The organism is bacterium, assembly GCA_021372615.1.
GTDB lineage: Bacteria > Armatimonadota > Zipacnadia > Zipacnadales > UBA11051 > JAJFUB01.
Genome location: JAJFUB010000054.1, coordinates 1 through 43,181, shown reverse-complemented (window position 1 = coordinate 43,181; position 43,181 = coordinate 1). Strand labels below are relative to the sequence as shown.

Genomic DNA, 43,181 nt, shown 5'->3' with positions numbered 1-43,181 from the left:
GGAGCGGTCACCGACCGCGACCGGCTGGTAGCACGCGAAGGGTCGCGGTCGGTGACCGCTCCCACACAGAGCGTTGTGGCTCCCACACAAAGTGTTCTCTGAGGAGGAAGACTCGACATGCTACGAGCCGTCGCCATCACCGCAGCCGTCGCCGCTGTCGTTCTGGCCAGCGCCGAGGACTGGCCCTGGGCCAAGTACGGCCTGCCGCCGAGCACCAACCCCACCTGCATCCCCCTCAAGCGCACCGACTGGGCCGAGGCGTACCACACCGCCATGCTCGTGCGTGAGAAGAAGCCTGACCTGCAGCTCGTCTTCCTCGGCGACTCCATCACGATGATGTGGCGCAGCCAGTCGGGCTATGAGGGCGGCACGCCAGTGTGGGAGAAGTACTACGCGCCCCGCCAGGCCGGCAACTTCGGCATCTCCGGTGACCGCACCGAGCACATCCTGTGGCGCATCACCGAGGGCGGCGACCTCGACGGCCTGAACCCGAAGGTGCTGGTGTTGCTCATCGGCATCAACAACCTGCTGCAGAAACAGAACACGCCGCCCGACGTGGCCGCGGGCATCACGACCATCATCAGTGTTCTGAAGACCAAGCTGCCGCACACGAGGATCCTGCTGCTGGGTGTCTTCCCGTGCTGGGAGAATCCGGACCATCCGCACCGCCAGTGGGTCAAGGACGTCAACGCCCTCATCAAACCGCTGGCCGACGGGCAGCGGGTGTGGGTTCTCGACCTGGGAGACAAGCTCCTGGAGCCGGATGGCCGCATCTCGCGGGTCACGCTGCGCGATGGGCTACACCCGTCTGAGCATGGCTACTGGCTATGGGCACGCGCGATGAAGCCTTACCTGACCGACCTGCTCAACAACGAGGGCAAGGGTGAACTATGGAAATGACCTGGGAGCTGCGCGAGCGGGACCGGGAGGTCTTCGCGCGCGAGCTGGATGGCTTCGTCCCCCCGCGCCTCTTCGACGCTCACTGCCACCTGTACCGGGCGAGCTTCTGGCCCGGGCCGGCCCCGGCGTACGTGCAGGCCGGACCGCCGGACGTGACCCTCGATGTCTACCGCGAGCAGATGGCCTGGATCGTGCCCGGGCGGGAGGTCCACGGCTTGCACATGGCCTACCCCGCCCGGGGGCTGAGCCCCGAGGCCGTGGCGGCCGGCAATGAGTGGGTGGCGCAGCAGGTGGCGGCCGACCCGCTGGAGCGGGCGCACCTGATGGTCACCCCGGACATGGATCCGGAGTTCGTGCGCCAGGAGGGGCGGCGGCTGGGCATGTGCGGCCTGAAGGTCTACGCCGCCTTCGCCCCACGCGAGGACTACTACCGGGCGGAACTGCCCGAGTACCTGCCGGAGCCCTTCGTGCAGGTCTGCCACGAGGAGGGCTGGTCGGTCACGCTACACCTGGTGCGCTCGCGCGGCATCGCCGACGTCTCCAACCAGCGCTGGATTCGCCAGTACTGCCAGGCGTACCCGGACATGCAGCTCATCCTGGATCATTGCGCGCGGGGCTTCAACCCCTACCACGTGCTGGAGGGCCTGCCGCAGCTAGCGGACCTGCCGAACCTGTGGCTGGACACCTCGGCAGTCTGCAACGCGGCCGCTCTGCAGGCGGCGTTCGACATCATCGGCCCGCAGTGGCTGATGTACGGCTCGGACTTCTGCGTCTCGCACCTGCGCGGCACGAACTACCCGGTGGGCGACACGTTCATGTGGGCCTACGAGACGGACGGCCCGCCCGCCCCGGTCTATGCCGACGGGTTCGAGTGGCCGCTGGTGGGGATAGAGCACCTGCGCGCGGCCAAGACGGCGTGCCGACTGGCGAAGCTGAGCGACGCGCAGATCGAGGACTTCTTCTGGGGCAACGCGGCAAGGCTGCTACACCTCTGAAGGACACACTGCACCATGCCCATCCACGTCCTGATCGCCGCTGCTGACCGTGAACTGGCCGAGGCTGTCGGCTGGTATCTCGAAGCCGAGGGGAGGCGCGTGACCATCGCCGACAGCGGTCCCGCAGCCCTGAAGGTCTGCTCTCGCGTGCGCCCGGATGCCGCCGTGCTCGACCTGGCGCTCCTCGGCCCTGAAGCCCTGGCGGAGCTGCGCGGCGCCTCCGCGCTGCCAGTGCTCGTGCTGACGGACCGGGAGGCGCCTGCCATCGAGGGCGTGGACGCCGACGCTGTCGTCGCGGGGCCCTGTGGCGCGATGGAGCTGGTGGCGCACCTGAAGACGCTGCTGCAACGGGCCGGCCTGGGCGACAAGGCGCCGCTGGCCAGCCCGCACCTGCGGGTGTTCCCCGATCAGCGCGAGGTGGCGATCCGTCACCAGCCCGTGGCGCTCACGACGCTGGAGTTCGACCTGCTGGTCTGCTTGATGCGCCACTCCCGGGTGGTCATGTCGCGCTCGCAACTGGCCGATGCCATCTGGGGCGAGGACTTCTACGGCGACCTGCGGCTGGTGGACAATCACATCAGCCGCCTGCGCAGCAAGCTGCGGCAGGCGGGCCTCAAGCCGCTGCCCATCGTGACCGTGCGAGGGGTAGGGTACGTGTTCCGGCCGGAGGGGTAAGGCCCCCGCCATGCCGCAACCCGCGGGGCCAGTGTGGCCCTGCCAGACGCCTCAAGGAGGACGCAATGCGGACGCTGCTCGTAGCGATAGCACTCTCGACGGCGACGCTGGGCCTGGCTCAGATCCAGTGGGACCGGGCACCCGAGGCCTACCAGGTGGGGCCGGATGGCGCCATTGAGATCAGCGACGGCGGCGGCAGCACGCCGGACAAGTACCTACTGACCGCGCAGGACTTCCGCGACTTCGCCCTGGAGTTCGACATGGTCGCCCGGCCGGCCGGCGGGCCGAAGCTCCGCGCGATCATCGTCTGGGCCGTGCAGGCGGATAAACACGAGAACCGCAAGGCGTTCTTCCTGCCGCTCGACACGCTCAAGGTGGGGGAGAAGGTCCACTTCCGCCTGCTCGTGCTCGGGGGACGGAGTCTGCTGTATCGCGACGGGCAACTCATCAGCAGTGGCCCCACCGTGTACGGTGAGCCGCCCGCTCAGGGCCGCGTCGGCTTCCTGCACTACTACAACCACAACGTACGCTATGAGCACGTGAAGCTGCAGCCGCTGGACCCGACGACGCTGGCGCCGCCCACGAAGCTGCAGGCCATCGTCACGAAGGGCGGAGCGGTGCGCCTGACCTGGGGGATGACGGCCGACTACGCCGACCTGCTGCGCTACCGCGTCCGCCGGGGCGACGAGATCAGCGAGACTGCGGTGCGGGAGTTCGTGGATCGGACGGTGCGCAGCAACCAGGCGTACACTTACACCGTCGAGGCGCTGGCCGGCGAGGGTGTGGCCAGCCGCCCCGCGACCGTCACCGTGAGGACGGGGAAGCTGCCGCCGCCGAAGGCGCCGCAGCGCGTCACCGCCACGGTGCGGCTGGACGGGTCGGTGCGGCTGCGCTGGCAGCTCGACCCGGACAGCCGCTGCGCGGGCCTGGGCCTAACGAAGATGATGACCCCGCAGAGCAAGCCCCTGGGCGTCGGCTCTGTGCCTGTATCCGCCACGGAGTTCCTCGTCCCCGGTCCGGCCTCCGCCTGGTATGCCGTCAACGTCAAGTCCCCTGACGGCGGACCCGAGACGACTGGCATGTGCCAGACCCGGCCGATGGCCCCGGCCCTCGCCCCCGGCGGCGGCGTGCCGGCGAAGCACCCGTACCTGCTCTATGGCGCGGCGCAACTGGAGCGCGCGCGCCGGGCGCTGCAGACCCGGGAGAACGAGAAGCTGCTGGCCTCCCTGCGCAGCTCGGCGGACGGGTATGTCAGCAAGCCCGCGACCATCCCCACCGGCGTGACCGACGAGATGTCCGCCGTCACCTCGCGGCTGCAGCAGGTCGGCCTGTACTACCAGTTGCTCGGCGATGAGCGCTACGCGCAGTGGGTCCATGACGCGCTGCTCGGTTACGCGAAGCTGTACCCCACGCTGCCCGCGCGCGGTGGCCGCGTGAAGATCACCAAGACCGTGTCCGGCCTCTATGAGGCCGTGTGGTTCGTGCCGCTCGTGTGCGCGTATGACCTCGCCTATGAGAGCCCATGCTTCACCGCCGCGGAGCGCGCGCAGATCGAGCGCGACCTGCTCCGACCCGGCGCCGAGCTGTTCTGGGTACGCGACTACCACGACCCGCAGGACAACCGCCCTGGCGACTTGCACTACAAGTGCTACAACTTCCAGGCGTGGTTCGACTCGGCGGTGGGACTGACGGGGCTGTTGCTGCAAGACGCTGACATGGTCGAGCACGCGATCGACGGCCCGTATGGCCTCAAGCACCTGCTGGCTCACGACGTGCAGGATGACGGCCTGTTCTGGGAGCGCTCGGCGGGCTACCACAGCTTCGTCATCAGCGCCCTGTTCCCGCTGCTGCAGGCGGCCGCCCGCTGCAACCTCGACCTGTACAAGCTGTCGGTGCCGGATGACTACAACACCGACCGCGAGCCCATCATCAACTACTGCGTCGGCGACGGCGACAACGGACCCAAGAGCATGAAGCTCATGTTCGACGGCCCGTTCTACTACACGTTCCCGGACCTCACGTGGCCGGTGGTGGCCGACAGCGGACGCGGGCCGCTCTCGGTCAACGCCGCCTACCGCGCGGCCTGGGAGCACACTCGCGACCCCAAGTATGCCTGGCTCATCAACCGGGGTCGGCAGACGACCATCCCCAAGCTCGGGGCCAAGGATGCCGCAGCGAAGGTCTGGCTGGCCTGGGACGACCAACGCCTGTATGTCGCCGCCGACATCACCGACCAGGTCGTGCGCAACAGTTGGACCAAGCCCGGCGACGTGTGGCAGGGGGATGCGCTGTGGGTGGGCCTCAAGTGGCGCGACGGTCAGGGCGGGCCGTATGACTTCATCTATGGCCTCAGCCCCGGCGACTTCGACAAGGTCCCCCCGGTGGCCGCGCTCTTCAACCGCTTCGGTCTCGCCAACGCGGGCGTGAGCGCGGGCAAGTACGTCGTCACGAAGACGCCGGAGGGCTATGCGCTCGAGTTGGCCATCCCGCTGAGTGAACTCGCCCCGCAGGGCGACGAGCAGGGGACGGCCTTCGTGCCCCGCGAGGGCGGCAAGCTGACTGCGGACTTCGTGCTGTATGACTGCGACAGCACCGGTGGCAACACGACCAAGGAGAAGATGGTCTGCTGGTCCTGTCAGAACGACCGCTACGACTCGGCCGAGGGTGGCACGCTGCTGCTGTCCAGTGCCGGCGTCCCGCCGGCCAGGGCGATCGTGGCCCCTCGCGCTTCGGGCCTCACTGTGGACGGCAAGCTCACCGACTGGGTCGCCCGCCCCCCCACCGCCGTCATCGGCCCGAAGTCGGTCGTGATGACCGACGCCTCCTCTGCCGGGCCGAATCTGGATGACCTGCTCTACGAGCGCCCGCCCAACCCGGGCAAGTTCGACTACAGCGGGGCCAGATTCTGTAACAATGGCGTGCTCGAGTACGGCAGCAGCCTGTTCCCCTCCAGCGGCTTGGCGCTGCTGCGCCAGGGCGACTACGCGGGCAAGCTCCCGAGCACCGAGGGGTTGGCCGTCAACATGACCTTCGGCCCCTACGGCGGTGGGCACAACCACCCCGACAAGCTCAGCCTCGCGGTCTGGAACAACGGCAAGCAGCTCCTCCCGGACTTCGGCTCCTGCGGCTATGACAGCGCCGAGAAGGGCCAGTGGACTGCCCACACGATCAGCCACAACACGCTCACCGTAGATGGCAGGAGCCAGTACCCCGGCCTCGATACGGACAAGACGTGGCCGTGCGACAGCTTCCAGAAGCGAGCCATGGGCAAGCTCGGGTTCTTCCATGCCGACCCGTTTCTGCGGGTCGCGCAGGCGAGCTGCGACGCCGTCTTCGAGGGCGTCCAGCTGACGCGGACGGTGGCACTGGTGGACGGGCGGATCGTGGACTTCTACCGTGTGCGGAGCCGCGACAAGCACGTCTACGACTACGCCCTACACATTGACGCGCCCTTCAAGTCGGCCTCGGCACCGCTGACGCCGCTGGCGGATCCTCTCGGCAAGAACTGCGGCTATCAGCACATCCACCAGGCGCAGGGGGCGGCGGCCACGGCCCAGCAGAGCAGCACGACGTGGGGCGACGAGAGAAGCGGCCTGACGATCACGAGCCTGGGTGGTGAGCCGACGGAACTCATCGTCGGCCGGAGCATCACCACGGCCCTGGATAGGCTCATGCCGATGCAGATTCTGCGGCGCGAGGCCACCGACACGATCTTCGGCACGATCCTGGCGCCGGCGCAGCCCTACGGCGGATCGGCCCAGTGGGTGACGGACGCAACCGGAGTCTCGGTGGAGACGAGTCTGGGCTCTCTCAAACTCTCGCCCGACCCGACGAAGCCCTGCCGCTTCCCCGGCGGCACTTTCACCGGCGCGATGGCCTACAAGGGCGAGCATGACGAGGGCGGGTTCGTGTCGCTCGTGAAGTGCACACAGCATACCGACAAGTTGCTCAAGCTGTGGGCCGACCGGCCGCTGAGTCTGTGCGTGTACGGGTACTGGGATCGTGGCTGGCTCATTGTGGGCCACGACGGTGGGGGCAAGGTGACGCTGCAGTTCACGGGACGCCAGCCCCTCACGTTGCAGGTGAAGGCCGGACAGGTCGTCGAACTGCCGCGCCAGAAGTAGGAGGAACACGATGGACAACCTCGTCTGCCGCGAATACCGCCCCGAGGACGTGCACGATCTCCTGGGCATCCGCAACGCCATCTTCCCGCCGCTGACGGCCGAGCAGTGGCGCTCACGAGAGCCGGCGATGACGGCCTCGCTGGCGTATCTGGACGGCGAGCCGGTCGGGGCCATCCCGCTGGATCAGCGGCCCTTCCAGGCCGCTCCCGGCGCGGTCATCCGCACCGTCTTCGAGAACGCCGTGGGCACCCGCGAGGACATGCGCTCCAAGGGCATCGGCAGCGCCATGATCGCGGCGGCCAGGGAGTTCCTGGCGGACCGGGTGGACATGCTCATGGTCTACCGCGGCGCCGAGCGGAGCAATGGCTACAACTTCTACCTCAAGAGCGGCCACCGTGACCTGATCTACATCCGCCAGGCTGTCTGGCAGCCCGACGCGGGCTCCGGTGAGGCGGCCGTACTGGGTCTCGACGACCTGTACGCTGAGGAAGAGGCTGTCTACGCGGCCCACCTGGCTACCTACGGCGGCTACGGCGGCTTCCCGCCGCGCCGCCCGGGCTACTGGCGCGAGGCCATGACGGCGATGATCTACGAGGTCATCCCCCAGGAGACGGTCTATGTGCGCTATCCGGCCGTAGGGGAGCTGCAGGGCTACCTGCTGGCCGGGTTCACCTCGGGGCGCTACGCCAGCGACACGTGGACGGTACAGGATGCCGCCGGCGAAGCGGCCGCGGTGCGGCAGTGCTTCGATACCCTCGGTCACATGGCCGCCGGCCAGGACCGCAAGGTGGCGATCCACCTGTCTCACGAGCACCCGTGGCGGGAGCTGTGCCAGTCCCTGGGGTTCGTCGAGGGTCTGCGCGGGCTGATGATCATGGGCCAGCCCGTTCGGCCGCAGGAGTTGGTGCAGCAGACCTGCACGGACCTGGACCTGCTGTCCGGTCTGCGCGTCAAGGCGTGGACGCCGACATGGGATGGCGTGCTGTGGGAGGACGAGCCGGTGCGGCGGGAAGTGACGATCGAGGCGAAGGACGACTTCCTGACGCGGCTGCTGTGTCGGCGGCTAGACCTGCTTCGGGCGGTGGAGATGGACGTAGTGTCGGTGCACCAGGGCGATGAGGCCACGGTGCGGCGGCTCAGCGCGGCCTTCCCCTACACACCGTGGGTCTACCTGCACATGGACTACGTGTAGTGTGGTATCGCGGCGGCATGGCGTAGTGCAGGCGGCCTCGCCTGCCCACGGACGGCAGTGGTTCGTGTGCGGGCGAGGCCGCCCACACTACTGGTGTGGGTGGGCACACTCGCCACGACGTGCCCCGGCGGGGCCCCCGTCGGCCCAGACTGCTGCGCAGTCTGACGCCGACACCCCGCCCTACCCGGTAGGTCCGGGCGATCAGAAATGCACCCGGCCTACCTTGAGCCGGCCGGTACGGGCCATGTTCGAGGTGAGCATGGCGGTAGCGATGGAGTAGAGCTTCGCGGCCGCCGAGTCCGCCCGTGAGGTCAGCACCACCGGCGCCGCCGCCCCCACCAGCACCCCCGCGCTCTGCCCCCCGCACATGAAGGCGTACGCCTTGGCCAGGATGTTGCCGGCCTCGATGTTGGGGCACAGCAGGATGTCGCAGTCACCGGCCACCTCGCCCCCGATGCCCTTCACCCGCGCCGCCTCGGCGTTGATGGCGTTGTCGAGCGCGAAGGGGCCGTCCACGGTGCAGTTGGGGAACTGGCCGCGGTGCTCCATGCCTGCCAGCGCTGCCGCCTCGACCGTGGCCGGCATGTCGGGGTTCACCAGCTCCGCCGCCGCGAGGACGCCGACCTTGGGGCATTCCAGGCCGAAGCAGTTGGTCAGGAAGACCGCGTTCATGATGATGGCGGCCTTGGTGGGCAGGTCGGGCGCGATGTTCATGGCGGCATCGGTCACGAAGGTCAGCTTGCCCCGGTAGGTCGTGTCGAGGATGAAGACATGGCTCATGATGTTGCCGGAGCGCAGGCCCTTCTCTTTATGCAGCACAGCGCGCAGGAAGTCGTCGGTGTGGATCTGCCCCTTCATCAGGATGTCGGCCTCACCCGAGCGGACGGCCAGCACGGCCTGCTCGGCGGCGGTCAAGTCGTCGGGCATGTCCATGATCTGCTCGGACGCCAGCGTCAGGCCCACCTTGTCGGCCTTCTCCCGTATGGCCTCGGCGGCGCCGAAGAGCAGCGGCCGCACCAGTCCGGCCTGCATCGCGTCGCGCACCGACTCCAGGGCGCTCTCCTGCTCGGCCACGACCACGGCAACGGTACGGGTCGGGAACTCGCGGGCCTTTTCGACCACCTGCTGCAGTGACGTGATCACAGTCTCCTCCTTGCTGGGCGCTAGCCGGCCAACTGTCTCAGGCGCGCCGCGACTTCCTCGATGACCCAGTCCGGTGTGGACGCCCCCGCCGTTACGCCGACCCTGGCCGCACCACGGCCCCACTCCGCCTGTAGCTCCGCCGCCGTCTCGATGTGGTAGGTCGGCGTGCCCGTCTCCGCGCAGATCTGCGCCAGCCGGGTCGTGTTGGCGCTGTGGTGTCCGCCGACCACGATCATCGCGTCCACTTCGCGCGCGACCTGCAGCGACGCCTCCTGACGCTTGGTCGTGGCGTCGCAGATGGTGTTGGCCACCCGCAACTCGTTGACCAACGGCAGTAGATCGTGCGCGAGGGCCTGCAGATTGTCCAGCCGCTGAGTGGTCTGGCAGACAACGGCGACCTGCTTGCGCAGCTTGAGGCGGGCCAGGTCGGCCGGTGACTCCACGATCGTCGCGGCTCCGCCGGTGTGCTCGGAGATGCCGAGGGCCTCGGGGTGGTCAGGGTCGCCCAGCACGAGCACCTGGTAGCCGGCGGCCTGGAACTGCGCCGCCTCGCGCTGGGCACGGGCGACGAACGGGCAGGTAGCGTCCACGAGGGTGACGCCGCGCTCCTGCAGCCGGGCGATCGTGTCCGGGCCGGTGCCGTGGGTGCGGAGCATCACGACTGCCCCCGGCCGCACGTCATCCACGCTCTCAGCGACGCGCAGCCCCTGCTCCTCCAGTCGCGCCACGGCCTCGAGGTTGTGGATGAGCGGCCCCAGCGTCACGCCGCTGCCGTGGCACGCCAGCATCTCCTCGGCCATCTTCATGGCCCGGCGCACCCCGAAACAGAACCCGCCCTCCGTCACGACGATGGTCTCCATGCTTACCTCACCGCAGCCGTCAGCGCCCGCGGAACACGAGCGCCAAATCGTGGTCGGTCACGCCCAGGTCCAGCGTCTGGGCGCCCGCCGTCCTCACCGTCCGGACGACCCGGCGGTCGTCCAGGTCCCACACCTGCCAGGCGCCGGTGCTCTGGGCCAGCGTCACCCGTAGCGGGCAGGCGGTGCGGGTGCGGACGTTCTGAGGCAGCAGGCCGCCGACGTTGCGCACGTACGCGATCAGCAGCTTGCCGTCGGCCGACGCCAGGGTGCGGCTCTGGTACCCGGCCGAGCACCTCACGCGGACGCCGGGGGGCTGTGGCGGCGCGAAGCTGTCGGAAGGCAGCGTCCCCGCCCCGGGCTTGCCGAAGACCAGCGGCACGCCGTGCTCCAGCGCCCACCAGCTATAGCGCGCCAGGTTGCCCAGATCGCGGGCAGTGTCGGCGACCCCGACGGTGAGCGGAGGCGTAGCGGGGCGGAACTGGCGCCAGTCCACTCCCGCGGCGATCCGCGAGACGACATCGAACTCGCGCGGGTCGGCGATGGCGTCCCACGAGATGCCGCCCGGCGAGCCGCACAGGAACGCCAGCCACAGGCAGTCGCGCGTGATGAGCGTCTTGAACTCCGGGTAGTCCACCTCGCGACCGCGGTCGTTGCCGGTCTCGCCGAGGATCACGACCCGGCCGTGGCCGGCGTCGGCGAGGGCCATCATGGCGGCGTAGTTGCCCATCTCGCGAATGGCGTCGTTCCCCGCCTGCTTGCGGTAGGTGCCGTAGTCCATGTACGTCGGGTAGGCGTGCCAGTTGAAGAAGTCCACCTGCGCGCCCTCGATCCACTCGATCTCCTCGCGGGGGGTGGCCTCGCAGGCGCTGGTGGTGGTGAGGTGGTTGCGGTCCACCTCGTGGATCGCCTGGACGATCGCATTGGTCCAGCGGATCGCCGCGCCGCGGTCGCCGCCGGCGGTGTACGTCTCGTTCATCACTTCCCAGGCGAAGATGCGCGGGTCGGTGGCATAGGGGGCGACGACCTCGCGCACGTACTGCTGCTGCAGCGCCAGGGCCTCGGGGCTGGTGAACCAGTCGGCCTGGGCCTTGATGAGCGCGTCATAGGCCGCAATCCCCTTGAAGTCGAAGTTGCGGTAGTGGCCCCACCACATGACCGGCAGGGCGCGGACGCCGAGGGGGCCGATGAGATCGAGGAAGTGCTTCACCCGCGCCGCCATGTCCGGCTGCAGATGGCCGCCCTGATCGGCGCGCATCCCGCCGACGTTCACGCCGAAGCGGACGACGTTGACCCCATAGGCATGCAGCAGGGCGATCCAGTCGCGCACGGCCTGGTCGGAAGCGTAGGCCCAGTCGCCGGCCCCCCGCGTGACCTCGGTCGTGGGCGCGAACATGCCGATGGTGGCGAAGCCCCAGGGCGTGAAGTCCCGCCCGTCCTGCGTCAGAAACCAGCCGTTGGGGGCGAGCTTGATGATCCCGCCCCTGGTGATGGCCGTGGGCTCGGGCGGGTAGACGAGCAGGCGCAACCGGTGGGTCTCGCTGCCCGTCGCCAGCGTCACCTCATAGCTGCCCGCGGCGAGCTTCCCGGCGGCGAGGACGGTGCGGCCCTCGGCTTCGGCCCGCAGGGGCACGCTCTTCGGCTCCTGGCCCACGGGCCCCAGCTTGGCCTGCAGGCCCCTGGCTTCGACGGGCACGCCCGCGGCATTCATATAGCGGAAGGCGAACGCGACGGCCTCACCCTCGGGGAAGGCGAGGCGCTCGGGCATGACCAGCGGGCGGGCAGTCTGAATCGTCGTGCGGGAGGTGAAGATGAGCTTACCCTCGCGCCGCGCCTCGACCGCCACCGGGTACCGGCCGGTGGGAAAGGCCTCGCGCAGGGGGGCGGTGCGCAAGGCGCCATCGGGCTGCGGGCGAGTCGGCACGGACTGGCCGGCGATCGTGATGGTCGCCGTGACGCCCGGCAGGGGCTGTGCATCGCTGCCGAAGACGGCCACGGTGATGGCGGAGTCGGCGCGGTCTACGCTGACGCGCCCGCGCCCGACGTTGCCGAAGCGGTAGGCCTCGACCTGTACCCAGTCCGCGCCGTCGTTATCCACCTTGATGGTGTGCTGCCCCGCCGGGACGGGGATGGCATAGTAGCCCTGGTACTGCGTCAGCTCCGTCTCCGTCTCTCCGGGGAAGGCCTGGCGGAGCGCTTCCTGGCCGTCGAGGGTCACGATCAGGCTCGAGCCGCCATAGCCGGACGTCTTGGCGACGCGCACGGCAAAGGTGCCCGGCTCCACGTACTCCACGGCGAAGGTGACCGGGTTGTGCAGGTCGCGGTGGTTGCGGACGCCGTGGAGCATCCGGGGGATTGGCACGGTAGCCGGCACGCCCAGGAGCGGGTCCACCGCCACCGGCTCCTTCGGGGCGGGGAGGTCCCAGCCGGGGGTAGTGAACACATCGAGATCGCAGAAGCGCCCGGGCCGCCCACCGCGCTCGGCCGGCAAGGCCACGATGTCATCCACCAGCACGTCCAGGGGCTTCTGGGTGTTGCTGACGTTGAGCTGGATCAGGACGATGTCCGCGAGACTGGCGGGGAGACCGGCCGGCTTGAAGTCAGCGAAGGGCACAATGAGGTGCTTCCAGTCGGTGAAGTCGAGCTTGATGGCGGTGACATAGCACAGCGCCGGCTTGCGCTCGTAGTTGCCGAGCATGAGGTTGAGCGTCTCGCCGGAGCCGTCGCCCTTGACCCACAGGGCGAGGCGGTCGCAATCCGCCCCGATCCACTCGACCGGGCGGACGGCCGTCTGCATGTGGCCCCACTTGCCGGGGCAAGCGGCGATGCGCAGCCGGGCGGCAGCCACGCCCTGCTTCGCCTCGCCCACGGCGTCCATGCGGCAGTAGGGCGGTTGGGCTCGGTCGGGGCGGCCGTCCACGGGGTACCAGCCGGACACACCGCGCTCGAAGTCGTCCACCACCTGCAGCTCGCCGGCGTTAAGCACGCCGGCCGTCATGACGAGCAGGGCGAGAGCGGCTGCGAGTCGCATGAGCGTCCCTCCTGGGGAGGTGATGACGGGGTCAGCCCCCTCTGCGACCGCACAGCGGTCGCGCGGGGACAGACCCCTCAGTGCCGGCGCGCCACCACGAACTCGGCCAGGGAGAGCCACGGGTCCGTGTCGGGCAGGCCGCGGGCAGCGGCCAGGGCTCGGGCTGCCACCTGCTCGGCGCGCTGCCGCGCCGCCTCCACCCCCAGCAACCCCGGGTAGGTGGCCTTGCCGGCGGCGGCATCGGCGCCGACGGGCTTGCCCAGCTCCGCCTCCGTGCCGGTCGCGTCCAGCAGGTCATCGGTGATCTGGAACAGCAGTCCCAGCGCCTCGGCGTAGTCGGTGAAGCGGGCCAGCGTCGCGGCCTCGGCTCCGGCCAGGATCGCTCCGGCGCGGGTGGCGCACACGATCAGCTTGGCGGTCTTGTTGATGTGGATGAACTCGAGATCGGCTTCCGTGTACGGACGGTGCTCGGCCTCGATGTCGAGGGCCTCGCCGACGATCAGGCCGCGGGGTCCCGTATACTCAGCCAGCTCGCGCACGCACTGCAGGACGCGGTCGGGCGGCGTCTCGGGCCGCTCCGCCTGGCGGGCGAGGCACTCGAAGCTCTGGATGATGAGCGCGTCGGCGGCCAAGAGCGCCGTGGCCTCGTCGAAGGCCAGGTGCAACGCCGTGCGGCCGTGGCGCAGGTCCGCGTTGTCAATGCAGGGCAGGTCGTCATGTACGAGAGTGGCGCAGTGCATCATCTCAAAGCCACAGGCGGTGGGCAGCACCACATGGGGCTCCAGACCGCACGACGCAGCGGCCTGGATCACCAGGAAAGGGCGCAGCCGCTTGCCGCCGTCCACGGCGTGGCGCATGGCCGCCGGGAGGGCGGTGGGGGTCTGCCCCGGCACGGGCAGCAGATCCGCCAGAGCGGCCGCCACCCACTGCTGTGTATGGGCCAGGGCCCGGGGAATGTCCAAGTCAACCACCTGCCAGGTCACTTCGTCCCGATGAGGACAAGCTGGGGCTGCGGTTCGGCGATGACCTCCTCGCCCAGCGGACGGCGCGAGACCTCGCGGGCGTCATTCATCGTCACCTCCCAGCGCACGCGCTTGCTGCCGGCCCGGCCGGGCTGAGCGACCCGCTTCTGTCCGCGCGGGAGTTCGGAGGTCGTCTGGCGGCGCACCCCCGCCGGGATGGCCACCGTGGTCACGGTCTCCTTGATGGTCACGACCGTCAGCCCGCTGTGCCGGCTGAGCACGCGGACCTGCTGGCCGGGGTGCAGGGACTGGCCCCGCAGCCCCGGGTTGAGGTCCCATAGCTCGGATACCGTCATGCCGTAGGCGCTGGCGATGCGCTCAGGGAAGTCGCCGGCCAGCACGGTGTAGGTCTCCTGCCGGCGGGCGTTGGTGAGCAGGTCGGCGGCCTGCGCCTCGTCGGTGACGATCTCGGCGGGGAGCACCGTGCAGGGGCGGATCGCCGGCTCCGGCCGGAGCCGGGTCTTGCGCACCACCGCGTCACTGGGTGAAGCGTACTTCGCTTTGAGCCGATCGAGCACCGTCAGGGCCATCTCGCGACTGGGCAGGATCACCAGTTGATGGCCGGACTCCTCGATGGCGAAGGCCTCGCGGAGCACCGTCACCTTGCCCTTCAGCAGGCGCACCGCTTCACTGACACTCAGGATGCGCTCGCCGTCGGTCCGCCGCGTCTCGTCCCCCCAGGTCTCGCGGAACGTGGCGCGTCCCCCGGGGCCGCTATCGGCGACGAGCAGGCGCTGGCGCACCGCCGCTGCGGCCCGCTCACTGCGGACGAGGGCCACCGGCTTCCCGTCAATCAGGATCGCGCGTCCCAGCGGTGGCGCCTTGGCGTAGAACAGCAGCACCATGAGCACCGCGATCAGCAGGAGAGAGGCCACCAGGCACCAGCGGTAGACGCGCAAGAGGCCCAGCAAGCGCAAGTTGCGCCGCTCCAGCAGGCGGATGTCCTCGCTTCGGACGTCAGAGGCGTGCTCTTGGGCCATGATGCTCGTTGACGGTGGGAGCGCTCCCACAGTGCTGCTCCCTGCACACCAGGCCCCCTGTGGTTCCCCGCCCGAGGCGCCAATGCCTGCAAGACAAAACGGCCCGGGCAAGTTGCAGGCCCGGGCCGTCTCAGATCCGCGTCACTATCTACGCCGGCGTTCGTCCGGCGCCGCGGGCTACTGCCCCATCAGCTTGAGCAGTTCGGCCTTCGCCAGGCCGACTTGCTTCTCATGCCAGGCCTTGGCATTGAAGTCCGGAGTGTTCGGGTCGGGCTCGGCGAAGAGCACGTCCGGCTTGACGCCGCGCTTGCCATCGGCGTCCCGCTCGCCGATGTCCCGCATCTTGGGCGTCAGGTAGACAGCCGTGGACAGGAAAAGAGCCGACTGGTCCTGCAACTCGCAGATGGTCTGCACCTTGGACTTGCCGAAGCTGTGCTGGCCGACGATCAGCGAGCGCTTCGTGTCCTGCAGCGCGCCGGAGACGATCTCGGAGGCGCTGGCGCTGCCACCGTCAACGATGGTGACCATCTTGACGTTCTTGGGGATGGCCTTGCCCGGGATGGCGTTGAGCGACTGGGCCTCCTGGCCCCGCTCGCGGGTCCAGACGATGGGGCCGTCGGAGATGAAGAAGCTGGCCACCTCGACGGCGACATCGAGGATGCCGCCGGGATCGGACGACAGGTCCAGGATGAGGCCCTTCATGCCCTGCCTGGTGAGGTCATCGAGGGCAATCTGCATCTCGCGCGTGGCGTTCTGGTTGAAGGAGGTCAGCCAGACGTAGCCGATCTTCTTCCCGGGGTCCATCATCCACTGGATCTTCTCGCCAGGCTTCGGCTCCTGGGCCGGCTTGACGACCTTGACCTCGATATTGGCGCGGATGACCGTGACCTCGATGGGCTTGTCGGCGCCCTCGCGGATGACCGTGATCGTCACCGGGGTACCGCGCGGACCGCGGATGAGCTTGACCACCGCGGTCAGCGTCATGCCGTTCACGATGGTCTTGTCGACCTTGACGATGATGTCCTTGGGCCGCAGGTTTGTCTTGGCGGCCGGCCCCTCCTCGAGAATGCTCGAGATGACGACCTGTTCGTGGCCCTTATCGTCGGCCTTGGACTCCAGGACCGCGCCGATGCCGTCGAAATGCCCGGAAGTGTCGGTGCGGAACTCCTTGAACTCCTCGGGGTCCAGGAAGCGGGTATAGGGGTCGTCGAGCGAGGAGAGCATGCCGCGGATGGCGCCGTAAGTCAGCTTGTTGTCATCCTTGACCGGGTAGACAAACTGCTGCTTGACCTTCTCGCGCACTTCCCAGATGACTTCGAGGGCGTTGAGGTTGGTCACGCCCGGGACATCGAGGTCCTGGCGGTGCTCAAAGGCGCCGGAAGTAACCTGGGCCACCCGGGCGATCGTCTCCAGGAGGCGGCCACGCCCCGCCGCCAGGCCGGCGAACGTGCCGGCGCTGAAGGCCGCCAGGGTCAGGACCACCGCCAGGGCAATGAGCACATATTGCTGCTTGAGCTTCACGTCGTGCCTCCAGCCTGCCAGGACGCACCGCGCGCCGGACTCCCGACGCGCGCTGACAGGGGGTGATGTGCGGATGAGTTCAAGTGTTCTAACCCTGCGGGCCCGGCCAGGGTTCCCTGCTCCTGGGCCGCTAGAACGGCGCCACCGGCGAGCCGTAGCGGCGGACGCTGAAATGCAGGTGGTCGCCCGTGGACCAGCCGGTGCTGTCCACGCTGGCGACGACCTGGCCGCGCGAGACGACGTCTCCGGACGACACGCGCAGACTGCCTCTCATGCAGTGGCCATACAGGGTGGACATGCCGCTGCCGTGGTCAATGACGACGGCGATGCCGTAAGCGCCCCACCAGCCGGCGTGGATGACGCGGCCCTTGTCCGCGGCCCGGATCGGCGTGCCCCCGCCACAGGCCAGGTCCACCCCGTCATGGAAGCGACGGGTGTGGGTGATCGGGTGGATGCGCCAGCCGAAGGCGCTGGAAATGTAGCCGGGCACCGGGCGCAGGAAGCTGCCGCCCCAGGAGCCGGAATAGGCGCCGCCGCTGGCGCCGGAGTGCTGGACCCGGCTGAGCATCGCGGCGATCTCCGAGGACGCCTGCTCGAAGGCTGCCAGCTCCCTCTCAGCCCGTGCGCGCGCGGCATTCGTGTCCTTGAGCTTGTCCAGCGCGATCTCGGTCTTGATGGCGACCTCATTGCGCTGCCGGGCGACTTCGTCGCGTTGCGCGGCTTCCTGACGCCGCTTCTCCTGCAACGCCGCCTTCTGGCGTGCCAGGGCGCGGCGGGTGGCCAGCAGTTGCTGCAACAGGCCCTGGTCGCGCTCGACGATGACCTGCGTCATCTGGGCGCGGTCGGTGAAGTCGGCAAAGTCGGTGGCGTTGAGCACGACCTCGAGGTAGGACGGGTTGCCCGCCTCAGACTGCGCGAGGACCCGCGCCTCCATGCGCTTCTTCTGGGTCAGGTGGCGCTCCGACGCCTCCTGGTGCTCCCGGCGCACGACGGCCAGCGCCGCCTGGGTGTGACGCAACTGGGCCGTCGCCTGGCGCAGGTCGCCCTGGGCCTCCTGCAGCGCCTGCTGCGCGGCCGAGAGCTGGCCCCGCTGGGCCACGGCGCGCTTCTTGAGGGTGTGGATCTTCGCCCGCGCCGCGGCGGCGCCGCGGTCGGCGGCGGCCTTGCGGCTGCGCAGCGAGCGGCGTGGAGCCGCATAGGGCGCGTCCAACGCGGCTGTTGTCAGCAGGCTGAGGACGACGAGTAAACCGGCAAACCGGACGGTGTTGTTCAAGTGCCGCTGACCTCCTCTGGTGGGGCGTTTGCAGGCGCCAGGACCAGTCTAGATGAGTCTCAGGTAATGCCGGGTGCCCAGCAGGCTGCCGATGACGCCGAACAGCATGCCGCACAGCACGAGCCCGAGGGCCGAAAGCGTCAGGAATCGCGCGCCATAGATCATGTCAATGAAGGTCAGGCTGGCCGTGATCTGCTGGACCAGGTACGAGTAGCCGAGCAGCAGCAGGACGGCCGCCAGAACCCCGCCCAACAGGCCCTCGACAGCTCCCTCGATGATGAAGGGGGCGCGGATGAAGTTGTTCGTCGCGCCCACGAGCTGCATGATGCGGATCTCGCGGCGGCGCGAGTGCACGCCCAACTGGATGGTCGTGCTCACCAGCATGAGCGCCGCGAGCGCCATCACCGCGCCGAGCACCAGCCCAAGCATCTTGACCCCGTTCGCCAGTCGGAACAGCTTCTCGGCCACGTCGCGCTGATAGCGGACCTTGGCGACGCCCTTGATGCCCTTGGCGCTCTGCACGACCGCCCGGAGATCATCCGGCTCGTTCACCGTCACCCGGACCATGTCCGGCAGCGGGTTGGCGATGGCGCTCTTGAGGTCCCTGTACGGGATGTTGACCCGCTTGGCATACTCCTCAAGAGACTGTTCCTTGGATACGAAGGTCGCCTGCTTGACCCGTGGGTCCGCAGTGAACTGGTCCGTGATGGCCTCACCATCGGCTTTGTCCATCAACTCCACCGAGATGGTGGCCTGACGGGCCAGGTTGCCGGCCATGTGCTCGATGTTGGCCGCCATGAGCAGGAACGCGCCCAGGATGGCGAGCGACACGGCGATGTTGGCGACGGCGCCCAGCGCCACCAGGCTGTGCCGGCGCAACGCCGTCCAGGCCTGGGTGAGCACCAACTCGGTGTGGTTAGCTTCCATCGTACGTGCCCCCTTCGCGGGCGTCCCGCACGATGGTCCCCTGCACCAGGCTGATGACGCGCCGGTTCAGCCGGTCCACGATGTACTTATCATGGGTGGCGATCACGACAGTCGTACCGCTGTCGGCGATCTGCGCCAGCAGTTGCACGATCTCCCACGATGTATCGGGGTCGAGATTCCCGGTCGGCTCGTCGGCCACCAGGACGGGTGGCGTGTTCACCAGCGCCCGCGCGATGCAGATGCGCTGCTGCTCGCCGCCACTGAGCTGGTGGGGGAACGAGGACGCCTTGTCGCCCAGGCCGACCAACTCCAGCGCAATGGGCACCCGGCGGTGCTTATCCGCGCGCGAGACGCCCATCACGTCCAGGGCAAAGCCGATATTCTCCCAGGCCGTCCGATCCGGCAGCAGCCGGTAGTCCTGGAAGATGACGCCCACCTTGCGGCGCAGGGCCGGCACCCGCGAGGGCGGCAACTGTGCCACATCCTGGCCGCCCACGATGACTCGGCCCTCGGAAGCCACGTGCTCCCGGTAGATCAGGCCCGCCAGGCTGGACTTCCCGCTGCCCGAAGCGCCGACGATGAAAGCAAACTCCCCGCGCCCGATGTGCAGGTCAATGCCCCGCAGGGCGCGGGTCCCATCGGGGTAGACCAGGCCTACCCCCTGCATATGGATCATCTGAGACGTCTCCGATGGAAGCTGTGTAGTGTGCCGCGACGCTGTCTGCGATGGCCGGATTATAGCACTGCAAGCAACGCCGTGGCAATTCGCCGCTCCGCAGTAACGGCAAGATGGTATGTCTTTGTCGGTCCATGCTGGCTGGAGTGTCGGACGGCTGCCTGCCGCACGCCTACGCGATCGGAGCGGGCGGCAGGACGCTCTGCACCCAGTCGAGCAGGCGACGAACTTGCTTCATGACACGGCCGGCCTGCGCCGGGGTGATGGGGGCGCCGTAGTACTGCACCTCGTTCTTCATCTGCAGAATGGCCGCCAGCTTCTCAGCGTGTCCCGCGGCTGCCCGACTGTGCTCAGTCTTGCTTGTGATCTGGCGCAGCAGGGCGACTGCGGAGGCGTGGTCATCCGCTCTGGCTCGGCGCCCGCCGAGGTACAGGCACAGGGCATCGTTGGCCGCGATGGCGGCGAGAATCGCATTGCTGGCGGCCTGGTTGGCATGAGGCGCGTCATGGACGCTCTCGGCCACCTCCCAAAACAGCGTCGCCTGGCGCCAGTAGTCCTTCCATGTGGCCATGGATCAGTGCCCCCGGGTCTGTCCCCCAAAGTAGCAGTCCGTCCTGCACAACGTTCACCCAGAAGGGATCGCTCGCCTCATGCCAGCGGTAGAGCCGGGCCATATCCACCACATGCCACGACAGATGCAGGTGCTCGGCCTCCGCCAGGCTCAGGCACTGCCGGCGGGCCTCCGCCTCCGTGCTCCGCGTCAGGCGCTGCACGACCAAGAGCAGGTCTGTGTCGCTGTGGGCAGCAGCCTCGCCGCGCGCCTCGCTCCCGAAAAGGATGATGGCCTGAAGGCCGAATGTGCTCTTGGCCAGCGCGCGGACGACACCACGAAGACGACGCCCCTCCTGCACGAAGAGTTCCTTGAGCTGGCGCGCGAGGGCCGTGTCGTCCTGGTAGGTGTAGAGCTTGGCGCGCCCGCCACCGGCCTCGCCGATGATCTCCGCCGCGCTCAGCTCCCGCAGGACCCGCGAGATGTGGCCGGTCGCGGTGCCGGCGCGGCGCGCAATCTCACGCCCCGTGAGGGCCACGGGCGATTGGGCCAGCACCCGCAGGACCCGGACCTTGGCCTGCGAGGAGAGGACATCATCAAGAGGACGGGCAAGCAGCATGGGAGCCTCATCTCACCAAGTGATGCACATAAGCATCATATGGTGCTTATGTGCATCATAGGCTACTCCTGTGACCGGCCCATGTCAAGCTCCGTCGGTCGGCCCTACCGCCCCTGCAGCAGATATGTCGTCGTCGCCGACACCTTCAGCTTGCCTGACGCCGGTAGCTTCCGGCCGGTGCCGACCTCGGTAGCCACCGCCACCCCCGGCAGGCTCAGTTCCCCCTCCCGGAAGGCGAACAGGACCTTGGGCCGGCCTGCGAAATGCCACAGCACCCCCTGGTCGTCCGGCAGCAGCACCCGCCGCTCCATGTAGCGCACGACCGCATTGTAGTCGCGGTTGGCCCGGGCCACGCGTTCCAGCGCGCCGGGGACCTCCTTGACGCCCTCGTAGTAGATGAACGGGCAGCACTTGTTCGCCAGGTAGCGATAGTAGTGGTCCTCGCCGCCCAGATAGCGGGCGTAGACCGCCTCATCCTGGGCCGAGGCCGGGCCGTAGTACGGGGAGCTGTCATAGAACGTGTCCGGCGCCGGGAAGGCCGGGCCGTCGTCGTCCTGGCGGCACGGGAGACCGTTGGACTTGATGCCGAAGCACGCGCAGCCCTCGACGTACGTGACCAGGCCCATCCGGTGCAGTTCGCGGTGCAGACGGAAGAGCGCGTCGCCCTGCCGCAGCCGGAACTGGGGGTCCTCGGTGGCGATGAAGTGGGTGAAGGAGCAGTACGAGTCGAGCCACAGGCCATCGAGGCCGGTGCGCTCGTGGAGGCCCCGGACGCTGTCCACGAAGTACTGCCAGTGGTCACCCGTGAGGTCCACCCCGCGCAGCGTCGGCCAGCAGTACGAGGTCGGCGGCTGCCCGTTGGCGCCCTTCAGCTCGCGCTCGGGGTGCTGCTTGAAGATGTCGGCCTGGCACCACAGGTGCGCCGGGCAGAGCCACTCGATGACCTGCAGGCCGTAGGCATGGGCGGCGTCGCACAGCGTCTTCAGCGCCGGCTCCCCGCCGAAGCGCTCGGCGATCTCCAGGCGGCTCGGCCCGCACACCACGCCCTCCCACAGCGGCCCCAGGTAGACGCGCTTGAAGCCCAGCTTCCCAAACTCCGGCACCCACTCGCGGGCGATGCGGGGCAGCTCGGTCTTGGACTCCGGGCACGGGGCGTACTGCAGCCGCGAGACGTTCACCATCGGCAACGGCGTATCGCGCTTGAGGTCATAGGCCTGGCGGCAGGTGGCGTAGGTCGCGTCCCGCGCGGCCGCGAAGGCGTCGGCCCCGCGCCCCCGGGTGAACAGGACGTGCTTGGGGCCGGTCGCGATCTGCGTCCCCCACGGCAGCCGGAAGAAGTCGTTGACGTGGACGCCGAAGCGGCTGGCGTAGGCGCTCTTGTCCACGAAGCCGGGCTGCTCGAAGCCTGTGATGAGGGAGCCCTCCGGCCCGGTCTGGAAGTCGAAGGGGTCGGCGTGCACGAACCGCAGTCCGCCGCCCCCGGCGTTCGTCTGCTCACCGCCGAGGGGGAAGACGTTGTCGAGGCTGTAGGTCTGCTGCGTCTGGGCGGTGAGGCCCGTGCTGGTGCCGGCCAGGCCCCAGACGGTGCGATCCGTCAGGCCGCGGAAGGTCCGCGCCGCCGACCGGGCGGCATAGCTGTACCCGAAGCCCGTGGCGTCCATGTCCATGAGCTGCGTCCTCTCGGGCCACAAGTACCACAGCACCTCGTCCGGCTGGCCTTCAGCCGGCACGAGTTGGAGCTTGAGCGTCACTCCGTCGGCATGGCCGGGGCAGCCGACCGTCGCGCCCGCGAGAGCGCACCGCACGTAGTCGGCCGGCGGGTCGGCCTGCGGCAGGGGCGCCCAGGGCGGGGCGTCGGCGGCATGGAGCACCAGGCTCCCCAGCCGCACCTCGCCGATCCCCAGGAAGCTGCCGCCGTCGAACAGGCCGCGCAGCGTCACGCCACTGCCCAGCTCCAGGGACAGCTCGGTCGGTGTGGCCGTGACGATCCGTGTCTTCGCCCCCGCCGGAACCGTGACCGCCACAGCCTCGCGCGTGGGTATGGGCGGCAGCGGCACAGGGCGGGCGTCCTTGAGGGCCGACTCCTTGAGGGGGGCGCCCAGGCCCTCCGTGGGCGCTACGAGCGCGGCCACCGGGCGGACGTCGAGGTCGGCGAGCCCGAGCGGACCACTGCCTTCGGCGTACCAGATCTCCAGTCGGGCCTGCCGCACCTCCGGCACCGGCAGGACCGTGGCGACGTTCTCGCGCCAGGCATGTGAGCCGCTGCGCGGGCCGCCAACGGCATGATAGGCCCAGGTGTTCTGCAGCCACTTGACCTCGGCGCCGGCGTCGTCGTAGTAGCGCAGCTTGAAGTGGACGCTGGCGCCGCTTTGGGCGCGATGCCGGAAGCGGATCTCATACGGGAAGCCGCCGCGCAACGGGAAGAGCGGGCTGTCGAACTCGCGCCACACCGCCCCTGAGGCGCCGCCGCCGGCGCTCTGCTTCCACCAGTTGGCGGCGTCGTAGGGCTTCCCCTCCGCCGCCACGGCCGCCGGCCTGCCCAGCAAACCCGGCGTGTCGTACGGGCCGTCAGCGACCTCCACGGTCGCTCCCGGCGGGGCTGTCCAGCGCCCAGCCTTCACGTCGGCCGCGAGGTCGGGGTGGTAGGCGTAGCGGGCAAGGTCGGACAGGGGTGTGAAGCTCAGCGTCAGGTCGTCGAACGTCGCCTCGGCCCCCTCGCCCTCGCAGGCGAGTACCACGGCGACGTGGCCCACCTCGGGCTTGTCGGGCAGATAGGTGATCGTGACCTGCCGGTACTGGTCCGTGAGCGCGACGCTCCGGCCCGCCCAGCCGCCGTTGAAGATGCACTTGGCGTCATAGGTGTAGAGCTGCAGCCCGCCGGACCCGTGGCCCTTGACCCACACCGACACGGTCAGGAAGGTCTGGGCGTTGACCGGGAACCAGCGCTGGTAGGCGTGGCAAGTGCGCTTGGCCCCGGCGCGAAGCGTCACCGCGGCAGCGCCGGAGCGAGGGCTGGCGGAGCGCACCCAGGCGCCGGCAAGGTCGGGGTGGTCGTTGAGCGTCCAGCCGACCGGGGCGTTGTTGGCCCAGTCCTCGAAGCCGGGGTTGACCGGGGCTTGCAGAACGCGCTCGGCCTGCGCCCCCGCCAGCACCGGCGTGAGCAGCGCCAGGCACACACACAGCCGCCTGACAGTCATCGCTACCAACTCCCTTGAGGTCAGTCCAGCCGGAACCACCGCGTCTGCCCGCGCTCCATGTCCACCTCGACCGTCTGTGCGCGGGCCGCGACAACGCGGCCTGTCGTCAGGTCCGTCACCTTCGCCGGCTGCTTGAGTCGGAGCACCTTGTGGCCCGGGAAGAGCGCATGGATGGTCAGGAAGTGCTGGCTGGCATAGACGGCATCGCCGGGCGCGGCGGCGACCCAGCAACCCGCCCACTGCGCCAGGTTGCGGGCGAAGCCCGCGCTGATCCACGGGCTGCCGATGAAGACGCTCTTCCACTTGCCGAAGTCCCGTGCCGCGCAGCCGACGGCCGTGCTGCTCTCGTAGGTGGTCAGCGGGACGGCCTGTGGGTCCACGACTTGCAGGGCATTGGCCTGGGGGGCGGGGGACATGATGACCTCATCCTCCATGCCGGCGAGCAGGGGATGTAGTGCGGGCTTCGAGCCCGCCCCGGGCGCCGGTTGCGGGCTGGAAGCCCGCACTACGCCTGAGTCGGGGCCCGAGCCCTGTGCCCCGCCCTGGCCCTTCGTCCCGCTCGCCGGCGGGGTCCCTGTCGCCTGCGGCGACACCCCGCCCTGGTTCGGCGCCCCGCCCTGGTTCGGCGTCCCGCCCTGGTTCGTCGCCCCGCCCTGGCCCTGTCCCCCCTCCGCGCCCAGTGCCGGCGTCTCGCCGGCCAAGGCTGTCAGCCTCAGCCCCGTGATCTCCGCCGCCGTCTTCGCGGGGTCGTCGCTACCGATGATCCCCGGGGCGTGGACGAACGCGAGGAGCTTGCCGTCGCGCTTGAGACCCTCAATGGCTGCGCGCTGGGCGTCCGTAATGACATAGGGGTTCAGGAACAGATAGGCCTTGTGGTTGGGGAGCTTCATCTGGCCCAGGTCCGACTGCAGGTACAGTCGGTACGGTACGCCCGCCGTGTTCAGCTCCTCGATCTGCTGGACGATGCCCACGTGGCGATACTGGCCGCCGTACCTCATGCGGATATAGCTGTCGCTTTCCTCGGAGACGAAGACCGCCAGGTCGGCTTGCGGGCGGTCCCGGTCGGCCAGTTCCATGTTGAAGGCCCGCACAGCCTCACCGATGCCGGCCATGATCTGGTCGTCGCGGAACCATCCGCCGGACATGTCGTACCACCAGGTGCCCAGCCCGAAGGCGAGCATCATGCCGCACTCGCGCCGCACCATGGCATTGTGGATGTCGGCAGTCTCGGCCCGCCCCCACGAGAAGTTCTGCTCGGGCTGGTTGGGCACCGAGTGCCATGAGCGCCAGTCCTGTTCGGTCAGGTACATCTTGCCATGCAGTTCGGTCGAGGCGAAGACACTGCGCACCGCGCCCTGGCAACCGGCCATGCGGATGGAGTAGGCGGCCGGGCCGGCCAGGTAGTCAATCGCCGTGTCATTCAGGAAGCGCCCGAGGGCGATGTGGTTGGTGGAGTTGCAGGTGATGTCCTCATAGTACGTGCCGCAGATGATCGGGCGCCGGGTCTCGGACTTGAGCACCCTCGCCAGGGCCATGACGTTCTCGGCCACGCCCTCGGAGTAGAAGCGCTGGTAATCGGCGACCTGGCGCTCGGTCGCGGGGTCCACGAAGACACGGTCCGCCCACAGCTTGTCCGCCCCCGGTATCCGCGCATCCATGGTCGTGACGTTGGGGTCGTTCCAGGCCTTCCGGAACGGCTCCTCGCTCCACACAATCGGACCCTCCGGGGAGGTGTGGTAGCGGTGGCTGAGCCACTCGCGGAAGGCTGCCTCCGCACCGGGGCAGTAGTCGGCCAAGTGCAGGTCCGCCGGGTTCAGGCTGGCCCACTGGAACCACTGGCCGTCGTTGAAGCCGGCGACGTGGTAGCCGATGACCGCACGGCCGGGGACGCTGCTCTCGACGTGCTTGGCCAGGAGCTTCAGCGTCGCCGACACATCGTCGCGCAGCTTGTGCGACACCAGGCTCGGGGCGAAGCGCTCGCCCTCCTTGGGGTCGTTGCCCCAGCGCTTGGGATGCATCCACACGATGGCCTTCTGGCCATTCTGATCCTGCGTGACATGGTCGGGGTTCTCGGCGCCCCAGGCCGGGTAGGGGTCGGAGCACATGTAGAAGATGACGTAGCCCTGCGGGTCCACGCGCAGCACGCGCCACAGGAGGTCATCCACGACACTGAAGTCGTACTGGTCTTTCCCCAGCCACGGACCCTTGGCGCCGTATAGGCCGTTGCCGAGGACGAGCGGCACGAGGTAGACGTGTACGCCGACCTTGGCGAAGTCGCCGATCTGCGCGTTGCTGAAGAAGCCCGGCCCGCCGAAGGCGCTGACATACCAGGCGAAGGGCGTGGGCTTGCCGTCCACGAGGAGGCGCGGGCGCTCGCCGCGCATCTCGACCCTGGCCGTGGCGCGGGGGCGCTTGGCTACCGTGGCCTCCAGCTCCGGCGTCAGGGGTGGCACGTCTTCCTTGGTGGGCGGCTCGTAGCGCGGCTGGGGTTCGGCCCCGGCCTCGGTGACGGTGAAGTCATCCCAGTACAGCTCGGAGGGCAGAAACGCCTGGATGCAGTGCAGGCGGATGCGGTCAATGCCCTCGCGGATGGTCAGCTTGACGCTGACCTGCTGCCAGACCTGCGGCACGAAGGCGGCCGTGGTGACGCCGAAGGTATTGGGAAGGTCCTCAGCGTCCGTCCCCGGCTTGTGCTGGGTGACCATGAAGTACACGCCACGCCGCACCGGCTTGACCGGGTAGATCCAGGCAGCAACGCGGACGGTCATGCCCGGTGTGACGCCGATCGCCTCGCTATCGAGAGCCGTGTAGCCCGAGGCGCCCGCGCGCTTGATGCGGAACGACTTCTGGCCGGTATGGGCCATCCGGGCGGTCCACTCGAACTCCCCCAGGCCTCCTTCGCCCGTGCGCCACGACCAGCCATCCGGCTTGTCGGTCCCGGTCTCGAGGCCGGCGTTAGGGACGAGGGGTTCGGCGAAGGCGGCACAGCTCGCGAGCAGCAGCAAAGCAACGAAGCAGACGGTTCTCATATCGTTCCCCATGTGTGATAGTGGCACTCGTCAGTGACGGCGGGCCGGTTGATAACCGGCCCCTCCAGTGGCCCTCCCAGCTCCCGATCTCCGGATCCCGGTTCCCGATTCCCTGCCGTCACTCGAACTTCACGCTCACGGTCTGGCTCGTATCCGGAATGGCCCCACCGGCGATGGCGGCCCGGAACAGGATCGGGTAGCCCTTGCTCGCATCGAAGGGCCCCGTGCCGGGGCCGAGCTTCACCTGCGCGGCCCACTCGCGCCCGTCACCCGCGCCGACGCGCAGCAACTGCACGTATGGTTCCTTGTTGATGAGCACCGGGGTGTAGCTCGCCCCGCCCAGCGCCTCGACGGACACATCCAGTGCCGGCTTCTCGAGGAACACCCGATACAGTAGCTCGTCGCCCTGCTTGAGCACCGGGGGTAGCGGCGAGCCATCGGCCATCGTGACGATCAGCCCATCCACCGGACGCCGCACGAGCTGCAGCCAGTCGTAGGTGAACTGCGGTCCCCGCTTGCCGGTGCCATCGGGGTTCTTGCCCGAGCCGGCCGCGAAGATGCTGACGAAGGCCTGCTTGAGCGTCCCGTTGGCAAAGCCCTCATTCACGTAGTGCGTGTCCACGGTGTAGATCCCGGACTTCGTGGTGTGGACGCCGGTGCGACAGGGCACCTTGCCGGAGCCCTCGCCGCAGCTCGCCGTGGCCCACTTGTAGCCCTCGCCCTCGATCTTGCTGATCTTCACCTGGAAGTAGCGGAACTGTGGGTCGGCGGGGAAGAAGTGGGTCATCCCGGCATAGCCCTCGGGCGCAATGGACGCGACCTGCAGGGCGGGCGCCTGTGCCCCGCCCACGGGCACAGCGGACAGCTTCTCTGCGTTCAGGACCCACTTGGTGTCCTTGCCGTCCCAGTTGTACTTCGGCGCGGTCTCGAACTTGCTGAAGTCCTCGCGCCAGAGCACCGGCGCCCCCTCGGTCTCGGACTTGGGCGCGACGAAGCTGATGGCCGGGCCACCCGCGGAGACAGTCTTGACCGGAGTCGCCGCGCCCGAGCCGGGCTGTTCGTAGGCCTCGATCTCGCGCACCGTGGCGCCCTTCGTGCCTTGGCCGTCGCGCACCGCCAGGGCCGTGATCCGCAGCTTCAGCGTCGCGACCGGCGGGTTGAAGGTGTGCTCGGCGATGTCGCTGTCATTGCTCCGAATCTCCGCCACCCGCACCGCACCGTCCGGTCCCTGGAACTGCAAGTCGTAGTCCTTCAGGTTGGGCGTATAGACCACGACGCGGCCGATGCTCTTGGCCTGCGGCAGCGTAATCTCCAGCCACGAGGGCTTGTCCGTGTGCGACAGGTGCCAGCCGAGATCATCGGTGATGCCATTCATCGCATAGTAGTAGTACTGGTAGAACCAGGGAGCATAGGCGCCCTCGGCGGCGCGGGCGCGGATGCCCTGCGAGACGTGCAGGAGGTTGCCGGGCTTGATGGTCGCCTGCTCCTGGGCCGCCAGGTCTTGCTCCACCTGCGCTACCGTCGGCAGCTTCGCGCCCGCGGGATCGGCGGTGTAGACATGCACGTCACCCTCGGCGAACTGGTCGCTGAGGGCGCCACCGGCGACGGGGACCGTGCGACCCTCGGAGACGACGAGTAGGCTCTTGACTTTCGCCAGCGCCGGGTGGCTGATCTTCGCTGGCCGGGCGCCCGGCTTATGGTTGACGACGATCAGGTAGAGCTGGCCGTTAGCCTGCCCGGCCCAGGCGCTCATCTCGGCACTGGCGGTCACCTGCGGCTTGTCCAACGGGTGGGCCATCGCGGGTTCCAGGAAGCGCACCTCACGCCAGATCGGCGGGAGTCCATAGCGTAGCACCACCTCGGGCATGAAGAAGCAACTGGTGTAGGCGGTGTAGCCCCGGCAGCCCTGAGCCACGCCCACGAGGTACTGCTCGCGCATGACCCGGTACGGATACGCCGGGGCGGTGCCCCACGGGTTGGAGAAGTGGGCCTGCGTCGAGGAGTGCCACAGGGTCAGCATGATCGCCTTGTCCGGCCCGGCGACCTCGTGGCAGCGCTTGAGGAAGTTGGGAACATAGTCCCACGCCGGCGAGTACGGATCGGGGTTGATGATGTCGCAGGCGCGGTAGCCGTGGGTCACGATGCCATCGAGCGTGTCGTTGGTGATCATCACCGGGTGGTACGGGTCCAGCTCCTGCATGAGCCGGTACATGGCCTCCAGGTACGCCGAACGCGCATCGTTGATCTCCGGCTCGTCGGCCAGGTAGTAGCCGACCAGACCGGGCTCATCCTTGACGCAGTTCACGAGCTGCTTGAGGTAGCCGACGAACTCCTCGCTCGGGGCGTCCTGCTGCTTGAGTTCCTCGTGCAGCTTGATCCTGCTGTCGCGCCACCAGTTGAACGTGTAGTACATCCGGCCCGGCTCGATGCTGACGATGGAGTAGATGCCCTTGGCGAAGGCCTCGCGCACGGGGTTGGGGTCCAGGCCCGACAGGACCGCCGGCGTCTGGATGTCCTGGAGGGCCACGGCGTCGCGGCGCGGGTCCTCTGTCGGCACGCCGCCGTACCAGCCGATGAAGACCTTCGGCTTGCCGTTGACCAGGATGTTGCCCTGTGCGTCTATGCGCACTTCGCTGCCCGTGGCGGGTACCAGCTTGCGGATGGTGGTGGCCGTCGCGATGACCGTGCCGTCGCCCTTGTCCAGCGCCCGGGCCTTCAGCGTGTACACGCCCGCGGCGAGCCCACCGATCTCCAGCTTCTGCGGGTCCGCCAGTTGCCTCGCCGTCGCCCTCCCCGCCCGCACGACGCTATCCGCCGCGTCCTGCAGGCTGTACGCCACCAGCGCCGTCTTCGCCGCCACATCCGGCGCCAGCTGCACCCGGAACACCAGCTCCGGCACATTCTCGGTCGCGTAGATGTTCTGGCGGTAGCTGGGCCGGAGGATCTGCAGTGCGATGGGCTTGTACTCGCTGTCGAGGTGTTGCACCACGATCTTCATCGGCTTCTGCGTGGCCGTGTCCAGCACGCCGAACTGCACCACCGCCTCGCGTGGGCTCCCTGCGAGCTTCAGCGGCGGCAACTCGACCTCCGCGCTGCCGCCCGCGGCGACCTCTAGGGCGGGGGCTTGTACCCCGCCTGTCCTCCCGAACACGTACGCTGTCAGCACGGTACTTCGACTCTGCGCCGTGCCATTCGTGACGGTCGTCTTCATCCGCAGCAGGTGGTTGCCGCTCCCGTCGCCGCTGATCGTCACCTGCGGCGCGCCGATGGTCCACGTGAAGGGCGAGAAGTCCACGCTCACTCCGGTGAGCTTGCCGAACAGCTTCGGGCTGTGGAAGTTGCCCTTCAGCGGCGCCCAGGTGGATAGCTCCAGCTTCCCGCCGGCGTAGCGCTCGCGCGTCACGTTGAAGAGCCACGTAGATTGCGGACTCGGTGGCAAGTTCATCGCCGCGAACGGGAACCGCATCTCCGCGCGCCACACCTTGCCCGCCGCGTCCACCTGCGTGCCGACCTGAAGCGGGAACTCCCACAGCTTCGCGTGGACGAGGCCGTAGTCGGCGCCGGCGTCGTCATACCACGCGCCCTTCGTGTTGACCACGAAGTGCTGGTAGTAGCGCCCCTCGCCCGCGGGGTCGAGGAACACCTCGACGCAGTCGTCCTGGTAGACATCCTGGTCGTGCTCGGAGTAGCGGGCCGCGATCTTGCCGGGGCTGGGCTCATCGCACTCGACGCCGACGTAGAGCGCGTCGTTGTCGAAGAGCACCTTGAAGCGGGTCTGCACTTGCATCGGCGGGTTCGCGCCCTCGACCGCGGCGCTGGCCGAGACGAACCCGGTCTGCCACTGCGCCTGTTGCCAGGCGGCTTCGTCGAGCGAGCCGTCAGGTCGCATCGGCCCCTGCAGGCGCACCGCAGGAACCGTCGGCGCGGCCCACGCGAGTGTGCCGCTGATGAGCAGACAGACGACTACGCAGAGGGTCTTCCGCATCGTCTCACCTCGGGGCGACGTAGTGAGGTATGGTTCGGCGGGGGAGGGAGAGGGTCCTGCCGCAGGAGCGCGGCTCTCCAGAGCCGCAGCCGTTGGAGCGCGGGCTTTCCAGCCCGCGGACGTTGCCGTTCGTGGTGCAGCACCGCAAGGCGCGGGCTGGAAAGCCCGCGCTCCTACGGCGTGTCCAGCATGTGCCGAATGGTGGCCACGATCGCGACCTCGTTGAGCTGCTGCTGCAGCGGGGGCGGGGTGAGGAGGCTGTTGTTCTGGATCTCGGTGGTGAGGAAGTTGCAGCCCTGGCGGATCTCTCCCCAGACGTTCAGGAAGTACTGGAGTTGCTCGCCGGTGTAGTTGAGGGGCTCGGCCTTCATGATCGGGCGCGCGCCCGGCATCTCCTGCCAGGCCTGCAGGATCGCCGCCGCATGGCTGCGCTCGATGTCCTGGCGCGCCGCGGGCTGCTCGTCCATCCCCGCCGGCAGGATGACCATGCAGTTGCGGTCGCTGCCGACGAACTCTGTCTGGTGCAGGTCCAGCCAGCGGTCCCACTCATAGCGCTGGCGCAGGCGCTGCAGGCCCTGGAAGAGCGAGGAGCGCGGGTGGCGGTTGGGCTCGACATACTCGTGCGCGGAGATCTGCTCGTAGACGATGCCGTAGCGCAGTGGCAGCTTCTCTTCCTTCGTGTCGTCCCACAGGTCCACGCGCTTCCACATCAGGCCATTGTCGGGGTCCACCCCGCGCATCCAGGCCCAGAACTCCTCATTGGTATACAGACTCCCATCCCAGGCCGCCACGGGCGCGGCGGCGGTGCCGGTGGGGTTGGCATCGGGCATGAAGCACAGCAGCGTCTCGGCCAGGAAGCGGTCGCGTTCCAGGGCGGTCGGCTCGCCGGCGAGGGTATGGCCGGTGAGCAACTGGCTCAGGATGTTCATCTGGGCCGCGATGGGGGCGGGCTCATGGGCGTGCGGCTTGTAGAAGGCCGCCTTGCGCTTGCCCTCGGCGGGGAGGCTGCGGTCGGTCACGGTGAGGGTCCAGACCGGGCGGCCGGCATACTGCACGGTGTGCTCCACCGCGAGCACGTCCGGGTAGTCTCTCTCCCACTGCCCGACCAGCTTGTCCACGTCGTCCGGATGGGATACCCAATTGCTCATGGTCTCGTCCTTTCGTGTGCCACGCGCCGTTTGGAGTGTGGATTCCCGATGGTGGGCTGTGGAGAAAACTGCAGCGTGCCCAGCCCCTGGTAGTACAAGTCTGGCGGCCTGAACTTGGGCGTCTATGGTCGGTGCGGCGCCGGGAGACCCCCAAGCATGGTCACACGGTCAGCTCTTTCAACACGCTTTTCCACACCGGGCTCCAGCAGCCCTTCCCAGCCCCCGCATGTCGGCCCTCCGACCCCACAAAGGAGTGCGGCAGCAAGCGCCGAAATGCTCCGGCCAATACGCCCTGGAGGCCCGCCATGCCTGACGCCGATGTCACCAAGATCGTCCTTTTGCCGCCCGGACCGGAGAACCCGCGCAACTCCGAAGGCTCCTTCGTGACGCTGCAGGACGGCCGCCTGCTGTTCGCCTATTCCCACTTCACCGGCGGGGCCCGCGACGACAGCCCCTCCCGGGTCGCCGCGCGCGAGTCGGCCGACGGCGGCTTCACCTGGAGCCCCCAGGACCGGGTGCTGGTCGAGAACACCGCCATGAACACGATGTCGGTGTCCTTCCTGCGGCTGCAGGACCGGCGGATCGCCCTGGGGTACCTACTGCGCCAGCCGGACGAAGAGCGCGGCCAGGAACTCAAGTTCCTGCTGCGGTTCTCGACGGACGAGGGGGGAAGCTGGAGCGAGCCGATCTGCTGCAGCGGCGACACCTCGTACTATGTCGTCAACAACGACCGGATGGTGCAGCTGGCGTCCGGGCGTCTCGTGGTCCCGGCGGCCGACCATAAGTTCTTCGGCGGTAGTGGCATAGGCATCGGCGACTGTGTCTGCTTCCTGTCCGACGACGCCGGCGCAACCTGGCGGCACAGCGCCTACGTCCCCCAGCCCGACCCGGCTAGCCCGATCAGCTTCCAGGAGCCCCTCGTGGTGGAGCTGGTCACGGGCCGGCTGATGATGCTCATCCGCAACGCCACCGGCTACCTGTACCGCTCGTGGTCCGATGACAGCGGCGAGAGCTGGTCCACCGCCGAGCCCACCGAGTTGCTATCCCCGCTCAGCCCCGCAAGCTGCAAGCGCCTGCCCCAGACCGGCGACCTGCTGGTGGTCTACAACGACCACACCGGCATACCCGAGGACCGCCGCGGCAACCGCACCCCGCTGGTCACGCGGATCTCACAGGATGAGGGGCAGACGTGGATCAAGCCGAAGGTCCTCGAAGACGACCCCGGCGGCTGGTATTGCTACACGGGCGTCCACTTCGTGGAGGACGCCGTCCTGCTGTCGTACTGCGCCGGGCAGCGTGCCACCGGCGGCCTGAACACGACGCAGATCACGCGGTTCCCGGTGGATTGGTTGTATGAGGAGTGAACGGCGGGAACGGTGAAGCGGGAGCACGCGGCGGCGGGATGGTCGCGTGGGCGCGCGTGTCCTCACGCGCGCAAGCGGACTCCAACCTCAATAGGCTGAGCGAGGCCCCTTCTCATGCACCAGTACTGGCGGCCGGGCGGCAACCAGTTCGTCGGCGACTGCATGCCCTTCTGGCATGACGGCGTCTTCCACCTGTACTACCTGCTGGATGAGGAGCACCACCGCGCCCGTGGCGGCCTGGGGTGCCACCAGTGGGCCCATGCCTCGACCACCGACCTGATCCACTGGGAGCACCACCCGCTGGCCCTGCCCGTCGAGCACGACTGGGAAGGCTCGATCTGCACCGGCTCCGTCTTCTGGCATGACGGCACGTACCACGCCTTCTACGCTACCCGCTACCCGGACTATGACCAGCGGCTCTGCGTGGCGACCAGCAGCGACGGAGTCACCTACCACAAGAGCCCGGCCAACCCGTTCGCCTCGCCCCAGGAGGGCTACTCGCCCGAGGATTACCGCGACCCCGTCGTGTTCCAGGACCCGGGCACCGGGCTGTTCCACCTGCTCGCCAGCGCCTCGCTGACCGACCACGCCCTTCGTGAACGCGGCGGGTGCCTGGCGCACCTGGTGTCACCGGACCTGCAGCAGTGGGAACTGCAGGAGCCCTTCCTCATCCCCGGCTACGCGGGTGTGCCGGAGTGCCCCGACTTCTTCGCGTGGAACGGCTGGTACTACCTGATCTTCAGCAACTGGGGCGTGGCGCGCTACCGCATGTCGCGGTCGCCGCTCGGGCCGTGGCAGACGCCGCCCGTGGACACCTTCGACGGACCGATGGCCGCCGTGATGAAGACGGCGGCGTACGGGGAGCGGCGGCGCATCGGCGCGGCGTTCCTGCCGTCGCTGGAGAACGACCGCGACGACGGCGCGCGTCTGTATGCCGGCAACGTGGTGTTCCGCGAGATCATCCAGGAGGCCGACGGGACGCTGTGGAGTGGGTTCGTGCCGGAGATGCTGCCCGATGGCGAGGTTGCCTTCACCGAGGGCGGCGTCGGGGTGCGGAGTGACGCAGGCCTTGCGGTCGCCGCTCTGTCGGAGGTGGGACCGGACTTGCGGCTCTCCGTCCGCCTCGCCCCGTCACCGGGCACAGCCGCGTACGGTGTCGCCGTGCGCGGCGAGGAGGGCTTCACCAACGGTTACCAGGTCCGCCTGTCGCCGCAGTGGCGGCGCGTGGACCTCTGCCGCACGAACGCCGGGCCGTCACTGGAGGGGTCGCGGCACGCGCTGCTGGGCGTCGAGGGGCTGGACCAGCCGGTGACGCTCGACGTTGTCTGCCAGGAGGACATCGTTGACGTCTGCGTCAACGGCCGGCGGTGCCTGGTGGCGCGGCTGCCGGAGCTGCGGGGGGAGACGGTGTCGGCGTTCGCGCAGGATGGCGGGGTGCAGGTGGAGGCGCTGCGGATGTGGCGGCTGACGTAGTGGTGCGCGAGCCACCATCGCGCATGAGTGCGACGAGCGGTTGCCAGACGCGATCCCCGGTCGCGGTCGGTGACCGCTCCCACGCGTCCCGCTCCCGGCGCTAGATCCAGAAGATCTGGTTCCCCGTGTGGCCGGTGAGGGCATCGAGTACCAGCCAGAAGCCGTTCGTGGCGAACTGCCCCAGGATGAGGCCCAGGAAGAACGGCCGCGCCTTCTGGAAGACCTTCACCCCGCCGTACCGCATGATGGCCGACTTGATGAGCCAGGTCCCCAGGATCGTGGCCCACAGCTCATCCATCATCCACACGCCGCCGAGCGCGAAGCCGATGGGGTGGAAGGGCCACCACATGAACTGCTGGCGCATGACCGACAGCCAGAGCATGAGAGCCGCGCCCACGCCGGTGATGATCCAACCGGGCAGGTTGGGCTCGACCGGTTTGGTGATCTTGTCCACACTCCAGCGCGCCGCCGCCATCGGCGAACCGTCCCAGAACCAGCTATTGAGGTTCGGCCCGCCCTGCTGGTAGGCCCAATGCAGCGTGAGGGGGATGCTGACCGCGACAGCGATGAGAATGCCGCCGACCATGGCCCATAGCAGTGGGCGCCGCTGCCCGGTCGGCAGCTCCTGCCCCAGCTTCAGCCCGTGCGCCGCGGTGGCCATGACGAAGATGCGCATGTCACTGAGCCATACGTAGCTCATGCCCATCGCGGCCAGGCCGGAGGGGCCGAAGAGGCGCGAGCCCAGCGCCGACACCATCACGCCGGGGGCGATGCTGGGGGCGACCGCCTCGGCCATGCCACTCTCGGCCACCACGCGCGTCAGGCCTACGAACAGCAACAGGGCGATCAGCAGGAAGGGGATCGCCAGCAGCAGCGGCAGGCCCGAGGCCGTGAGCCAGACCAGCATGATGCCCAGGCCGATGAGCAGCCCCACCACCGCCTGGCGATACGACATCACCTCATCAGTATCGTCCACCTCCGAGTCGCCGCGCAGCGCCTTGCGGACCACTGCGGCGAAGTGCAGCTTGCCGACCTTGACCCCCATGGCGATCATGGAGACGAACGCCCCCACGCCCAGGTGGGCGAAGATCGGCGAGCGCGCTCCGTAGATGCCCAGGTTCTCCGATAGCCCGATGTGCATGATGTTCATCAGGCCATGCACGACGAAGAAGAGGCGGTTGAAGAACCAGAGCGAGAACGTGGTCTGCTGCTCGACGAGGTAGAAGAACCCGATCATCGGGAAGCTCAGCCGGAATGAGAGCGTCTGGGTCTTGCGGAAGACCGAGAGGCTCTTGGCCAGCGTCGGCGCCGGGATGGCGGGGATGTAGTTGTGCAGCCCGATGAAGGCGCCCATGATGAAGGGAATGGCGAAGCCGACCCACAGGGCGGGGCTGCGGTAGAAGGCCTGGCGCTGGGCGCCGCCCCCCTGGGCCATCTCCAGCGGCAACTGCGCCAGCGGGTACACCAGGCGCTCGTTCTCCACCCACTGCCGGCGGTAGATCACCATCAGGCAGATCGAGACCATCTGGAAGGCGAACAGGAACAGCAGCCACAGGACCAGCGGCTTGACCCACACCAGCCACGGAAGCAGTTGGCCCGGCGGCAGCGTCTCGTAGAAGTACTTGATGGCGCTCTCGCTCTGCGGGTACAGCCACTGGGGGAGGTGGGGGAGGATGGTGTCTTCCCAGTGGTTCTCGGGGGAAGCGTAGTAGCGGAAGCCGGTGATGATCGGCAGCACCTGGCAGGTCATCCCCATGGTCGGGATGGAGCAGGCCAGCAGCGCCATCGTGTAGGCGATCAGCATCTCGTGGCGGGTGAGCGCCAGGCGCCGGGACAGCGCGCGCACCGCGGGGTTCAGCAGCGCCGACACCGCGAACAGCACGAAGATGGCCCCGGGGGTGGAGAAGTCCAGGTCCATGTATGAGCCGCGGAGGATCAGCGTCCCGTACGGCACGCCGAAGGCGATGGCCAGGGCCATGAGGCTGCCCCAGATGAAGGCACGCGGCAGGTGCAGCGGCGCCGCCGACGGCGCCACGTCGCTCTGGGGGGATGATGCGAGGGCTTCAGCCACTAGCCTGGTTCCTCCGCCGCAGGATGGTCATAGGGAAGGTAGACACGGAACGTGCTGCCGTGGCCCAGTTCACTCTCCACCCATATCCGCCCCCCGTGCGCCTCGACCACGAGCTTGCAGAACGTGAGCCCCAACCCCGTGGAGTGCCGCACCGGCTGTCGCCCGCGCACCTGGCCGTACTTCTCGAAGATGTGCTCGCGCTGGTCGGGCGGGATGCCCGGGCCGGTGTCGGAGACCCAGAAGGTCAGGCCCTCGGGCTCGCAGCGGCTGCCGATGGCGATGGCGCCGCCATCGGGCGTGAACTTGATGGCATTGCCCAGCAGGTTGATGAGCACCCGCCGCAGCTTCTCGCCATCGGCCACGAGCGTCAGGCAGCGGTCGCACAGGCTCGTCTTCAGCGTGTGCTTGCGCTCCCGCGCCGCCCCCTCCACCTGCGCCACGGCCAAGGCCACGACATCGTGCAGGTTCGTCGGCCCCAGGTCCAGGGGCATGTGATCCTCTTCCATGCGGTGGATGTCCAGCAGCGTGCTGACCATGTCCACCAGCGTGTGGGCCGACGAGACAGCCATGGGCAGGAACTCGCGCGCCAACTCGACGTCGTAGTCAGCGTCCATCACCGTCTGGAGACTGCCGATGATGCTGGTCAGCGGAGTACGCAGGTCGTGAACGACCATGTGGATCAGATCGTCCCGCAGCTTCTCCAGCTCCAGCACACGCTCGGCCCGCAACTCCTCGAGGGCAGCGCTGGCCAACAAGCCGGTGATGATGCGCAGGAACTCCCCGATAGCCCGGAGGCGCTCCGGCGCCATGACGATGGCCGCTCGCGCAACCTGCTCACCCACCTCCGCCGCCATGCCGCCCTCCACCGCGAGCCTGCGGAAGTGCTCCATGTCCGGCGGCTGGGTCAGCGTCCGCGCAAAGACCGCGTAGCCGATCGTCTGGCCCTCCACCTCAATGGGCGCCGCTGCGTCCTGGAAGCCACCCCGGCAGCGATGGGGCACGGCGTGGCCCGTCTGCCGCTCGGCGCGGATGGCGGACTCGATCTCGGCCTCGGGCACATCCCACTGGCGGCGGCGCAGACACAGCGTGCCGGTGCCCTTGTCGGACACGACAGCGCCGCAGTAGCACAGTGGCTGCTCCATGTCGGTGAGCAGTTGCCCCTCGGCGTCCGTGAAGACCAGCGGAACGCCGCTGATGTGCTCGAACAGGCGGCGCAACTGGTTGAGTTGCTCCACGGGCACCAGCTCGGCAAGTCGAAGTGGTTGCTTGGGCATGGGTGGCTGTCCGGTCGTCCTGGGCGAAGCTGGGGCCGCGTGAGCGGTCCCTACGCGCTCGGCACGTTGCACTGCAGCAGGTGGAAGCCGGTGGCGGCGTCGGGCAGGCGCGCCGCCGACAGACCCGTGATCTCCAGCACCACGATCTCCAGAATCTGCCAGGTCTTGATGCCGGCGCGGACGCAGCCGGTGATCGTGCTGTCCTCGCGGCCGCAGGCGCCGTGCATGTGCAGCACCGGCTTCCCGGTCTCATTGGGGAAGATGGTACCGACGCCGAGGATTTCGTGGGCGCCGATGAGTGCCGTGACCATCGGGTTGACGGGCCGCGCGCGGCCGTCCTCGGGCCCGACCACCAGCCGGCTGCCGGTGTCAGCCCCGCCGACCATGAAGGCCAGCCCGTGGCTGATGCCCTGGTCGGTCAGGAAGTCCTCGAGTGTCTGCGGCATGGGTTCCCCGTCTTCGAGACGGAGGGCGAAGATGCGGCCGAGTTGGCCCTGGGAGTATTGCATGATGGTCCCTTACTGCCACCCCGCCTCGTACGCCGCCTCGTAATAGGCGATCACGTTCTCAGGCGGGCTGACGACTTGCAGATTGTGGCACGGGCCGTGCAGCAGCCCTGGCCCGAGCAGGCGCACATTATCCTCCGCCTCACGGCGGCAGTCGGCCACCGTGCCGAAGGGCAACGTGTGCTGGTTGTCCATTGCGCCATGGAAGATGATCTGGTCGCCGAAGTCGCGCTTGAGGCCGGCGCGGTCCATGCCCTCACAGCGCCACTGGACCGGGTCCAGCACATCAATGCCCAGCTCGATCATCAGCGGCACTACGTCCCGGCAGCCGCCGTCGCTGTGGTGGAAGACGTAGCCGCCGCCCTCGTGGACGAGGTCTATCATGCGCTTGTACTGAGGGGCGAAGTAGCGCTTGATGTGGTCGAGGGAGATCATCAGACCCCGCTGGCTGGAGACATCCTCGGCGACCCAGCTCCAGATGATCGCGCCGTGTGGAAGCTGCTCGTAGGTGCGGCGCATCTGCTCGTACTTGAGGTCGTAGAGCTTGCCCAGCACGTAGTCCACCATGTCCGGCTGGTCGTAGAGGTCCAGGTAGCCCTGCTCCACACCGCGCAGCCACTTGTACATGGCGAACTCTTCGCAGTGGCCGCCACGAACGACTTGGTCCTCATGGCCCGCGTACTGGGCCTGGATGCCCGAGTAGTCCCACCAGTCCGGCGAGGGCCACGAGTAGTTGGCCTCGATCTCCTCGACCGAGTTGAAGCACGCCAGGGGATGGAAGACGGCGTCGCGATAGACGCCGCCGTCGTACTGCGTGTCGGCATAGCCGACACCAAAGACATCCTTGTCGGGCTCCAGCGGCGGCCCCACGTAACGGGGGCCCACCTCTATGATGGGGTCAATGTGCAGGCGCTCGAAGACCTCGCCCAGATGCCGCACGCCCATGTATGCGACGAGCTTGTTGGTCAACTCACCTGTGGCGCGGTAGTCGAGCGGGATGTGGTCAAACTTCTCGCGGTTCAGCACCGCCAGCCAGCGTTCGCGTGGGGTCATGGTGGCCTCCTGGTAAGGAGTGAGTCATTCACAGGACGGACAGGATGAAGGCAGTAGCACAACGACAGCCTGTGGGAGCGGTCACCGACCGCGACTGGCGCTGAACCGGTCGCGGTCGGTGACCGCTCCCACGCCGAAGCTGTGCGCTGAACCGGTCGCGGTCGGTGACCGCTCCCACGCGACTCGCTGGCGGCGGTCACGCCGACTTGATCGCCTCGTCGAGACCGTCATACGGCAGCGGGACGCGGGCGCCGGTGCGCTCGGAATGCCGCAGGGCCAGCGCCAGCTCCAGGGCCGCGCGGCCGTCCTCGATGGAGCAACGCGGCTGGCCGCCCTCCCGCACGCACCGTACCAGGTCCAGCACCGACATCGTGCCCATGTCCGGCATGTCGTAGGGATCGGGGAAGGGCACTTCGCCCAGATAGCGGCGGCCGAGGCCCGCCTCATTGTTGACCCACAGCTTGCGTTGGTTCCCGTTGTCCCCGATCTGGAGGCGACCCTCGGCGCCCAGCAGGGCCACCTCCACACCCACTGCCCGCGCGTCGAGCATGTTGATGTAGGCATGGATCGGGCCGGCGAACTGGATCAGGCCCAGGCCGCCCAGGTCGCGCTCGTCCCCGGGCTCCAGGCCGGGCACGTGGCCGCTGACCCACTCGGCGGGCGCGTCGTCCACGAGATAGCGCACAAGGTCCAGCAGGTGGCTGCCCATGTGTGACAGCCCGCCGCCGCAGAAGGCCATGACGCACAGCAGGTTCTGGATCACGCCCTCCCCGACCAGTTCCTTCGCGCGCGTCCAGCCCGGCTCCCAGCGCCGCGAGCAGTTGACCGCCCCGGCGATGCCGCGCTCCCGGCAGCCGGCAATGATGTCATCACACTGCCGGAGCGTCTCGGCCATGGGCTTCTCCAGGAAGATGGCCTTCGGGCTGTGGGCGATGACCTGCAGGGCGACCTCGTGGCGGATGGCTGTATGGGTGCAGACGCTGACGAGGTCGGGACGCTCCTGGCGCATCATCTCCTCGACATCGGAGTAGAGCGCCTGGACGCCCCAACGCTCGCCGAAGGTCCGCAGCTTCGCGGCCTCGGCGTCGCAGGCGGCGACGACCACGGTGTCGGCGACGGCGGCATAGCGTGCGGCGTGGGCGTAGGGCTTGGTGCTAGGAGCCCAGCGCGGCAACTCGTCGTCGATGGTGCTGCCCATGCGCCCACAGCCGACAATTGCCGCACGCAGTTGTGCCTCAGGCATGGCCCTTCCCCTCCAAGATGATGGCAGCCAGTTCCCTGCGGCAGGGGCGATGTCCTCTGCGCGCGGGGAGGAACGCCGCTACCGGCGAGCGAAGGCGTGCGTGTGATGCCACTGTCGGAGGAATGAGCCCATGACCCGTTCGGAAGCCCTGGAGCTGCTCCACGAGTTCACACAGAGCGAGAGCCTGCGCAAGCACGCGTATGCCGTCGAAGCGGCGATGCGGGCCTATGCGCGGAAGCTGGGGGAGGATGAGGAGCTGTGGGGCGTGGTCGGGCTGCTGCACGACTTCGACTATGAGCGCTATCCCACGCTGGGCGACCACCCCCTCAAGGGCGCGGAGATCCTGCGTGAGCGCGGCGTGTCCGAGGAGATCGTGCTCGCCTGCCTGGCGCACTACCCACCGACAGGCGTGCCGCGCGACACGCCGCTGCGCCGGGCGATCCTCGCCGTGGATGAGTTGGCGGGCTTCATCATCGCCGTGGCGCTGGTGCGCCCGAGCAAGCAGTTGGCCGATGTCGAGGTGAAGTCCGTCCGCAAGAAGATGAAGGACAAGGCGTTCGCGGCGGCGGTCAGTCGCGAGGACATTCAGCAGGGCGCCGACGAGATGGGCGTCACGCTGGATGAGCACATCGCGACCGTGCTGGCGGGCATGAAGCCCGTGGCGGAGACGCTGGGGCTATGAGTAGCGCGTGGGCGGGTGCGGGGACGAACCCGCCTACGGTTCACCGCGCCAGCGCCCGCAGGGCCTCGTCGGCGGTGTAGATCGCGGTGTCCTCTCCCGGGCTGCGGCCGCGCACGGTGCGCAGCGCGGCCCGCACATCCCAGTTGTGCTCGAAGGCGAAGGGTAGGAACAGGCCGGTGAACTGGCGCGCGTGCCACACGGGGCGAGCGGCCCGCGAGATCATCGCGCCGCTGGAGCGCTCGTACTGCTCCGGCGGCATGAGCAGCGGCCCGGCCATGAACTGCTGGCGGTCCAGCAGCACGTAGCATGGCCCCTGGCCGCGCAGGCGCGCCAGCATGGCACGGGCCTGCGCCACGTCGGTGGGGAGCTGGTCGGTGGCGCCGAAGTAGGCCAGCAGCAGGCTGGCATCGCTGGTGGCGACGGCGGACGCGGGCTGGGCCTTGAGCCAGGCCGCCGCTGCCGACATCTGCCCCCGGGCGCCCAGGATCGGCGCCCCGCGCCAGGCCGCATGGGCCAGCACCAGCAGGCCGAGCACGACCACGGGGACCACCCCCAGGCGCGGCCGCAAGGCCACGCACAGGCGCAGGAAGCCGTACGCCGTAAAGATCATCAGCAGCGGCAGGACGCACGACAGGTAGCGGGCGAAGGGCGCTACCAGCCCCAGCGATAGCACCTGCACCAGCACACAGGTCAGCAGCAACGCGGGCTTCGCCTCCCGCCAGGCGCGGCCGCAGAGGATGCCGACGACCGCCAACACCAGCGCGGGCAGATCGAAGTACGCCAGGAATACCGCCGGGGCGAGATACGCCAGCAGCAGCGGCGGGTGGCCCATGTGTTGCTGCGTCCGGGCGAAGCGCGCCAGTTGCTGGAAGTAGCTCTCGACCGGCGGCGCGCCGGGCGCAACCAGCGGCAGCAGGCGATAGGGCAGCTCGCATAGCAGCAGGGGCAGCGCCAGCCCGACCAGCATCGCGGCCGCCTCGCCGGTGAGCTGCGCCGGGCGGCGTCCTCGCGCCAGCCACCCCAGGCGGAACAGCCCCGCCACCAGCAGCACTCCCCCCACGCGCATATTGAGGGTCAGCCCCACTCCCATCAGCAGCCCCAACCCCAGCGAGTTCAGCCACGAGCGGCGTTCCTCGCGGTCCCTGAGCGCGACCAGCCACAGCAGCACCAGCAGGCCCGCGAGCGTGGCAGCGGCCTCGGGCAGGCCCAGGCGGCGGTACTGCAGGAAGTACGGGGAGAGCGCGAGGAGCGCCGCCGCCAACAGCCCTGTGCCCTCGTCCAACACACGGCGGCCAAGACAGTAGGTGCAGTAGATACAGGCCAGGCCGAACAGCGCGGCGAGGGCCGCCGGCACCCACGGGTGACAGCCCAGCACGGCCATGGCGATGACGTTCAGCGCGGTGTTGCCGGGCCGGCCCATGCGCGGGGCGAAGCCCGTGGTGGCGTCGGCGACGCTGGTGTGGCGTCGGACGGCCCCGGCGGCCTGGATGACAAAGCGCGCCTCGTCGAAGTACACCCCCTCATCCCAGGTCATCAGGCCCTGCCGGCCCAGGCCCCACCACCCGCTGACCGCCCCCGCCAGCAGGAGCGCGGCCAGAGCGCACCGCACGGGGCCGCGGCGCGCGCAGCTCGCGTGCCGCGCCAGGTCACCCGTAGCGCGGGCGGCCTCGC

The 43,181-nt window shown here is 68.7% G+C and carries 28 protein-coding genes and 2 pseudogenes; 9 read left to right on the top strand and 21 right to left on the bottom strand.

Going from position 1 to position 43,181, the window contains the following annotated elements; translation table 11 throughout:
• Nucleotides 1-117: 117 nt before the first annotated feature.
• The 5 genes from LLH23_08375 to LLH23_08355 all read left to right on the top strand — a co-directional run bounded on the left by LLH23_08375 (nt 118) and on the right by LLH23_08355 (nt 7,886).
• Complete coding sequence (locus LLH23_08375; protein ID MCE5238494.1) at nt 118-900, top strand: GDSL-type esterase/lipase family protein; 783 nt, start codon at nt 118-120, stop codon at nt 898-900.
• Nucleotides 891-1,895: an amidohydrolase gene (locus LLH23_08370; GenBank protein ID MCE5238493.1), complete on the top strand. Its 1,005-nt coding sequence runs from the start codon at nt 891-893 to the stop codon at nt 1,893-1,895. The genes LLH23_08375 and LLH23_08370 overlap by 10 nt, the downstream gene beginning before the upstream one ends.
• Nucleotides 1,896-1,910: 15 nt before the next feature.
• Entirely contained in the window at nt 1,911-2,570 is a 660-nt protein-coding gene (locus LLH23_08365; GenBank protein MCE5238492.1) for a response regulator transcription factor, read from the top strand.
• Between the two features lie 65 nt (nt 2,571-2,635).
• Nucleotides 2,636-6,694: a heparinase II/III family protein gene (locus LLH23_08360; GenBank protein MCE5238491.1), complete on the top strand. Its 4,059-nt coding sequence runs from the start codon at nt 2,636-2,638 to the stop codon at nt 6,692-6,694.
• A gap of 10 nt (nt 6,695-6,704) precedes the next feature.
• Nucleotides 6,705-7,886, top strand: coding sequence for a GNAT family N-acetyltransferase (locus tag LLH23_08355; GenBank protein ID MCE5238490.1), 1,182 nt, complete (start codon nt 6,705-6,707; stop codon nt 7,884-7,886).
• 201 nt (nt 7,887-8,087) lie between these two features.
• Here the strand turns inward: LLH23_08355 and LLH23_08350 are convergent, their stop codons facing one another.
• From LLH23_08350 to LLH23_08280, 15 genes are all read right to left on the bottom strand, one after another.
• Nucleotides 8,088-9,029: a bifunctional enoyl-CoA hydratase/phosphate acetyltransferase gene (locus LLH23_08350; GenBank protein ID MCE5238489.1), complete on the bottom strand. Its 942-nt coding sequence runs from the start codon at nt 9,027-9,029 to the stop codon at nt 8,088-8,090.
• A 20-nt stretch (nt 9,030-9,049) separates the two neighbouring features.
• On the bottom strand, nt 9,050-9,889 hold the full coding sequence (locus LLH23_08345) for a 4-hydroxy-3-methylbut-2-enyl diphosphate reductase (GenBank protein MCE5238488.1): 840 nt from the start codon (nt 9,887-9,889) through the stop codon (nt 9,050-9,052).
• Nucleotides 9,890-9,908: 19 nt separating this feature from the next.
• Nucleotides 9,909-12,917 carry a cellulase family glycosylhydrolase gene (locus tag LLH23_08340; GenBank protein ID MCE5238487.1) on the bottom strand — a complete coding sequence of 1,003 codons (3,009 nt, stop codon included), beginning with the start codon at nt 12,915-12,917 and terminating at the stop codon, nt 9,909-9,911.
• Between the two features lie 77 nt (nt 12,918-12,994).
• A complete protein-coding gene (locus LLH23_08335) occupies nt 12,995-13,879 on the bottom strand; it encodes a polyprenyl synthetase family protein (GenBank protein ID MCE5238486.1) in 885 nt (294 codons plus the stop codon).
• A gap of 17 nt (nt 13,880-13,896) precedes the next feature.
• A complete protein-coding gene (locus LLH23_08330) occupies nt 13,897-14,919 on the bottom strand; it encodes a G5 domain-containing protein (protein MCE5238485.1) in 1,023 nt (340 codons plus the stop codon).
• Between the two features lie 177 nt (nt 14,920-15,096).
• Nucleotides 15,097-16,440 (bottom strand): S41 family peptidase, encoded by a 1,344-nt coding sequence (locus LLH23_08325; GenBank protein ID MCE5238484.1) that lies wholly within the window; start codon nt 16,438-16,440, stop codon nt 15,097-15,099.
• A gap of 130 nt (nt 16,441-16,570) precedes the next feature.
• Nucleotides 16,571-17,713 (bottom strand): peptidoglycan DD-metalloendopeptidase family protein, encoded by a 1,143-nt coding sequence (locus LLH23_08320; GenBank protein ID MCE5238483.1) that lies wholly within the window; start codon nt 17,711-17,713, stop codon nt 16,571-16,573.
• A gap of 48 nt (nt 17,714-17,761) precedes the next feature.
• Nucleotides 17,762-18,640, bottom strand: a complete 879-nt coding sequence (gene ftsX, locus LLH23_08315) for a permease-like cell division protein FtsX (GenBank protein MCE5238482.1) — start codon at nt 18,638-18,640, stop codon at nt 17,762-17,764.
• The gene (gene ftsE, locus LLH23_08310; GenBank protein MCE5238481.1) at nt 18,630-19,316 is read right to left on the bottom strand and encodes a cell division ATP-binding protein FtsE; all 687 of its coding nucleotides are present in this window, start codon (nt 19,314-19,316) and stop codon (nt 18,630-18,632) included. Before ftsE ends, ftsX begins: the two co-directional genes overlap by 11 nt.
• A gap of 172 nt (nt 19,317-19,488) precedes the next feature.
• Nucleotides 19,489-19,887, bottom strand: a complete 399-nt coding sequence (locus LLH23_08305; GenBank protein MCE5238480.1) for a hypothetical protein — start codon at nt 19,885-19,887, stop codon at nt 19,489-19,491.
• Nucleotides 19,820-20,485: a DUF294 nucleotidyltransferase-like domain-containing protein gene (locus LLH23_08300; protein ID MCE5238479.1), complete on the bottom strand. Its 666-nt coding sequence runs from the start codon at nt 20,483-20,485 to the stop codon at nt 19,820-19,822. The genes LLH23_08305 and LLH23_08300 overlap by 68 nt, the downstream gene beginning before the upstream one ends.
• 104 nt (nt 20,486-20,589) lie before the next feature.
• Nucleotides 20,590-23,682, bottom strand: a complete 3,093-nt coding sequence (locus LLH23_08295; protein MCE5238478.1) for a hypothetical protein — start codon at nt 23,680-23,682, stop codon at nt 20,590-20,592.
• 20 nt (nt 23,683-23,702) lie between these two features.
• Complete coding sequence (locus LLH23_08290; GenBank protein ID MCE5238477.1) at nt 23,703-26,711, bottom strand: beta-galactosidase; 3,009 nt, start codon at nt 26,709-26,711, stop codon at nt 23,703-23,705.
• A gap of 118 nt (nt 26,712-26,829) precedes the next feature.
• Nucleotides 26,830-30,696, bottom strand: a complete 3,867-nt coding sequence (locus LLH23_08285) for a hypothetical protein (protein ID MCE5238476.1) — start codon at nt 30,694-30,696, stop codon at nt 26,830-26,832.
• A 173-nt stretch (nt 30,697-30,869) separates the two neighbouring features.
• Nucleotides 30,870-31,844, bottom strand: a complete 975-nt coding sequence (locus tag LLH23_08280; GenBank protein MCE5238475.1) for a hypothetical protein — start codon at nt 31,842-31,844, stop codon at nt 30,870-30,872.
• Nucleotides 31,845-32,149: 305 nt separating this feature from the next.
• Between LLH23_08280 and LLH23_08275 the strand changes: the two genes are divergently transcribed.
• A complete protein-coding gene (locus tag LLH23_08275) occupies nt 32,150-33,208 on the top strand; it encodes a glycoside hydrolase (GenBank protein MCE5238474.1) in 1,059 nt (352 codons plus the stop codon).
• A gap of 114 nt (nt 33,209-33,322) precedes the next feature.
• Entirely contained in the window at nt 33,323-34,681 is a 1,359-nt protein-coding gene (locus LLH23_08270; protein ID MCE5238473.1) for a family 43 glycosylhydrolase, read from the top strand.
• Nucleotides 34,682-34,781: 100 nt separating this feature from the next.
• Here LLH23_08270 and LLH23_08265 read toward each other — a convergent pair whose 3' ends face one another.
• From LLH23_08265 to LLH23_08245, 5 genes are all read right to left on the bottom strand, one after another.
• Nucleotides 34,782-36,752, bottom strand: a complete 1,971-nt coding sequence (locus LLH23_08265; GenBank protein MCE5238472.1) for a hypothetical protein — start codon at nt 36,750-36,752, stop codon at nt 34,782-34,784.
• Nucleotides 36,752-38,026 carry a PocR ligand-binding domain-containing protein gene (locus tag LLH23_08260; GenBank protein MCE5238471.1) on the bottom strand — a complete coding sequence of 425 codons (1,275 nt, stop codon included), beginning with the start codon at nt 38,024-38,026 and terminating at the stop codon, nt 36,752-36,754. The genes LLH23_08265 and LLH23_08260 overlap by 1 nt, the downstream gene beginning before the upstream one ends.
• Nucleotides 38,027-38,076: 50 nt before the next feature.
• On the bottom strand, nt 38,077-38,535 hold the full coding sequence (locus LLH23_08255; protein MCE5238470.1) for a DNA-binding protein: 459 nt from the start codon (nt 38,533-38,535) through the stop codon (nt 38,077-38,079).
• Nucleotides 38,536-38,544: 9 nt separating this feature from the next.
• Nucleotides 38,545-39,585 (bottom strand): uroporphyrinogen-III decarboxylase-like protein, encoded by a 1,041-nt coding sequence (locus LLH23_08250; protein ID MCE5238469.1) that lies wholly within the window; start codon nt 39,583-39,585, stop codon nt 38,545-38,547.
• Between the two features lie 196 nt (nt 39,586-39,781).
• The gene (locus LLH23_08245) at nt 39,782-40,828 is read right to left on the bottom strand and encodes a Gfo/Idh/MocA family oxidoreductase (GenBank protein ID MCE5238468.1); all 1,047 of its coding nucleotides are present in this window, start codon (nt 40,826-40,828) and stop codon (nt 39,782-39,784) included.
• Nucleotides 40,829-40,958: 130 nt separating this feature from the next.
• Between LLH23_08245 and LLH23_08240 the strand changes: the two genes are divergently transcribed.
• Both LLH23_08240 and LLH23_08235 read left to right on the top strand, forming a co-directional pair.
• A complete protein-coding gene (locus LLH23_08240; protein ID MCE5238467.1) occupies nt 40,959-41,510 on the top strand; it encodes an HDIG domain-containing protein in 552 nt (183 codons plus the stop codon).
• A 438-nt stretch (nt 41,511-41,948) separates the two neighbouring features.
• Nucleotides 41,949-42,083: pseudogene (locus LLH23_08235) on the top strand (response regulator).
• 376 nt (nt 42,084-42,459) lie between these two features.
• Here LLH23_08235 and LLH23_08230 read toward each other — a convergent pair.
• Nucleotides 42,460-42,891: pseudogene (locus tag LLH23_08230) on the bottom strand (glycosyltransferase family 39 protein).
• Between the last annotated feature and the right edge of the window lie 290 nt (nt 42,892-43,181).

Coding starts and splice junctions, on each gene's coding strand:
- LLH23_08375 (MCE5238494.1), top strand. CDS start 118: ATGCTACGAGCCGTCGCCATCACCGCAGCCGTCGCCGCTGTCGTTCTG.
- LLH23_08370 (MCE5238493.1), top strand. CDS start 891: ATGGAAATGACCTGGGAGCTGCGCGAGCGGGACCGGGAGGTCTTCGCG.
- LLH23_08365 (MCE5238492.1), top strand. CDS start 1,911: ATGCCCATCCACGTCCTGATCGCCGCTGCTGACCGTGAACTGGCCGAG.
- LLH23_08360 (MCE5238491.1), top strand. CDS start 2,636: ATGCGGACGCTGCTCGTAGCGATAGCACTCTCGACGGCGACGCTGGGC.
- LLH23_08355 (MCE5238490.1), top strand. CDS start 6,705: ATGGACAACCTCGTCTGCCGCGAATACCGCCCCGAGGACGTGCACGAT.
- LLH23_08345 (MCE5238488.1), bottom strand. CDS start 9,889: ATGGAGACCATCGTCGTGACGGAGGGCGGGTTCTGTTTCGGGGTGCGC.
- LLH23_08340 (MCE5238487.1), bottom strand. CDS start 12,917: ATGCGACTCGCAGCCGCTCTCGCCCTGCTCGTCATGACGGCCGGCGTG.
- LLH23_08330 (MCE5238485.1), bottom strand. CDS start 14,919: ATGGCCCAAGAGCACGCCTCTGACGTCCGAAGCGAGGACATCCGCCTG.
- ftsX (MCE5238482.1), bottom strand. CDS start 18,640: ATGGAAGCTAACCACACCGAGTTGGTGCTCACCCAGGCCTGGACGGCG.
- ftsE (MCE5238481.1), bottom strand. CDS start 19,316: ATGATCCATATGCAGGGGGTAGGCCTGGTCTACCCCGATGGGACCCGC.
- LLH23_08305 (MCE5238480.1), bottom strand. CDS start 19,887: ATGGCCACATGGAAGGACTACTGGCGCCAGGCGACGCTGTTTTGGGAG.
- LLH23_08300 (MCE5238479.1), bottom strand. CDS start 20,485: ATGCTGCTTGCCCGTCCTCTTGATGATGTCCTCTCCTCGCAGGCCAAG.
- LLH23_08295 (MCE5238478.1), bottom strand. CDS start 23,682: ATGACTGTCAGGCGGCTGTGTGTGTGCCTGGCGCTGCTCACGCCGGTG.
- LLH23_08290 (MCE5238477.1), bottom strand. CDS start 26,711: ATGAGAACCGTCTGCTTCGTTGCTTTGCTGCTGCTCGCGAGCTGTGCC.
- LLH23_08285 (MCE5238476.1), bottom strand. CDS start 30,696: ATGCGGAAGACCCTCTGCGTAGTCGTCTGTCTGCTCATCAGCGGCACA.
- LLH23_08280 (MCE5238475.1), bottom strand. CDS start 31,844: ATGAGCAATTGGGTATCCCATCCGGACGACGTGGACAAGCTGGTCGGG.
- LLH23_08275 (MCE5238474.1), top strand. CDS start 32,150: ATGCCTGACGCCGATGTCACCAAGATCGTCCTTTTGCCGCCCGGACCG.
- LLH23_08270 (MCE5238473.1), top strand. CDS start 33,323: ATGCACCAGTACTGGCGGCCGGGCGGCAACCAGTTCGTCGGCGACTGC.
- LLH23_08260 (MCE5238471.1), bottom strand. CDS start 38,026: ATGCCCAAGCAACCACTTCGACTTGCCGAGCTGGTGCCCGTGGAGCAA.
- LLH23_08255 (MCE5238470.1), bottom strand. CDS start 38,535: ATGCAATACTCCCAGGGCCAACTCGGCCGCATCTTCGCCCTCCGTCTC.
- LLH23_08250 (MCE5238469.1), bottom strand. CDS start 39,585: ATGACCCCACGCGAACGCTGGCTGGCGGTGCTGAACCGCGAGAAGTTT.
- LLH23_08245 (MCE5238468.1), bottom strand. CDS start 40,828: ATGCCTGAGGCACAACTGCGTGCGGCAATTGTCGGCTGTGGGCGCATG.
- LLH23_08240 (MCE5238467.1), top strand. CDS start 40,959: ATGACCCGTTCGGAAGCCCTGGAGCTGCTCCACGAGTTCACACAGAGC.